The sequence below is a fragment of the uncultured Maribacter sp. genome, assembly GCF_963975365.1.
Classification (GTDB): domain Bacteria; phylum Bacteroidota; class Bacteroidia; order Flavobacteriales; family Flavobacteriaceae; genus Maribacter.
The window spans coordinates 57,672-115,342 of record NZ_CAXBGF010000014.1; the positions used below are offsets into that span (position 1 = coordinate 57,672).

The window sequence follows — 57,671 nt, forward strand, 5'->3', positions numbered from 1 at the left end:
AACCTGCTGCTTCATCTGATTTATTGCGAAATATGTTCAGATCTTTAGACGCTCGTTCAGCTGATGAGGGCAGAAGCTTTATGTCTGCCGCAGATGGTGCAAACAAATTAGGTCAAAAGATAGTAGATGAACGTGTAAATATTTGGTCAGATCCTTTAAATCCAGAAGTACCAACATCTACTTGGAATGGAGAAGGGCAACCCTTAAAGAAAACAACGTGGTTAGAAAACGGAGTGGTTAAAAATTTGGCCTATGATCGTTTTTGGGCAAAGGAAAAAGGTGTTGATCCTGTTCCATTTCCATCAAACGTAATAATGGCAGGTGGTGACCAAAGCTTGGAAGATTTGATCAAGAGTACTAAAAAGGGAATTTTGGTAACACGTTTATGGTACATACGAAGTGTTGATCCACAAACCTTACTATATACTGGCTTGACAAGAGATGGAACTTTTTACATCGAAAACGGACAAATTAAATATCCTGTTAAAAACTTCAGGTTTAATGAAAGTCCGATCATCATGTTGAATAATTTAGAAACCCTTGGCAAACAGGTACGAATAAACGGTAATCTAATACCTTATATGAAGGTTCGTGATTTTACGTTCACCAGTCTTTCCGATGCGGTTTAAATAAAGTAACCAACTAGCAAACTGGTTGTTCGTGTATAATACGACAGCCAGTTTCTTTTTTGAAACTAGAATTTAAATAAAAGCAGCTCTTCTCTTGAACAACGAATTTTTCTTTACAAGATTGCAGTATGAATCCGGTGATTGGGATGTTGATCAACGTATGCCTTCCAACTTGTTGAATTCGTTAGTGGAATACACCACATTGAAAGTTGATACCCAAGAAAAGATTATTTCGCTTGCAAGCGATGATATTTTTAAAAGTCCGTTTTGCTATATCTCCGGGCACAAGCTGGTAGAATTTACAAAAAAAGAAAAAGAGAATTTTAAAAAGTATGTACGCAATGGTGGTTTTGTTTTTGCCGATGATTGCAATCATGATTTAGATGGACTATTCGCAAAGTCATTTGAACGCCAAATGGAAGAAATATTTGGTCCTTCCGAATTAAAAAAAATACCTAACGATCACGAACTTTATTCCATTTTCTTTGATTTTGAAGATGGTCCGCCAACAACATCACAAGAGTTGAACGGTTGGGGTGATGATTTGGTACACGATTATTTAAAGGCAATAGAAATCAATGGCAGAGTAGGCGTGCTTTATAGTAATAAGGATTACGGTTGCGAGTGGGATTACGACTTTAGAAACAAACGCTGGTACAAAATAGACAATACAAGGTTTGGGGTCAATATAGTGTTGTATGCCCTCACCTCATAAACATATTTAAATGGATAAAGAATTACAACGTATTGCAGATGAGGTAGAAATGCTTTCCGATAAGTTGAAAGCCTTAAAGCAAGAAATTGGTAAGGTAATTATTGGGCAAGAAGAAACGGTATCTCAATTACTGATTACATTTTTAGCTGGTGGTCATGCCTTATTAGAAGGAGTGCCCGGTTTAGCAAAAACTCTAATGATCAGGACCTTGGCGAATGCAATCGATTTAAAATTTAAACGAATTCAGTTTACGCCAGATTTAATGCCGTCGGATATTATAGGTACAGAGATTTTAGAGGAAGACCATACTACAGGAAAGAAGTTTTTCAAGTTCAACAAGGGTCCCATTTTTTCGAATATTATTCTGGCAGATGAAATAAACCGTACACCACCAAAAACACAAGCTGCCTTATTAGAAGCCATGCAAGAATTTGAGGTTACTTATGGGGATAAAACCTATCCGTTAGATAAACCTTTCTTTATTTTGGCTACCCAAAATCCCATAGAACAATCGGGTACCTTCGTTTTGCCCGAAGCACAACAAGATCGTTTTTTACTGTATATAAAAATTGGGTATCCGACCAAGCAAGATGAAGAAGCAATTTTAAAAGCGACTACAGGCGCCGTAAAAAGGAAGTTAAACAAGGTCATATCTGGTGACGATATTGTCCGATTACAGCAATTGGTTCGTGAGGTTAGCATTAGTGATGCACTTATAAGTTTTGTTAGCGATATTATTCGCGCTACTCGGCCAGAAACCACAACAGATTCTTATGTTAAAGATTGGGTAGATTGGGGCGCGGGTCCACGTGCTGGTCAAGCAATGATCTTAACAGCAAAGGCTAATGCCTTGTTAGAAGGTAGGTTAGCGGTTACCTTAAATGATATTAAAAGCGTTGCTTTGCCTGTGCTACGCCATCGAGTTTTGGTCAATTTTAGGGCAGAGACAGAAGGCATTACTTCAGATAAAGTTGCAACTCATTTATTGAATGTCATTGAACTAAAAGGCAAGTAAACAATCTCGGGGAAAGCCCGCGAGGTATTGAATTATAAGTTTAATTTAGATTTCGGCGCAAGCGTCGAATCATTTAAATCTCGATTATCGGGTAAATGGCACAACAGGACTATCACGATTTATTAAAACCAGAAGTCATCAAAACCGTTTCGGGGCTATCATTGATATCTCGAATAGTGGTTGAAGGCTTTACTTCAGGTTTAAATAGAAGTGTAAGCGTTGGTCCTGGTATGGAATTTAGTCAATATCGCGGCTATGAACCTGGTGATGATTTACGACTATTGGATTGGAAAATGCTGGCACGTTCCGGTCGGTATTATATCAAGCAATCAGAGATAGAAAGTCAGGTTGCCATTAAGTTTATAATAGATACCAGTGCTTCAATGCTGCATAAGGAAACGGATATGTCCAAGATTGATTTTGTGCGTGTTCTGGTAGCAACTTTGGCCTATATGGCACATAAACAAGGTGATGCTGTAGGTCTTTTTGCGCTTAATGAAACTGATGTGGTCAGTATTTATCCGAAGGCGGACAAGAAGCATTACAATAGACTGTTGTTAGAACTGATTAATCTTTCAAACACCGGAAAATGGCCCGAAACACATATTTCTAATAAAAAAATACCCAATAAAGGTGGGAAAGAATTGGTTTTTTTCTTTACGGATTTGTATGAAACCAATACTGAGATTTCAAGTTTTATAAAGGGATTGAAATCGGCTCGTAATGAAGTTGTGGTATTACAGATTATGGGCTCGGCGGAAATGGATTTCAATTACGGACCAAATATCACTTTTGAAGATTGGGAGACCGGAGAACGCGTAAAGGTCGATACCTCAAAAGCCAAAACCGAATATTTGTCGACTCTTGAAAAAAGATTAAAAAGGGTTAAGGAAGAATTACTTTCAAACGGAATCGACCATCATGTTTTCCGTATGGATGCACATTTGGGCGAAGCGCTTCAATTATTTTTGAAACAACGTAAAAGACTCAGCTAATATGTCATTTGCACATCCTTTGTATTTATGGGCTTTATTGGGACTATTGTTGCCAATAGCAATTCATTTATGGAGTAAAAAGGAAGCTAAGACGATTAAAATAGGGAGTGTTCAGCTGTTATCAGAATCAAAATCAAAACAATCTAGTAGTATTCAATTAAATGAGTTTTGGCTATTGCTCATAAGAATGCTTATCATAAGTGTATTAACATTGATTTTGGCTAAACCCAAGTGGAATAAAAGAATCGATAATTCTTTATTAACCTATTTAGTGGAACCAGAACTAAGTCAAAATAAGAATTTCATGGCTCGGTTAGATAATCTTCGCGACGGACAAGAAATACGTCTTTTCCAAAAAGGATTTCCTATTTGGGAGAATTATTCTGACCATATAGAGAATAAAGCGATACCTGATTATTGGTCGCTAGCATCGGAAACGGATATTTTAAAAACCGACAGTATTGTTGTTTTTACAAAAGGATATGCTAAGGGAGTAAAAGGTTCGCGACCAGAAACCAATCATCCAATTAAATGGGTGGTAATTGATTCGCCCCAAACTGTAGATAAGCCATTGATTGCTTATCAAAATGAAAAAGATGTACAATTATTTTCAGCTGTTGGAACATCAAATAAAGTTGAAGTTTCTAGCCGATTTATTGAGGTTGGTTCTGAATATGTATTGAATTCTGAAGGTGATAGCCTTATTATAACAGATAAGAAAATTACAGGGAAGGTGCCAATAGTTGTTCTGAAACCTATTGAAATAGCCATTTTTTATGCAGACAGCCTAGTGAAGGATAAAAAATATTTTGAGGCAGCGTTTGCGACATTGGCGCAATATCTTAATCGAGAAATAAAAGTACAAAGCAATCTAGATACTTTCGTGCCTAAAAAGAAAAAGTATGATCTTACGGTTTGGCTCAGTGAAAAACCTGTGCCTAGATTCTACCAGAAGCTATTGGTTTATAAGAAGGATTCTGAATCGAATTACCTCATTAAACAAAGTTCTATAGTGAACACCTATGTTTTAACCAAAAGAATCAATGCTGAAAATGCAGTTGAACAACGGTTGGTAGAAAATGTATTGGACATTTTAGATGTTAATAATGAATTGGATGAATTAGTTTCTGAAGCAGATATAAGGCGTGTAACAGAAACCGATTTACAAACGAATTTTAAGACAAGTACTGCAAAGATACCTCAATTGGGGAGTTTTAATTTACTTCCCTATTTATGGGTGTTGTTATTTGCATTGTTAATAGTTGAACGCCTTGTGGCTTATTTAAGAAAGCAGTAATGGAATTGGGCAAACAACATTTGATGAAGTTCAATCAACGGTGGCAATTGTTAGGGTATCTAGAGGTGTTTTTATACGCTTTAGGTTTTGGTGTGTTCACTTATTTCTTAGCTAGTAATATTTTGATTGGATTGGCGGTTTTCATACTTGTTTTAATTCTACTACTCTTAATAAAACACCCTTGGTCGCACAATTTAAATACTACCAGTACATATATCGACGCACATGTAGTCGAAGCATCCTTTAGCACCGGACTTTTATTACAGCCAGAAGAATCATTATCCAACCTTGCCCGGTTGCAACGCTATAAAGTATCTCTCGAACTTAAGACAAGATTAGGGGCAATTACTCCTCCAAATAGAGTAAAGCAAGCCAGCGTAGTTTTATTTTCCCTTGTATTTGTTGGTTTTTTATTAAGTAAATTAGGAATATACAGTGGGGTAGGTGATGTTTTAAATTCAAAACCAATTCAGGAGCATATACAATTTGTAGCTACAGATACGCTGTTAAAAGAATCGGTATTGCCGAAAATAACCAACCAAGTAATTACTGTTTATTATCCTACATATACCCGCTTAGGTAATAAAACTATAACTGAACCTAATATAAAAGCAGTAGTCAATTCTAGCATTGGATGGAGACTACAGTTTGATAATTCTGTTACAAGTGTGTTTATGGAGCGCATGGGAGAATCATCCCCCATGCAGCAGGTTGATGGTGGTTATACCATTCAACAATCCCTCATAGAATCGGGTTTTTACAGTTTTAAATTTAAAAATGAAGATGGAGTTGAATTTACCTCCGATTTATTTTCGTTAGAAGCCATACCCGATAATCCGCCCGAAATCGAAGTTTTAGGCTTGGAACAATACACGCATTTTGATTTTTCCGATACTAAGAAAATCCAGTTACAAAGTAACATTAGCGATGATTACGGTATAGATGACGTATACATTGTTGCAACGGTGAGTAAAGGCTCAGGGGAGTCTGTAAAATTTAGGGAAGAGAAATTGAATTTTAACCAAACGATTCTAAAAGGACAAACCAACTTAAGTTTAACTAAAAATATAGATTTAGATGCTTTAAAAATGGAAGTAGGCGATGAGCTCTATTTTTATATTGAAGCCTTTGATGAAAAAGAGCCAAAACGTAATGTAGCCCGAAGCGAAACCTATTTTGCTGTCATAAAAGATACCGTATCGGATCAATTCGGAGTAGAGGGAACTTTAGGAGTTGACCAAATGCCCGATTATTTTAGAAGTCAACGTCAGTTGATTATCGATACCGAGAAACTAATAAAGGATAAACCCAGCATAACGGTTAAGGAGTTTAAATTTAGAAGTAATGAGCTTGGTTTTGACCAAAAAGCATTGCGTTTAAAATATGGTCAATTTATGGGCGATGAATCTGAAATGGCAGAAGTACCTACAGAGATCGAAACTGATAAAACAGGTGAAGACCATAATCATGGGGAAGATCAAGAAAATATATTGAAAGAATACTCACACGACCATGATGGGGAAAACGAACATAACATTGTGGCCGTTCAAGAATCAGAGGTAGTTGAAGATCCTTTACACGAGTACCTCCACAATCATGATGACCCAGAAGAGTCTACTTTGTTTGAGGAATCCCTGAAGACTAAATTGAGAAAGGCATTAAGCATCATGTGGGATGCCGAATTGTATTTGCGATTGTATGAGCCAGAAAAATCATTACCATTTCAATATGGTGCCTTAAAATTGATTCAAGAAATAAAAAATAGTGCTCGTATTTATGTACATAGAATAGGTTTTGATCCACCACCAATAAAGGAAGAAAGCAGATTAACGGGTTCTATAAAAGATATTGATAATTATCGAAAAACTGAAAGTTTAGAATTAGAGCAACCTTTTAAATCAATGAAGGAAGCTGTAATGCGATTAGAAAAAATAATTCAGCAACAGGATGTTTTTCTTGAGGTTGATAAGGAGGTTTTTTTAGAGGCAGGGAATGAGTTGGCTCGATTGGCAATAGAGAATCCAGGCAAGTATTTAAATGTTCTTCAAGGAATAAAGCAAATTGAGAATAATACGGCAAGAACAATTGGGAATTTTAAATCCGTTCAGAAAGGCTTGTTGTCAGCCTTACCACAACCTAAACAAATACCGGGTGCTCGCAATGTCTATACCGATGAAATCAATTCGTTATATCTAAAACAACTGGAAACCTATGATTGACGGATTTTCATTGGTACACAAAGATGTTTTGATACCGGTTCTTATAGGAGGGCTAGTGCTATTTTCTATGTATTGCTATAAGGAATGGGTTACTAGAAATCTAAATAATATTGTTCTGAATAGTATTGTGGCATTTGTAACGATGACCGCATTGGTCTTATTAGTGTTAGAACCAACAAAGGAAGTGGAGATAGATGAGCAACAAGGTCTTTTACTTACTTATGGATATAGTAATCACCAGAAGGATAGCTTGGTGATTCTGAACAAAGGCTTAAAAGTGCTGAATTATGATTCTGGGAAATCTATTAGGAACGAACTAGAATCCCTAACCAGTATTTATGTAATAGGGCAGGGCATACAATCCTATGATTTTTTACGATTCAATGATTTGGAGGTTGACTATATTCCGATGAAAAAACCATCTGGAATTAACCGATTATCATATACAAATCAAATTACAATAGGTGAAAAGGTTGAAGTAAATGGTAGCTATTACCAACCGAGTAAGGGTTCATTTTTAGTTTTTGAAGATTCAAGGGGAAATGGGTTAGACTCTATTCAATTTGTTGAGAATAGTAATTCTGACTTTTCAATGTCAGGAAGTCCAAAAACTATTGGCACATATGTGTATCAACTAACTGTAAAGGACAGTACTGGGGTTTTATTAGATGCGAATCCTTTACCTATAGAAATTAAAGAAAAGAAGTCTTTACGCATATTGATTTTGAATATCTTCCCCACGTTCGAAACAAAATATTTAAAGAATTTCTTGGCTGAAGAGGGGCACGAAGTAATTGTTAGAAGTCAACTAACAAAAGGTAAATTTAAGTTTGAATATTTCAATACCAATAGTTCACCAGTATATGAATTTACCGATGCCGTTTTGAATCAGTTTGATGTAGTTATAGTAGATGCAGACACCTATTATAGTTTTGGGGCCATAATTAAAAATCGCTTCGAAAAGAATGTTCGTGAAAGTGGGTTGGGTTTGTTCATTCAGCCAAGTGAATTCTTTTTTAATCTTCCTGAAAGTTCATCTTATTTTAAATTTAAACGAGATGGTATTAGGGCGGTTCAACTGGCTAATAGTACCAATACATTAGAGAAATACCCTTTTGGTTTCGATGAGCAATTATTAGGGCAACATATACTAATTAGGGATGGTATAACCATAGCCTTTTATAAACAAATAGGTTTAGGAAGAATTGCAACTACCACAATTTTAAATAGTTATCAGCTATTGCTAAATGGTTCTCATATAGCTTATAAAAATAGTTGGACCCAAATTTTAGATGCCATTAGTAAAAAGAATAATTTGGTAGTTGAATGGAAGGCAGTATCTCACATACCTATAGTCGACGAGCCCTTTTATTTTAATAGTTACACTAATTTAAAAGAGTTCTCGATAGTCAATGAAAATAAAGTGCCTGTATCTATGGTTCAAAAACCAATGATTTCCAATAAGTTTTCGGGTACAGTTTATCCACAGAAAAAGGGTTGGAATGCGCTGAAAATAAATAGTGATAGTACGTTACAGTTTGTATATTATGTATATGATGATTTACATTGGAAATCATTAAGAACGGCCAAAACGATAAACGCGAACCTAAAACAATTTACTACTACTGCAAAAAAAAATAGGGCGGTTTCAAGTTACCGTCCTATTTCTCCAATACTATTTTATAGTCTATTTTTATTAGGAATAGGTTGGTTGTGGTTATCACCTAAGTTATCATCCGACAAATGATTTAGCCAAAGTGTTTTTAATGGGGTAATTTATCTTTTAAAAGACCATAAACAAAAGTTCCTAAAAGTGCACCTCCGATTACAATAAGAATAGAGTAGTAACCAGCTCCTGCAAGAACATACATAGGACCTGGACAAGCTCCTGCCAACGCCCATCCTAAGCCAAAAATAATACCACCAATTAAATAGTTGGTAACACCCTTTTTCTTTGGATGTAAATTCATTTCGGTACCACCGATAGCTTTTATTTTGAATTTTTTAATGAGTTGAATACCAATAACGCCTAATACCAATGCAGCGCCAATAATGCCATACATATGAAAAGAACCGAATTGAAACATTTCATAAATACGAAACCATGATGCTGCCTCAGATTTGTACATTATGATTCCGAAAAATATACCTATGGTTAAATAACTTAAATATTTCATACTATCCGAAAATTAGGGGGAATAAAAGGTGAATCATAACCAGGCCTCCAATAAAGAAACCAATTACTGCTATAAGAGAGGGCAGTTGTAAATTGCTAAGCCCAGAAATGGCATGGCCACTGGTACAGCCACCGGCATACCGAGCACCGAAGCCAACCATGAATCCGCCTAAAATCAAAATTGCAAGTACAAAAGGATCAGTAAGATGTTCCGAGGCAAATAATTCAGGTGGAAGATATGCTTGTCCTGCACTAGAAATTCCATAATCGTTAGAAAGTTGTTGCGCGACTTCCGGGTTTATTTTTACAGTATTATCCGATAGATATCGAGCGGCTATAAATCCACCAATTATCGAACCCAATATCACTATTAGATTCCAACGTTCTGCTCTCCAATCGTATTTGAAAAAATCAGAAATCTTTCCAGCTCCACCAATCGAACACATTGTTCTTAAGCTAGATGACATGCCAAATTTTCTACCAACAAAAAGTAGTAAAAACATGGTAAAGGCAATTAAAGGTCCGGCTACATACCATGGCCATGGGTCATAAATCAAATTCATTGTCAATTAATTCTTGATGTTAGTAACGTAAATAAGCGCAAAGAAAATAAATCTTTTTTTAACGCTGTTACATTAGCAAGATATTACCCCCCCCAAATGTGATTACTTTTAATTCAATGAGAGCGTCAAGGTAATTGAAATTGGCTTTTAATTTATTGAAAATCAAAACATAATAACCATATTCCTGTTTAGAATATGAGGGTGCATTATTTAGAGAAGGGCTAGCATATAAATTTTAATACAACCAACCCCATTATCCTAATTATTTCTTAACACCTAGTTTCAGAAGAATGGTTTCTAATAAACACCACTTCGTAAAAGCTGACTGTATAAGATTAACTCCTATAAATACTGTAAACCATAGCCAGTTGATATTTAAATAGACGGCCAAAACGACGCTTAATAATACCATTGTACCTACGATAACTCTAAAATATGTATTTAGCATTTTTATGATTTTTTAAGATTATATTGATTTTTCTATTGGAACCACAACAGCTTTTATTGGGTTGTTGGTTTCAAGATTTTGATTGAATTCTTTGATAAGCCCAAAAAGTGTATCTATATTTTCGACTGATGTGAATGAGAAGAATAAACTCGATTCTACACCTCCTTTTTCACTTGGAAACCAACTTGCAGTTCGAACCATTGATGTTATATTTTTATGCCCATCAATACGGCTTTCACTAAAACTTTCAATATTGGCTTTTTTGAAAAGTCTAAGAATATCCTTTTCAAATTCTAATACAACGGTTACAATTAATAATTTCATAGCTACTTATTTTAGTCTTGAGTAGTGTTTATATTTTCTTGAGGCTCTACCTCTGGGTAATTTTTCCGTTCGATCATATAATAAACCAAGGGTACCACTAACAATGTTAATACGGTAGAGACAATTGTTCCACCCATTAATGAAATAGCTAATCCTTGAAAAATAGGGTCAAATAAGATAACAAAAGCACCAATAACTACGGTGCCTGCAGTTAATAGAATAGGTGTAGTACGTACTGCACCAGCTTCAATAGCTGCTTGTTTTATTGGTATACCTTCTGCCAAACGCAGATTAATGAAGTCGATTAACAATACCGAATTTCGTACCATAATACCGGCTAAAGCAATCATTCCAATAAAAGAGGTTGCTGTAAAAAATGCGCCCATAATCCAGTGGCCTAAAATTATTCCGATTAAGGATAGAGGAATGGCCACCATCATTACAATAGGTGCTTTAAAGTTTTGAAACCATCCTACAATCAAAATATAAATTAATATGATAGCTCCCATAAAGGCGATTCCTAAATCACGAAATACCTCAAGTGTTATTTGCCACTCACCATCCCACTTAACGGTATAGTTATCTTCAAATTCAGGCTGACCTAAGTACATTTCATTGATTTCATAACCTTTTGGCAAGGCAATTTCTTTGAGCTTTTCCTCCATACCCAAAATGGCATAAGCAGGGCTCTCCAATACTCCCGCCATATCGGCCATTACGTAAACTACACGTTTTTGATTTTTACGGTAAATGCTTTTTGCGCTTATTGTTTCTTTGATGTCAACCAAGTCGGCAATCGGCACCATTGTACCTTGTTTAGAAGTAATCTTCAATTGTGAAATATCTGAAATGGTCGATTTTTCCTTTTCATCTAATGCCAGTACCAATCCAACTTGATCTGTAGCATTCTCATCATATAGATTAGTAATGGCTCTATTGGATAAAGCCATATTCATAGTATAGGCAATTTGTTGAGGTGCCACACCGTAGAGCATTGCTTTCTCTTTATTGATTACGAATTGATATTCGGTTTGGTCCGCCTCTACGAGCCAATCGATATCAACTACATCATTCGTGTTTTTTAAGATATCATGAACACTATTGGCAATTTTTATTTGCTCTTCATAATTAGGACCATATATCTCTGCAACAATCGTAGATAGTACAGGAGGCCCAGGCGGAACTTCAACCAATTTTACATTGGCATTGTATTTCGCTGCTATTTTTTGAATATCAGGACGCAGTAATCTTGCGATGTCATGACTCTGAGCAGAACGTTCACCTTTGTCAACAAGATTCACTTGGATATCTGCCATGTTGCTACCGCCACGTAAATCGTAATGACGTACCAAACCATTAAATGTTATTGGTGCAGAAGTGCCAATATAATTTTGATAATTCACCACTTCTGGCCGAGTGGACAAGTACTGGGAAATTTCTTGGGCTACCACTCCCGTACGTTCAAGGGTAGTACCTTCTGGCATATCAATAACTACTTGAAATTCATTTTTGTTATCAAAAGGCAACATTTTTACGGCCACCGATTTGGTGAAAAACAACACCATAGATCCCATAAGTAGTAAAATTGTCAATCCTAAAAACAACCATCGTTTATTTTTATTTTCAATTAATGGACGTTCAAATTTGTTGTAAATCCTGTAAATATAGGTCTCCTCTAAAGGTTTTTGTTGCTTTTCTTCTTCACCCTTTTTATCTTTTTCTCTTAAGAAAATATATCCTAAATAAGGTGTAATGGTTAAAGCTACAAATAAGGATAGTATCATGGCGATAGAAGCCCCAATCGGCATTGGAGCCATATAAGGTCCCATTAAACCAGAAACAAAGGCCATAGGCAATACAGAGGCTATTACCGTAAATGTGGCCAAAATAGTTGGGTTACCCACCTCGTTTATAGCATATAGTGCAGCTTGCTTAAATGGCAAGCGTTTCATTTTAAAATGCCGGTGCATATTCTCGGCGATAATAATGGAGTCATCCACTACGATACCTGTAACAAAAACTAAAGCAAACAATGTGATTCTGTTTAGCGTATAGTCTAACATGTAATAGCTTAACAGCGTTAAAGCAAATGTAATCGGAACCGATAAAAACACCACTAAACCACCACGCCAGCCCATTGCTAACATTACTACGAGTGTTACCGCGAAAATAGAGCCTATAAGGTGTAACAATAATTCAGAAACTTTATGGGAAGCTGTTTCACCATAGTTTCTGGTAATTTCTACATGAACATCATCAGGTATCAGTGTGGTACGTAAATGGTTAACCTTATCAATAACAATATCTGCAATTTTCATTGCGTCGGCACCTTTTCTTTTAGCTACAGAAATCGTAACTGCAGGATATTCAGATTTGAAATCGGCAACTTTGTCGCTTGCCTGCCCAAAACCTAAAGAAACATAACTTTGTGGAATTTCTGGACCATCTATAATACTGGCAATTTGTTTCAAATAAATCGGTTGGTTCTTCTGTACACCAACCACAAGATTTTCAACATCGGTAACCGATGCCAAAAACTTGCCCGTGTTTACTAAAAACTCAGTATCATTTTTATCAAAACTACCTGAATTCAACTGTGCATTATTCGCCTTTATCATTTCGGAAACGGACAAGAAATCTAATCCGCTTGCGGCAAGTTTATCTTTATCTAGAACCACCCGCAATTGGCGGTCTTGATTACCGATTTTATGGGTAATCGCTACATCATTTACCTTCTTTATCTCACTTTCCAACTCCTGTGCCATTTGGCTCAATTGATAGCCATCATAGTTTTCACTCCATAAGGTGAGTCCAAGCATGGGTACATCATCAATAGCCCTGGTTTTTACCAAAGGAAACGTAACACCCTGGGGCATTTCGTCCATATGCTTATTAATTTCGTTATACAATTTCACAAATGAGCGCTCAATATCCTCACCTACATAAAATTGCACAATCACCATACCCTGTTCTTTCATCGATGTTGAATATACATACTCGACACCTTTTATGTTCGAAATTAATTTCTCTAATGGCTTTATCACCCGAGACTCCACTTCAGTAGGGCTCGCCCCAGGATATCCTACAAAAATATCTGCCATCGGCACGTCAATTTGTGGCTCCTCTTCTCGCGGAATTAAAAACGAACTGTACACCCCAATGACCATGAATACAATCATTAATAGTACTGTTAACTTGCTGCCTATGAATATTTTGGCAATTTTGCCAGCTAAACCTTCCTTCATTATTTCTATTTATTTTGTTTGTGCTTTTCCATCTATCCGTAGACAGGCGGTTGGGCTTTTTACTATTACTCCTCATCGGTAAAAAAGTACCTGTGGGGTAACCGCTTCAATCCCTAACCCAGATTCGTTTATTGGTTTGAGATTTTAGCTCCGTTGAATAATTTACCTTCCGCAGATACTATATATTGCTCATCGGCAGAAAGACCTGAAAGTACTTCTACTTGGTCGCCAAAAGTTCTTCCTAAACGCAACCAACGTAGAAGTGCAGTATTGCTTTGGCTAACCGTATAAATGCCCGTTAATTGACCATTCTTTACTACAGCTTCGATAGGAATCATAATAGCGGAATTAGTTGTCTTACGAGCAACAGGAAATTGTACAGTTGCGTACATACCTGATAGTATCTGTGCATCTGTTTTATCAATAATCACCTTTACCAAATATTGACCTCCGGTGTTTTTAGAAGATGTGCTAACCTCGCTCACTTTACCTTTTACATTCTTATTCAATGCTTTTATTTGTACGGTGACTTCACTGTAATTTTTAACGGCAAGAATTTCAGATTCTGGTACCATGGCCAAAACTTGATAATTACCTGGAGATTCTACCTCTAGTAAAGGCATACCTGGGTTTGCCATATCACCTGCATTTATAAACTTATTAGTGACCACACCGTCAAATGGAGCACGAATATTCGCATAGCCCATTTGTGCGTTTACCCCATTCCTCATTTGTTTAGCAGACTCTAATCTTGCTTTCGCCATGGTATAGTTGGCAGTGATATCGTCTAACTCTTTTTGTGAGGCGCTGTTTTCTTTAAATAAAGAAGTGTAGCGATTATAGTCTTTTTCAGCATTGGTATAAGCGGCTTCAGCTTCGGTAATACCTGCATTTACTTGGGCTAGTTGGGCTGAAACATCTGCATTGTTGACACTCATTAATAATTGTCCGTCACGAACTTTATCACCAACACCAACATATATTTTATCTACATAACCCATCATTCGAGTACTGATATTTGCACTCTTTACTGCTTCTATTTTTCCACTTACCGTTAAAAAAGGACTACTGTTATCTTCTGAAACCGTCTTTACTTTAACGTTTACAGCGGGCGAATTATCGATTACCTCTTTTTTATCTTCGCTACCACAACTAGAGATTAGAATTGTTGTTCCTAAAATTGCTGTGATTATATATTTTTTATTTTTCATCTTTTAATTGGTATTAAGTACTTATCAAAGTATTGGTAATATTTTTTTCTAATCGTTTCTATTCTTCCATTAAAAATTTCAAATAGGCCAAGGCATAGTTATGTTGAAAAATGGTACTGTAATATTCTAACTGTTTTTGAGAGAATTGGGTTTCTGACAGTAATAAATCTGTAGTTTTTTCTAAGCCTTGCTTAAAACGGTTGGTGCGTATACGCAGTGATTCTTCAGATTGTTCAAGGGCTAGTTTTGTAAGCTTTAATTTGTTCTTTGCATCTGCTAGTCCTCTTTTAGCTTTGTTGAGCTCTAATTGACTTTCAGACTTGTATTGTTCTAATTGTAATTTAGATTTGTCATATTCAGCTTTGCTCTTTTGAGATTTTCCAAAACGCTTACTACCTTCAAAAAGATTCCATTTTAATTCTGCTCCGAATAAATAACCTTGAGCCTGACCTTGAAAAATTTCATTATCATGAAGTTCGTAAGTGCCGAAAGCATTTAAACGAGGTAAGAATGCCATTTGGTCTGCTTTATGAATTTGACGATATGCTTCGGTAGCTGAGTTCATGGCCAAAATATCTTTTCTATTTTCAGATAAGCTTTCAGGCGTATTGGAAGTAAAGCTAACTATGGATAATGAATCGGAAGGTTTTAGAATTTCATTTTCATCCGAATTCATCAAAACCGATACGTAGTTACTGGTATTTAAAATAGTACTCTTTGCATATTGTAACTGATTATCAATTTCGGTTACTCTTACTTCTACAGCTAATACATCTGATTTTTGTAAATAACCCTGCTTAAAACTGTTCTCAGCAATACGCTTGTTTTCTAATGCTGTTTCTTGGGCCTTCTGTAAAACTGTTACCGTTTTATATGCGAGTTGCAATTGCATATAGGCTTTTTCAACTTCTAGCGCTAGGTAATCTTCAGTGCGACCAGATTGTAATTCAGTAGCGTTCCATTTTGCCTTTGCCGCTTTACGTTGAAAAATCCCATCGAAATTCAAGAGTGGTTGCTGCACTTCGACCCGTGTTGCAAAGTCTTCGATTTGTCTAGGGTCATTCAATAGGCTAGGATTAAAATCAGCCGCGGTTAAAATTTCCTGATTTAGTTTAGAGCCAAAGGCCATTAAAGGATTCGTAGTGGCAATAGCTGTATGGGAAACACTGACATTGGGTAATAAAACAGCATTAGTCTGATTATAATCCCCCTTCGCAGATAGTACATCTTGTTGTGCTATTTTTAGTGTGTTATTACGCTCTTTAACCTTAGCTAACACTTCATCTTTTGTAATAGACTTCGTTTCTTGTGTAAGTCCCGAATAAAAGACGAGTAATAATAAAAATCCTAATTTATACTTCATCGTATTCATTTATTTAATGCAAAATTAAGGTGGTAAAACAGGCTACACAGTAACAAATGTTACCGATGAATTTAAATAGCGCTTGGGAGCTAATGTAATATTCATCTATGCCAATTTTTACTAGTGAAACAAATATATAGCGGTGTTTTTTGGCTATAAATGACTACCATCATCTAACTTAAGTTTTTATGAATATTCCACAATAATTATAATGAAAAAGGGCATTCCTATTATAGAAACACCTTTTACCATCCAAACCAAAAATGATATATTAAAAACAAACTATTTTTTTGCTGTAGTATTAAACCAGTAACTGATACCGGCAGAAAAATAGAAAGTACTTTCCAATTCTTCAGAGATGACCATATCTTCAGTCGTAATGGTTGCGCTTGACTGGGGTATGGACAAAACCGGGGTAAGTGAAAAAATATACTGTTTATAGTAGTATTGTAGGGGTAGGCTTAATTCAACATTCAAAATATTGAATTGAGAGACATCTTGAATTTCTACTAAGGTCGAAACCGTGGTTGGCGACTCATTTATACTTTGCCCTTTACCCAGACTTTTTCGATTTCCTAGTCTACTTGTACTATAATATTCTTGATAGAAATGTTGGGAACCTGCATAAATTGCTATGGTAGGATTGATTAAAAACTGCTTATCATTGCTAAAAAAAAGGTGATTTAAAGTTACCCCTGTAAAAATATCGGCAGAACTACCATCATTGAAAAAGGTGCTCGCTAGTAGCGAAACTTCCAAAAACTTAAGATCATAGCTAAGAAAACCAGAAATATCGGCCACAACGGAAGATTTTACGTTGTAGCTATCCTCATTAAAAAAATACGCTGTTGCAGAAATACCACCATTTATGCTTTCAGCATGTGACATATATCCTAGACTTCCTAAAAATAAATCTACCCGATTCTCTTCAGAACCTACGAGGTAAGATGCAGAGGCATCCATATAGAAACCCGACTTATCAAAATAGCCTATAGAAGGAAAAATATATGGTGCGGCAATTGAATCGCGCCTTCCCATAAAAACTGCATCGTTGACGAAACTGACATCCATTAAAACATAGGACTCATCATTATCAGATTTTTCTTTAACAGACTGTTGATTGTTTTGTGCAACAAGACCTGTTGTTATCCATAAGGCGATAAATAAATTGAGTAAAAATCTTATTTTCATGACTATGACAGCTTATATTTTAAAATGGGTCTTTAGCATTATTGAGATACTAAAGACCCATTCAATTATTAATTAGAGGACTTTTTGCCTATCTTCTTTTTTGTAGAAGGTTTTTTTGTGCCTTTTTTAATCATTTTATTTGTACTCATGTTTTTTTGTACCATCATTTTACGATGTTGGTACATGTTGTTGAACTTTGCACCATCCATGTTAATACATTCACCATCTTGTAGTCTCAGTTGTTTTTGCTGGGCATTTTGGTAACTACCATCTGGGTTTACGACAATCCCATCGCCCAGAGCAACTTGATTTTGAATTTGATTTTGCTCACGATTTCGAATTTGAAAGGCTTCTCCATCTATCATCATTATTTGGAATCTATTCTGGTTGCGTTCCTGAATTTGCGCATCGGTCAAGCCTTTGTTTTCTTGTTTTACCTTATACCTATATTGATATTCATTGCGGTATTTTACACCATCATTGTCCAAACATTCGCCATCTTGAAGGCGTAAGCGATTTCGATCTCTAGTTATATATGACCCATCAGGGTTTACAAGGGTACCATCATTTAGGGTTAAGGGATCTTGCAATCGTATTTGATCTCGATCACGAATTTGTAGTACATCGCCATCGACCAACATTAAGCGGTCTTGATCTCTATCTTGATCTTGAGCGGTTATTGAAGTAGTTCCTAGAACCATAAATGCAGCTAAAAAAAGTGCTTTTTTCATTATACTATATTTTAAATTTATAATGGTATAAAAGTATTGTTCTGAAATAATATGCAAAATGACTTAGGTCATGTAAAGCCAATAAATACAGGGTTTTATGTAACATTTGTTACATAAAAATGCTCTTTCATGAATGAAAGAGCATTGATAAGTATATAACAGTGAACCAGAGAAAATAATCAGTTGTAAATTATAAAATATTTAGAATGTTTATCGTCCACATTGTTCATTGGAGTCGCTTATGATAAGCTCATATTCTTCAACTGTCAAAAATTGTGGGGTATATGAATTCCCGGTATTTTCTAATGCCGAAACAAAACTTCTCAAGTGATTACGAGAGCCACATTGAAGACTTTCAAAAACCGAGATTAATGCTGTATTCGAAGTGGCATTTATATAATCTTGAAGATCAACAATGTCCAAATCTTCAATGGTGGCACCTACCTTAAGTGCTTGCGTCATACTCATGGTTCCGTCAGTAATAAACTCATCATAAAGATTCTGAATTTCTTGGTTTGTAAATACCCCTTCAGGCTGAACAGTAAAGTCAATACCAAACGTATCTAATAAATTGGCAACTGCGTTTAAATGTGACTGCTCACTGATTTGAATATTGGAAAATTGGTTGATACCCCATAATTCGTCCAAATAGATGTAGGTGTCTCGAGCCAATTTTTCTTCCTCCAACATAAAAAGCAAAGCTTCTTTATCTTCAAGTGAAATAGCTGTATTTTGTTGATTATCTAATGTTATGTCCGTTTCATCATTCTCACACGACATAGACCAACTTGCTGTAAAAAGTGTAATAACAGCTAATGAAATTCTTGTATTAACTAAACTTTTCATAACCTTTATATTTAAATTCAGGACTAAGTTCTTGAAAAACAAAAAGGTACACAGTTACTTTAGTTACATAAACAGTTACTTACTGTTGCTTTAAATTACTTTAAACCACAAATATATAAATGGGAATTGAGTTGTTTTTTAGTAGATTTCATTAACGTATTGAATAACAATCTGCCCATTAAGCAATCAATAAATCTATTGTTTAGAGGTAATTGCGCAAGTACCACTAATACAACTAATTTCAGCGTAATATAAATTACCCTGATAGAGCACCGATTGTAACACCAATTGTAGTTAAAATAATTGCTTTTTTATTATTAATTATTAGCCTTTCGTGTTCCTCCGTGACCGCCAGCCACAATAAGCATTATTTTAATGCTCAACCAAATGAACTTAAAAAATTGAATTATAGGGTTCATCATATAAAAGCGTTTTGATTTCGATATTCTCTGTGTCATTTCTTTTGGTTTTAAGCTTTATTGATTTAAGTTTTAAAAGATTGTCCTTTAAGACTATTCGGGAATCAGCCACCAGAAAGGTCTCATTTTCGCCTTATAGATAAACGCGTAATGCAAAGCTAATTTCAGCCAATGCCCTGCCAATCCAATTTCACCAAAGGTCTTGCTCAGTTTTCGCCCTTGAGTATCGGGGTATTTATTATAATCGGGCACAATAGGATATGTTGTAATACTGATACCACTTCCTTTGGTCATTCCGTATCCTGCCGAGGCAATACATGCTGCTCCCATGTTACCCATAGAACCCTTATGATGTAAATTCTTTTTTCCGTTGATTGCATCAATAATATTATCAGCAACCAATTTTGCTGTAATTCCAGATGGCATTCCTGTTCTTGGTGGAGAAGGTGAAATGGAAGTCCCGTTTTTGCTTACCCTAGGTTTAGAAATCGCATGAGGTGGTGCAAACGCAATACCTGGAGCAAAAATATTTTTGTAGGACGGATTTTGATAGGTCTCAGGCCAATCTTGCACACTCCATTCTTCATAAGGTTTTGGCGTATAATCGGCATCAACTATCATAAAGCCTTTAAAGAGTTTTTCTGTAATGTCTTGATTGTTTTTATCAAATGCTTTAAAACCATGCCCTGAAAATGCCGGAATAAGCATGGCAAAATCGTATGTTTCAGAATGGTATTCACCATCTAGTGTTTCATAATGAGCTACACCATCTTCTATTTTGTTAACGCCAGCACCAATAATCCATTTTATTCCACGGTCTTCGAAGACCATTTCAACCATTTCGCTAGATTTCATAATATTGTTCCCGTAACTGAGTAGCATTCCATCCATACCAAAATCACCTAACTCTGGCTCATTGGCTATCCACACTATTTCTGCCTTATTACGTACATTATGTCGTCTCAGCTCCTGTTCTACATTTAGTATATATTCAAATGCCGCTCCTTGACATGTGGATTTCGCATGGCCTGTACCAATTAAAATTTTAGCCTTTTTACCTTGTTTCATTTGTTGAATCAAATCATTTAGAGCACCCCAAGCATGTTCAGCATGTGTATAGGTACAGACGGAATACGCTTTGTTCGTTCCAGGGTTTAGTCCCTCTGTCATATCAAATGCCAATTTTGGTCCCGTGGCATTTATTAAATAATCGTAGGTTATTTTTTCGGTTTGGCCCTTTTTTTCACCAACAACGTATTCTACCTTTACAAAAGGTTTTTCGGTTTCATTATCCCCTTCGGGATGAAAAGTTGAAACTTTCGCCTGCTTATAACCAATTCCTTTTTTCTTGTACAAAGGTTGTAAAGGAAATAATATTTCTTCAGACTTCATTCTACCTATGCCCACCCAAATATTGGAAGGTATCCATTGATAGTTACTATTCGGTGAAACTACTAATACCTCATGTTGTTTAGACAACTTTCTACGGAGGTGTGCTGCGGCCACATGACCTGAGATCCCAGCACCTAATATGACTATTTTCGACATTGCATTCTATTTTGATTCTAATTTACCTTATGAATATTTTTTATGGAATGATATATATCACTAGAAAAGTGATCGTTATATTATTTTTGAAACCAATACTGCCCATTGCTTTTCAGAAATTGTTTTCTTCACAAGATTGCGGCAATTGATTTTTTCTCTAAAATTTGGGTTCGTATACTATTAATTTCCTCAAATTTGGCAAGTATATTTTCTTTGGTAAGCTCCATTAATAATGCTTCGTATATTTCCTTTTCCATAATGATAATGGCGTTGGCCATTGCCATCATTTTTGGATGATTTTCTTCGCTCCAATTATCAAGTATGGTTTTTTGTGATGGCGTAATACTCAATTCGGCAATATTGGCATTAATAACGCTCATATAATTAGGTACAGGGTTAACATGGGTTATAACATCCATCATTTTAGTTCGCTCGTTAAAAGGATACTTTTTTTCATAGGCTAATACCAGAGTTTGCCATTGCTGAGGATCTAAATTGTCCATTATAAGCTGGCGGCAGTCTAATTTGGTTTTCGCGACCTGAATTCTCAAAATGTTAGTCTTTTGTGCTTGGTCCAATAGTTTTGCCATATCTGTCCCTTCAATAGAAAGTGTTTTTAACTCAATTTCCAAGTCGGCTATTTTTCTATTTATATCGGCAACTTTTGATTGGTGTTCTGTTCGCCACTCAGTAAAAAGTTGTAGTTGTACGTCTGTAAGATTAAGTCCATTATTTTCAGCAAATACAATTTTCATGAAATTTGGACCTGGAAAATAATTTTCAATATTTACTTCTTTGGTCTTATATATGATAGGTTCAAAGGACTCATTGTTTACTGTCGAGTTTTCTTCGGTACTATTCGATTGCTTTTGCTTACAAGAAATGATTAGACCAATGGTAAGAGTCAAAAAAAGTAGTTTTGTTTTTTTTATAACACTCATGGTTTCTAGGTTTTAATCAAAGTTCTTACTTACCTAGAACACCTACAGTTACTATTGTTACATATAGGTTTTAGTTCATTTTTTTATAAATAAAAACTCTTATTTTTGATTATTTGCGCGAAGTGCCAAACTTGGATAGGGCTTTCCAAAAACCAAAACACTTTCAATAACATGCCAACTAGTGTTATTGATTATTATCATATTTCAATTTGAATTGAATATTTAATTTTGAGGAAATTATTTAAGAGAGTTGCGTAATGAGAGGAAATTCCAATACCCTAATCTATATTATTGCCGGCATTGTTCTGCTTCATTTTGTTGTTGGTTTCATTTGGCTTATGTATAAGCTAAATAAGAAAAAAGAAAAAGAAGATTAATTTATTAAAGACCTAATCTAAACCTTATTGATTATGTCATGTGGATGACATAAAAGAGCAGTATACTATGTATACTTTTCTTATTTATTCCCAACATTAACACGTAACTAATGGCAAATCAAGAGGTTTTTGAATTCCTTAGCTAGGGTTTAGTGGCTAGTAACTGGTATCGTCTAATTGTACTTTTCCATTAAAAGTTTTATAAAGAAAAATAAGATAACCCGCTAATAATGGCGCACCTACAACAACCATGGTTAACATAATACCCAAAGACTTTTGAGAGGATGCTGCGTTATATATGGTAACACTGTAAGTTGGGCCTATAGTTGAGGGCAATAAAACAGGATATAACTGAAAGGCCACCAACATTAATAAAAACGCCATTGTCATAGATGAAAACAGTAATGCCTGAAAATACCTTTTCTTGGAGACTAATCTTGGAACATTGGCTACTGCTAAAAATGCCAAAATGGGTAAAACAAAAAACAACGGCTGTTCTTTAAATTTATCGGTAACACCGTGTATGAATATTAAGGTATACAAAGAAGTTATTGCGAAACTTGTAATAAAAAAAATCATTCCTTTTTTTAGTAAGAAGGTTAATCTGGCATGTAACCGTCCTTCCGTTTTTAAGAGTAGGAAAATAGCCCCTTGTGTCATAAACAAAGAAAGTGTTGTAAAGCCGGTCATAATTGCATACGGACTTAGGAAGGAAAAGAATATGCCTCCTTTATAACTGAAGTTTTCACCTAATTCAAATCCTTGTAATATATTTCCTAGTACAACACCTAGTAGAAAAGCTATTAAAACATTAGACACGAAATAAACAATATCCCATGTTTTTCGCCACCATAACATCTTTTCAGCACTTCTAAACTTAATTGCAGAAGAACGCAAGACCAACAAAAGTAAAAACAACATGAACGGAATATACATGGCAGATAGCATGGTGGCATACATTACCGGGAAACCTGCAAACAATGCCCCACCACCTATAATAAGCCACACTTGGTTAGCATCCCATAACGGACCAATGGCATTGATGGCAATACGCCTGCTTAAATCTTTTTTGAAAAAAAGATGCCACGAACCTGCACCATAGTCGAATCCTTCTAAAACTGCATAACCAGAAAATAATAATCCAACGACTAAATACCAAAGGGTAGGGTAATCTATACCTAAAAAAGTTTCCATAATCTGCGATTAAACGTGTTTTAAAAATTCATCAGGATTTTTAGCTTCATCGTACGGACCGTTCTTTATTTTTTTATTTACCGAATAAATAAACAATAGGAATAGTACGGCGTAAACGTTTAAAAAGAGTATCAACGAAAATAGAATTTGGTTAGCCGATACTTCTTGCGAAAACCCTTCATCTGTTCTTAAATGTCCGTAAACAATCCACGGTTGTCTTCCCATTTCTGCAGCAAACCAGCCTACTTGATTTGCTATCTGCGGTAACAATACGGCGAACGCAAAAATATGTAAAAGCCATTTTTTATCGAATAAAGTGCCTCGCCACCATAAAAAACTGGCATACAGCGTTAAGGCAATTAAAAACATTCCGATTGAAATCATTATATGATAAAACTGAAAGACAGCATTTACTTGACCTGGACGTTCATTTTCAGGAAAGGCATTTAAACCCGTAATAGGAGCCTCAAAATCTTGATTAACGAGAAACGATAAGCCACCAGGTAGCTTTATTCCTGTAACTTCTTGCGTTTCATTATCTACCCAGCCAAATAAGTACAGATCGGCAGGGGCAGATTTTTCGTAATGCCCTTCCATAGCAGCCAATTTTGCAGGTTGATTTACCGCAACACCATCAGCAGAACTGTGCCCTGAAAGTAGTTGAGTTAATGAAAAGATGGTTGCTACCGCAAGAGCAATTTTAAAAGCTTTTTTTGAGATTTCAACATATCTACCTTTCAATAAATAATATGCATGTACACTTAATACTAAGAAAGCACCTGCTAAAAGGGCTCCTTGCCACACATGAATAACCCTATCAACACTAGATGGATTAAATACCATTGCCCAAAAATCTGTTACTTCCGCTCTGGCATTAAAACCTTCGCCTACAATATGATAACCTGCAGGTGTTTGCTGCCAGCTATTCGCTACAACAATCCAAACTGCAGAAAACATTGAGCCCAAAAAAACCATTATAGTTGATAAGAAGTGAACCTTAGGCGATACGCGGTTCCACCCGAAAAGTAATATACCTAAAAAGGTACTTTCCAAACCAAAAGCAAACAAACCTTCGGCTGCTAAAGCGCTACCAAAAATATCGCCAACGTACCTTGAATAAACGGCCCAATTGGTACCAAATTCAAATTCCATAATAATACCGGTAGCAACACCAATACCAAAGGTTATAGCAAATATTTTTAACCAAAAACGGGTTAAGATTTCATATTGTTTATTTCCTGTTTTTAGGTATAAACCTTCCATTATTACCATAATAAGACCAATTCCTATACTTAACGGCGGATATATGTAGTGAAAGGCAATAGTAAAAGCGAATTGGATACGGGCAAGAATTTCTACATCCATAAGGCGAATTTTTTACAAAACTATTAAAATGCTTCTTTTAGCTAGGTAACATCGGTTACAAATAGATTAAAAGAAATCAAAAAATAAGTTTTAATTACTTAAGACAAACAGTGATTTATCAATAATCATTTTAAATTTTAGTGGAAAAAATAATTTGGATAAGTATGTTTTAATCAAAAGAAATCCCTGAAAACGGTATCAGCAAATTTCAGGGATTTAAGAATTTATATATGAAATTAATCTTTGTATGCAGATAGCATCCAGACTAATTTTTCTTGTTGTACAATATAATCGCTCATTAAAGAAACGGTACCTTCATCTTCGGCCTCGGCAGCAATTTTGAGTGTTGCTCTTTCTTTTTTCAATAAGATGCTTAAGCTCTCTAAAATAGTATCTATAGCATTATCTCCATCAACCACATTCTCAATGGCTTTTATTTCAGAATTTTCGATATACTTTTCAAAAGTATGTATAGGGGTATTGCTTAATGTTAATACACGTTCGGCAATTTCATCGACCTTAACTAATGCATCATTGTACAATTCCTCGAATTTAAGATGAAGTTCAAAAAAATTCTTTCCTTTAATGTTCCAATGAAAACCTCTTAGATTCATATAGAACATTTGATAGTTAGATAGCACATCATTTAAATGGTTTGCAATGTCGTTCGAGCTTTTTTTGTCTAATCCGATGTTTGATAAACTTGTATATGTCATGGTTTCTATAATTTAAGAAGTTATACTGATAATAGATTATATTTATCTGATGTTTAATATTTAATAAATTTAATCTATAGTTTAAATATTTCTAGTAACCTAAGTTACATATAGGTATTTTTAACATTTTTTAACAAATCACTGATGGTTTAAATGACCCTTTTGTAAAAAGTATTTAAATTATAATATTTCACATTATGTGACTAAAGTCACATTTTGAAACAGTTTTGGTTATTAATTTTGCCGCATGAGATTGTCTGGTTTTACCATATCGACTTTATTTGTGATCATTTCTCTGGCGAGTAGTCTTAAGACGGCTAGTGTTTTGAGTTATTACGCATTGTTTACAGATGATTTTGTAGAAAGATTTTGTGAAAATACGGCTCGACCAGAAATGAAATGTGATGGTAAATGTGCTTTGTCAAAAATGTTACTACAAGAAACTGAAGATGAGAAAACACCGGTTAATATAGATTGGTTGAAAACTGAAACCATATTATTTGTAGCTCCACTAATTTCTTTTGATTTTTTGAAGTTGCCCCAAACAGAATTAAATGAACTACAGTATAGTGTTCTTTATGATTTTCACTTTTCAGAACGCATAATTCACCCTCCCCAATTTTAGGAATTTTTTTCACGATTTAATTTAGCCAATACCATTATTTATGGTGCTTTGGCAGTATTTCTATATATCATAAAAAGATTCATAAATGAACCCAAAATATTTTTGGGTGCTCTCAGTATTACTATTGGGGCACCTTGTAAACGCACAAAACTTTAAAGGTCAAATTATATCAGAAATAAATAAGGAACCATTGGCGGGTGCTCACATTCTAACCGAAAATGGACTGGCGACCTACTCCGATACTAATGGTAATTTCGAAATAAATATAGCCTTAGATAATACCACGTTGACTATTTCCTTTATGGGGTATAAAACATTTAAACAACAGGTATCAACAAGTAATGAACGCATTATTTTTTTAATGGAAGAGGCTCCTATAATTATAAATGGAGTTATGGTTACCGGTAATTCGAAAACAGACCCTATACTTTTCTTAGAGACTAATGATTATGTCAAGAAAATAGTACAGCCGAGAAATGTAGCCGATTTGTTTCAAGATATTAACGGATTTTCATTGATAAAAAGGGGAAATTATGCTATTGATCCCAGTTTTAGGGCTACACAATATGAGCAGTTGAATATTCAATTCGATGGTGGTACCAAGGCTATGAATGCTTGCCCCAATCGTATGGATCCCATTACTACACATGTTATTCCTGAAGAAATCGAGAAAATTGAAATTATAAAAGGACCTTACACAGTACGTTATGGTGCTACTTTTGGCGGTATTGTTAATATGGTAACCCAAAAACCTACAACCGAAGATTACGGGCTTCATGGTAGTATAGATGGAGGGTATGAAAGTAATGGCAGCTCTATTGTATCAATGGCGCGATTACAGCAAGCCACAGAGAAGTATGATATTGTCGGTAATGTTGGTTTTCGTGATTTTGGAAATTATAAGGATGGTGATGGCGTAGAGATTCCTTCCTCTTTTAGAAGCTTGGATTATGGAATTAAAACTGGTGTCAATTTTAATGAAAACCAACGTCTACAAGCGCATTGGAGACAATCGTATGGTCGCGATGTTTTACATGCAGGTTTACCCATGGATACCGAGGAGGATAACAGTAGTATTCTTTCTTTAGATTATAAATTTAAAGGCTTAACCGGTTTGGTTGAAAATATAGATGCAAAAATCTATTACAGTTATGTCGACCATATCATGAGTAATAAAGAACGCCCAAGTTTTATGATGACTGACGCATTGTCTGAAATAGATGCTACCACAGCGGGTGGTAAGTTAGAATTGAAATTAAAGCCTAATGAAAAAATGGCACTTTACACAGGTGTTGATTTTTTAGCTATTGCCAGGGATGGAAATCGCTCCAGGTTGGTTAAAAGAAATGCTATGGGAGTAGTATTGGCTGCACCAGTTCAGTTTATAGATAAGGTTTGGCAAGATTCTTATATCAACGATTTAGGAGTGTTTGTAGAAAGCAAATATCCGTTAACTTCAAAAACAATGGCTACAGTAGGGGTACGATATGACAACGTTACATCTGAAATAAAAGACCCAGCAGAAGATTTTGAAGCGTTATATCCAAATTTAGATAAGCGAACAGAACATAATATTAGTGGAACCGCATCTATAAAATATGCGCTATCCAATCAATTTATTATGGAGGTTGCCTATGGTAGGGGAGTTCGTTCTGCCAATATGATAGAACGCGTAATAAATCATTTCACTGTTGGGCAAGATGCTTATGAATATATTGGTAATCCAAATTTAGATGCCGAGGTTAACAATCAATTTGAAATTGGATTAAAGGGAAGTTTACCATTGTCTAATGCGAATACAGATAGGTTCAATTATAGTAGCTCCATTTACTATTCTTTATATGAGAATTATATAGTAGCTGTAATTGACGAGACACAAACTAGAAAATATATGCCTATGCTTGCACCAGTTAACCCCAAAGTGTTTCGCAATTTAGATGGTGCTTATAAAACAGGTTTTGAACTCAGTGGAGGAATTGATTTTTGGAATCATTTTAATTTCACAACTGCATTAGCCTATGTATATGCAAAAAATAAGGATTTACATGAGTCTTTGCCTTTAGTACCGCCGCTTACTACTCGGTTTAAACTTCAATTTGAAAAGGAGAAATTTTGGGTAAATGCAAATTATACGATTACCTCCAAACAAGATGATATTGCAATCTCATTTGGTGAACAGAGTACCCCAGGCTATGAAGTTTTGGATCTTCGTTTGGGCATAGTACCTCTAAAAAATGTGACGTTAGGTGTTGCCATGTTAAATGTCTTTGATAAAACGTATAACAATCATTTAAACTTTTCTTTCAATAATCAGGCAGAATTTAGAACGGTGCCCATTAATGATCCTGGCAGAAATGTAACAGCTTTTGCCCAATTTAAGTTTTAAAATATAAATATAATGGGGGCTACTAAAGGCCTCCATTATATTTATTTCCTAAAAAACGAATAACCGAGGCTTCCCCGATATGATAAATACCCTCGTTAAGTTGTATCGTTTTTTTCTCAAGAATTTGGAATTCAAGTCCTTTGAATTCGTTTTTTATTTCTTCGATAGAGAAAAGCATTTCTTCATTTTTAGGCCCACCAGAGGTTTTTCCCAACTGTTCTTTTGAGAATGCTTCAAAAATCACCTTACCGTTCGGTTTTACAAAATGGAGTAGATTTTTATTCGCCTTAGCTCTCATTGAACTCGGAAAATGTGTGTAACTTAATCCAAGTACATCAAACCTTTTATCTGTATCAAAGTTTAATACGTCTACCACTTGGTAATCGAGATGCAATCCATGGCTTTTAGCTAATATTTTTGCCTTTCTCATGGCCGATTCACTAAAATCAAATGCTGTCACCTCCCAACCTCTGTTTAGGGCATATAAGGCATTTCTACCCTCACCTTCGGCAGGTAGTAATATAGAACCTATTGACAATAGGTCTAATTGCTCTTTGAAAAAGATATTGGGAGATAACCCATATGCGTAGGCTTCTTCATCGTATCGATTATTCCAAAAGTCTTTCACCTTAATAGCTTTTAAGGTAATAGTGCATAACCTTTTAATTGATAATTGGTAAGCACCATCATCGCAGAAAGAGCTAATTCTGTATTTGGATCTAAATCTTCTTTAGTGATTCCTCTTGCAGCAGTGGCCTGGGCACAAACATATAACTCAACTCCATACTCTTTTAAGAGTTTCAATAACTCGGCATTAGGGTTGGCTTTCTCGTATTTTTCTTGATATTTAGCATCATTTAAAGAAGCAAATGTAGCACCACCGTGTATAGCAGCGACAATGTGTACTTTGTCTTGCGGAATTCCACCAGTGCCTAGCATATTAATTACTCGAGCTATTTTCCAAAGGCCAATATTTACACCATCCATTTCACGATCATCTTTTACATCAAAAACAAGATTATATGTCAAATTTTTGTCTGGTTGTGTGGCTACTTCTTTGAACTCCTTTATTTTTCCATATCCATCAATAATCGGTGTTGTCCATTCTTGGGCAGTGGTAAGATGTGTTGTCATTATTACAATTACGATTAATAGTGCTTTTTTCATGTGTTCGTTGAATTTAAATAACTGTTGTTTGGTTATGAAATATGTGATGTTTGCTACTAATGTCCGTTAATTTTTAAAGTAATAAAAGTAAGTAAGGTTATTTAACGCAATTGTAACCTATGTTACTGACATTATTAAATTGAATTTCTAGATTGGTTACCTAATTTAGTGGTACAAAATTTCTAAACGGTAGTAGTAGAACAAGCATGGAAGAATTACGAACATTGGCGAAACAACTTTTTAAGCTATTTTCAGTGGTGTTTGTCTTGGTGGGTCTAGTCTTTATTTTGCTGTTGAGGTATGAACCAAAACATGAAACTTTTGTCCCAATTGTAAATGAAGAAATAACGCCTATACCTATTTGGAAACCTAAAGATGTGTTATCTGAAATAGTAAATATGCCAGGGGAGGTTAAAAAAGGGTATTTCCTAATTGCAGAGACTTCTAAGTTTATGGGCCCGCAAGCCGAGAATCCTGAAAACCGATATAGCGGAAATAATTTGGCTTGTGCCAATTGTCACTTGCAGAAAGGGACTCAAGCAGGTTCTGGTTCTTGGGTCGGTGTTTTAGAAAGGTTTCCTCAATTTGGTGGTCGTGGTAATAAAGTAGGCACTATTGAAGACAGAATTAATGGCTGTATGGAACGTAGCATGAATGGTAAAATGCTTCCTACCTATTCTGACAAGATGCAGGCAATTGTGACCTATATGGACTGGCTAAGTGAGGGTTTGCCAGAAAACCGAAAGGCAGAGTTTAAAGGCTACCCTAAAATTAAGATTCCTGATGTAGCGGTCAATTTAGAAAAAGGTGAAAAGGTCTATAAGAAAGAATGTGTAATCTGCCACGGGGAAAATGGAGAAGGAGTGATCAATGCCGTAGACGGGAAAAGTTATACATATCCACCATTATGGGGAGCCGATAGTTTTAATGATGGAGCAGGCATGCATCGGGTAATAACTGCAGCAGAGTTTATAAAAAGTAATATGCCTTATTTACAGGCAACTTGGGACAATCCTAAATTGACCGACGAAGAAGCGTATAATGTAGCGGGTTATATCAACAGTTTTTCAAGACCTCACAAGTTGAATTCAGAGAACGATTATCCCGATAAAAAACTAAAACCAGTTTCAACACCTTATGGTCCGTGGTCCGATGATTTTTCACCTGAGCAACACAAATATGGTCCTTTTCCTCCAATCATGGAATACTACAAAAAGGAATACGGTATTACCAAAACGAAATAAGCGCATGCGATTAGTATATATACTATTTATTATTCTGCCCTTATTTTCTGTTTCACAAGATTCTATCGATGTAAAGAAAAAAGGAACACTTTCTGGTCAATGGCGCACGTATGGCATGATGACATCTAATAAAGATGGCCTAAAAGATTTCAATGCCTTGGCAACTGGGGGTAAATTAAAATATCAATATACTCTGCTCGAAAACTTAGAATTAGGAGCAGCTGTATATAATTCCACCAATTTAGGATTACAAGATTTAACCGTTCCTGATAGTACAACAGGTAGGTTGAGTAGGTATGAAGAAGGATTGTTTGATAGATTAGACCTAGAGAATGATGCTGTTTTTTTATTAGGTGAATTGTACGCGAAATATCAATTGGCTCAGCATTCATTTACGCTTGGACGAATGAAAATAAATACACCGCTAATAAATCCTGAAGACGGTAGAATGATACCGACTTTAGTTCAAGGGTTTTGGTATAACTTCAAAAGACAAAAGACAGTTGTTCAATTAGGAATCTTAAATGAAATAGCGCCAAGGTCTACAGGCAAGTTTTACGGTATCGGTGAAAGTATAGGTACATATCCCGTGGGTAGAAATATATATGGTAATGCTTCCCAATATGCCAACAATACCGATTCGGATTATATTGTAATGGCGAATGCCGATTTTAAGTTAACTGAAAAATCGAGTATTAAGGTATGGAATCAGTATGTAGAAAATATTTTCAATTCCTTCTATGTTAAACCTTCCTTAAAAATATCCGAATCTGTACAATTAGAAGGGGAGTGGTTGCACCAGAATAGGTTGGGTGATGGTGGTAATGGTATAGATTCCCTTCGTTATTTCCATCAAAATTCAGCAGATATTTTAGGATTGAAAATATCTTTTAAAAGCAAAGGTGGGTTAGTGATTTTAGCTTATGATAGAATAATGCCGCAAGGTCAATTTTTGTCGCCACGCGAATGGGGTAGGGAAGACTTATTTAGTTTTCAAAAACGAGAACGAACCGAAGGCGTGGCAGATAATCATGCTTTGGTTTTGAACTATAAAAATGAGTTTGATGTATTGAAAGAGAATCTAAATCTAACTTCAATTCTTAGTATTGGTAAGCATTGGAAACCAGAAGTAACCGATGCTTCACTAAATAAATACGCCATGCCAGATTATACGCATATTAACTTAGATGTATTTTTTAATTTTAAAAAATTAAAACGTCTAAAACCAGAGCTTTTGCTTACCTCGAAATTAGGTAATGGCGATATTCCAGATAATCCAAATTTCTATTTTAATAAAGTAGATTTATTTCATGTAGACGTAATACTTAATTATAACTTTTAAAAAGATTAAATAAAAAATCCCCATGGAAATGGGGATTTTTTATTGGTAGCAAGTTAGACATCTTTACCTTTCATCATCTTATTCCAATACAAATAAGGAAGGCCATATTTTTTGAGCATCCACAATCTCCAATGTTCTTTAGAAGAATCGCCAATGAACATTTGTTTCAGTTTAGGATCTGGCGTAAAATTATTGTCATAATCAAATTCTGCCAAAACCATTTTACCGTAATCGGTAACCAAAGGACACGAGGAATAACCATTATACGATTGAGTCCCCATTTTTTTGGTGTTCATTAATCTGTCTAGGTTATCAACTACGATAGGTGCTTGCTTACGTATGGCAGCTCCTGTTTTGGCTGTTGGCAATGCGGATACATCTCCTAAGCCAAAAATATTTGGATACTTATTGTGTTGCATAGTTTGATGGTTTACATCTAACCAGCCCGCCTGGTTTACCAAAGTAGATTCTTTTACAAATTTAGGAGCTACTGATGGTGGTGCGGTATGTAACATATCGTAATGGATACCATAGCGGTTACCTTCTAATGTTACCTTAACATCTTTATAATTATACTGAAACTTTTCGTCTAGTTTTAAATCATCTACTTTATCACTAGAAATTACAACACAACCACCAGCTGTAATTTCTTGACCCATTTCATACCATGCAATTTGTTTATCACCATCTACGGCTACTAATTTATGATGAAATCTTAGGTTGATATCTTTTCTGTCAACAACCTCCATTAAAGTTTTGGCAACTTCTTTTACACCAAAAATAACAGTACCTCCAGTGGCAAAAATAACATCGGTTTTTTTACGAACACCACTTTTTCTAAAATGGCTTTCTGCTAAATACATTATTTTTTGTGGTGCTCCGCCACACTTAATTGGCGTTGTAGGTTGTGTAAATAATGCAGTTCCTCCTTTGAAATTTTTGATAACATCCCAAGTATGTTTTGGGTCTGTATAATTACTACACACAACACCTTTATCCATAGCTTCGCCCAATCCAGGTACTAAACTAAAATCATATGCCAAACCTGGTGCAACAACTAAATAATCGTATGTGATATCTCCTGTAGATGCGGTATAAACAATATTGTTGTCGGGGTCAAAACCTGTAGCTTTATCTTTTATCCATGTAGCATTTTTAGGTATTACGGATGACATTGGTCTGGCAGTTTTTTCAAAATCATACGTACCGGCACCTACTAAAGTCCATGCAGGTTGGTAATAATGGGTGTCTGCTGGTTCAATAATTGCAACGTCTTTTGCTTTTTTTTGTGTTAGAAGTTGGGCTGCTACCATAATACCCGCAGTACCACCTCCAATAACTAGTACCTGATGATGTGAACTCATTTTTAAACTATGTTTTGTAATTTAATAAATATAATAGTTAAGAGGTACTAAATATGTAACAAAAGTTACATAGCGATAAAAATAGTATAAAACCTAAAAGTATATTATACAATTAGGTTATTAAAAGTTGAATGTATTAAGTTGCTATTTTTTTATTTTACAAGTGTTTATTCCGAACAAGGTATAAAGTGGGCAAAAACTTATAAAGGTTGTTAGTATTAAAACACCTGCTATAGCTGCCATTACATAGCCTAAGGTTCCGGTAACGGTATCTGTATAAAATGTAGTTAAAAGAGCTACGGCTATAAAGATTCTAATAAATCGGTCTGTACTTCCCATGTTTTTTTTCATGATAATGATATTTAATTTAAGTGCTAAAGCGCAGATTGTAATGATGATTGTTTATTATAGATAAAATGGTTAGCGCTATAGTTCATGTTAAAATTATTATGCAAAGTAATATTAACCTGTAAGTTAGGGTATGACATTTGTCATGTTTAAAACAAGAGATTATGAATGTAGAATATGTAACAAAAGTTACAGATTTGCCATTTTTTAAAAAGTATATTTACATAAATCATAATACGAATGGAGGCATATTTAGATGTATTTTTAAACGCTATATTAGGAACGTTTAATTGGACTTTAAAATCCATCATATTTAAGGTGCCTTGGTATCTCAATTATTTTTGGGGTTTAATCTTTATTTCCTTGCTAGTTTGGATTTTAGAAATCGTTTTTCCTTGGAGAAAGGAGCAGGGTTTTTTTAGAAAAGATTTTTGGTTAGATGGTTTTTACATGTTCTTCAATTTCTTTTTGTTTTCTATAGCAATAAGTGGTATTTATAAAATGCTAAATGTTTTCTTTACCGATTTGGGCATTACAGCAAGTAGTTTGGCGCTTATAAATATATCTCAATGGCCAATGTGGGGGCAATTACTGTTGTTTTTTGTTCTTTTGGATTTTGTACAGTGGTTTACCCATATTTTACTACATAAGTATACATTTCTATGGAATTTTCACAAAGTACACCACAGTGTTAAGGAAATGGGGTTTGCAGCGCACCTACGTTACCACTGGATGGAAAATATTTTCTATAAACCCTTAAAGACATTTGGCGTTATGATTATTGGCGGTTTTGAGCCAGAACAAGCGTATATCGTTCATTTTGCTGCAATTGCCATTGGACATTTTAACCACTCTAACATTAAAATTACTTGGGGACCTTTAAAGTATCTATTAAACAATCCTGTTATGCATTTATACCACCATGCTTATGTTTTACCCAAAGGTACTTACGGAGTAAATTTTGGAATCAGTTTAAGTATATGGGATTATATTTTTAAGACCAATTACATTCCTGAAGATAGTGGAGATGTTAAGTTGGGGTACCCAGGTGATGAGAATTTACCGAAAGACTTCTTTGGGCAAATGCTACATGGGTTTAAGCCTAAAAAGAAGTGACGATTATCCACTTCTTTTTTGGCTAAGCAATAGATTTCAATTAGATAATTTTCCCGAAGCGCAGCTTACAAATGATTTTGCTTTTGATAAAATTGAATTGTCTTGATCAATACTCGGATACCCAATTGACTTTAATTTATTTTTTACGGTAGTAATATCTTCTTGATTTGATACATCAAATTTAACTGATGATGATTCTACCGATACACTTACATTAGTTATCGTAAGTATTTCTTCTAATTTAGAAATAATCGTTTTGGCACAGCCACCACACTTTAGATTTTGAATTGGAATTACTGATGTCATATTTTGCATATTTTTAGTCATTGAAAGTTATACTCCAAATACCTCTTACTTCATTTTCGGTATAGCCAACAGCTTTGTCGTATGGGTATTTAGTACTTAAAAGAAGAGATACCTTTGGGTCTATATTTGTTATTGGTGTTCCATGGCAATTTAGGCACATAGTATTCGTAATAATAGGGGAATAAAAATGTGTCGTGCCATTTTCAGTAGTTAGAATAGGCTTATAGGTCTCTTTATTTTTAACTTTTGATTTAAAAAATTCTATATACTCAAGCTCTTTCTCATTAGCTTGGTTTTCAAGGTTTCTAGGTTTATCGGTTACCCTTCTAATTTTTGCATTATGAAAAATTGCCATGCTATCGGTTAATGGATAAGCTCTTTCATTGCAAAATACCACTGCGTCTTCGATACCATTTTTCTGTAGCCTTAACATTAGATTTTCTCCTAAAACTTTCTGGGTGCTCTGAGCATATGTCATACCTCTTTCCATTAGGTTTTGTTCACCCATATTAAAACTGCCATTCATTCTTTTACCTTTTTGATGATAGTTTTTATCTCCGTGATTTTGTTCCCAATGCTGTTTGAACCATTCAGGTTCTTCAATTTGGTAATCGAATATATAATCTGAAATTTTACGTATCTCCTTTTCGTCAAATGATTGAAATGGCATTAAACCAAAACGATTAAGAGCTCCCTTCATTTTAACCTTTTCATTGGTAGGCTTTTCTACAAAGTTCCATATTGCATCTGAGAAAGACTTCTTCGTAGAATGATCTTTGCTATATCGAGCTTTTATAGCGGCCATGGGCGGTGCCAATACATTATTTTCATCCGATTTAGGATTATGACATACATAGCATTTAGCCTCTAAAAGTCTTTTACCTTCATTGGCAGTCTCTTGAGTTTTAGGGTCACTCTCATTTTCAGCGAGCACTTTAAATTTACTACTGGGTGAATCTTTACAACTAACCATTAAAATGACTGATAAAATTAGTATTGCATTTTTCATATAATTAAATAGTTTATAGATTTCCACTTATACTAATTACCAAATTTTTGAAAGAATGTATTCTTAATTTTTATTTGTTAGTACATAAAAGTATTACGATGATTAATTCCAGGACGAATACCCTCCTTTTAAATCATACACTTCAAGAAAACCCATGTTTAATAATTTTCGTGCAGCTTTTTGGCTTCTAGCTCCTGATCGGCAATACACATAAATGGCCTTATTTCTATCTAACTTTTCAAAATAATTTTTAAAATTGTTAGGATTAAAAAGATCAATATTTATAGCATTTTTAATATGGCCGCTATTAAATTCCGATGCTGTTCTAACGTCAATGGGTTTTTCCTTGTTTGTAATAATGGCCGATGCATACTCGTTTTTATTCAAAATAGTAATCTGGCCTAAAGTTTCTTTTTTTTTACCAAAAATGGCTTCTAAAAATGACATAATTATTCTGTTTAAAATTAATATTCAATACTAAAAGGAAACGGCCATTTTCAAGACCGTTTCCTGAACCAATCAACCAAAAAAATTAATTAAGACTTTTCTTAGCAAGATACCAGTCAACCTTTTCTAAGGTGTCATCGGCAATTCGAGCATTTAGTTCGTCTAAAGTTTTAGGCGGAGAAACAATTACTTTATCTCCCTTTTTCCAATCTAAAGGCATTGCTACTTTATATTTGTCAGAAGTTTGTAAGGCTTCTAAGGCTCTTAAGATCTCATTCATATTACGCCCTACATTTAACGGGTAATACATAATTAGACGTATTTTTTTCTTAGGATCGATAAAGAATACGGCACGTACAGCTGCAGTTTCACTTTCATTAGGCTGTAACATTCCGTATTTCTTTGAGACTTTCATATCTAAATCTGCTATGATAGGAAAATCGAAATATACCCCAGTATTCTGGCGAACATTTTGAACCCAACCTAAGTGAGCGTGAACACTATCTATGCTAAGACCCAGTAGTTCTGTATTAAGTGCATCGAATTCTGGTTTACGAACTGCAAATCCGCTCATTTCAGTAGTACATACCGGAGTAAAATCTGCTGGATGCGAGAACATTACTATCCATTTTTCCTTAGCGAAATCTGATAATTTAATTTTTCCTTTTGTGGTTACAGCTTCAAAATCTGGAGCAATATCTCCAATTCTTGGCATACTGTTCACTTCAATATTATTTATAGTTTCCATGTTCTTTTAATTTTAATTAAAGGTACTGTTACAGTACAATAGCTACAGTAACTCTAGTTACATATGGTTAAAAAAAGCATTAAAAAAAGAGGAATATTTTACAGAAAAATATTCCTCTTTACATCAACCAATCTGCCGTTAGGTAGATTCAAAAACTAAATCAAGTTTTGTTTTTAAATGACTAAAATGTCTATTTGATATTTTATTTATAACGTTGTTGGGCAAACAAATTCAGATACAGGTATACCTGCTTCTTGCATAGCCTTAAATCCTCCCTTTACATCAATAAGGTTATGTATTCCTCTACTTTTTAAAATGGAAGACGCGATCATACTTCTATAACCACCAGCACAGTGTACATAAAATATTTTATTTTCAGGAAATTCTGTTAAGTGGTCATTTAGAAAATCTAAGGGTGTATTGTTAGCTCCTAATATATGTTCGGAAAGATATTCAGATTCCTTTCGCACATCGAACACAGGTTCTTTTTTGGTATCTATAACTTTTTTAAGTGTATCTGCATCAACTTGACTTACGGTGTCATATTCCATTACAGCCTTCTTCCATGCATCAAACCCGCCTTCTAAATATCCCAAGGTACCATCGAAACCAACTCTAGAAAGTCGGGTTACAGCTTCCTCTTCTAATCCTACTGGGGCAACTAATAAAATGGGTTGTTTTATGTCTGCGATCAAGGCGCCTACCCAAGGAGCAAAACTGCCGTCAAGCCCAATAAATATAGAGCGTGGTATATGACCTTTGGCAAAATCATCTTGAGGGCGCACATCTAATACAATGGCCCCCGTTTCATTTGCCGCGGCTTCAAAAGACTTTGGGGAAAGTGCTCTTGTACCACGCTCCAATACCGTTTTGATATCTTCGTACCCCTCTTTGTTCATTTTTACGTTCAACGGAAAATATTGAGGTGGTGGAAGTAGACCATCAATTACCTCATCTATAAATTCCTCTTTGGTCATGTCTTTACGTAACGCGTAATTCATTTTCTTTTGGTTACCCAACGTATCTACCGTTACCTTCATCATATTTTTACCACAAGCAGAACCAGCACCATGTGCCGGATACACTATTACATTATCTGCTAAGGGCATTATCTTTTCACGTAAACTATCATATAGAAAACCTGCAAGGTCACGTTCGGTCAATTCACCCATTTTTTGAGCTAAATCTGGTCTGCCCACATCTCCAAGAAACAAAGTGTCGCCACTAAAAATGGCATAATCTTTACCTTTTTCATCTTTTAAGAGGTACGTAGTACTTTCCATTGTGTGACCAGGAGTGTGCAGTGCGATTATGGTTACATCACCTAATTTAAATTCTTGGTTATCCTTTGCAATGATAGCATCAAAAGATGGATTCGCTTTTGGTCCGTATATTATATCTGCTCCGGTTTCTTTGGCCAAGGTTACATGACCACTCACAAAATCGGCATGAAAATGGGTTTCAAAAATATATTTGATTTTAGCATTATCAGATGTTGCTTTCTTTATGTAAGGTTGCACTTCTCGTAAGGGATCAATAATTGCTACCTCTCCATTACTTTCAATGTAATATGCACCTTGTGCAAGACATCCGGTATATATTTGTTCTACCTTCATAAGTTCACATTTAATATTATGGTCAAAATTAAACTAAGAAATTGGGTAGTACAGTAACTTAGGTTACATTTGTTCTGTCATAAAAAAGCCCCATCTAAAATGAGGCTTAATTTCACTATTTTAAAAGGCTATAATAGGGTAGAAGGGCAAACATATTCCGATTTAGGAATCGATGTTTTCGAAATGGCGTCGAAGCCACCTCTAACATCTGTGAAGTCTTGCCATCCTCTTTGTTTTAGGATAGAAGCGGCAATCATACTTCGATAACCACCTGCACAATGTAAAACAAATGGCTTGTCTTTTGGAAATTGAGCTAAATGTTGATTGATTTCATTTAAGGGAACATTGATTGCCCCGATAACATGTTCTGAATCGAACTCACTCTTTTTTCTTACATCAATTATTAATGGTTTCTTATTCTTATAAAGAGTTTCTAATTCTGAACTATCAATTCTATTGGAAACCTCAACATCTTTTCCAGATTTTTTCCATGCATCAAATCCTCCTTTTATAAAACCTACCGTATTATCATAACCTACTCGCGATAATCTTGTAATAGCTTCTTTTTCCTTGTTATTATAAGTAACTAAAAGTATTTCTTGTTTAATATCAGGAATCATTTCACCTACCCATTGGGCAAAACTACCATCAAGACCAATATTGATACTATTAGGAATAAAACCTTTTGCAAAGTCTTCGGCATCCCTGGTATCCAATACTAATGCACCTGTTTCATTGGCAACAGCCTCAAAAGCTTCGGGAGAATATGGTGTGGTTGCCCTATCCATAATTTTATCTAAACTTTCATATCCTTTAATGTTCATAAGAACATTTTTAGGAAAATACCCAGGGGGTGTTGTAAGTCCTGTCAACAATTCTTTGATGAATTCTTCTTTGGTCATGTCTGGGCGTAAGGCATAATTCACCTTTTTTTGATGCCCTAAGGTATCCGTAGTTTCTTTACTCATCATTTTACCACAAGCAGAACCCGCACCATGATTAGGGTAAATTATTAAATCATCACTTAAAGGCATTATTCTATTTCTAAGGGAATCGAATAAATAACCAGCCAATTTTTCTTCGGTTAAATCAGCTACAACATGTTGTGCCAAATCTGGTCTTCCTACATCGCCTATAAACAAAGTGTCACCGGTGATAATACCATGTTCATTACCTTTTTCATCTATTAAAAGATAGGTTGTACTTTCCATAGTATGACCTGGGGTATGAATTACTTTTATTTTGTAATCACCAACTTCAAAAATTTGATTATCCTTTGCTGTGGTTGCCTCATAGGCTGGTTTTGCACCAGGACCGAAAACTATTTCTGCACCGGCCTTTTTTTGTAAATCTAAATGACCGCTAACAAAGTCGGCATGAAAATGCGTTTCAAAAACATATTTAATTTTAGCATTGTCCTTCTTGGCGCGGTCTAAATAAGGTTGAACCTCACGTAATGGGTCAAACACCGCTGCGACTCCGTTACTTTCAATATAATAAGCGGCATGGGCCAAGCATCCTGTATATATTTGTTCTACTTTCATGATTATAAATGATTTGATTTATAATCTAAAATTACTAGTTATATAAGGGCTGTACAGTGACTTTTGTCACATAAGGAAAATTTTATTTAAAAAATTCCATATAGAAAATAAACGCGGACATGACTAGAATGAAATAGCCAAAACCTTTTTTTAGTTTTTTACCATCGATAAAATTACTGAGGTAACTTCCTATGAAAATTCCTATGAACGAAAGGCCTGTAAATAGGGCTAAAAAGTTCCAATCGATTTCCATGGTCAAAGCATCTCCTAAAAAGAAACCCATAAGAGATTTTATGGCAATTATAATTAATGAAGTACCAACAGCAACCTTCATTTCTACATTTGCCAAAATCACCAAAGCGGGGATAATCAAGAACCCGCCACCGGCACCGATTAATCCGGTGATACTACCGACAAGTAATCCTTCCACTAAAATTAGTGGGTAGTTATAGGAAACCTCTCCGGTATTGCTGGCGCACTTCTCTTTTTTAAGCATGGAGTATGCAGCAGGTATCATCAATATTGCAAAAAGACCGAACATGGCCATTCTACGGGTAAATTGAAAATGTTCTATTTGAAATAAAACATCGGGCATGGCAGGTACCACATAATGTCTAACTAAGGTAACACCAATAATTGCAGGAAAACCAAATACGATAGCGGTACGCCAATCTACATAACCTTTTAGGTGTTGTTGCCAGCCACCTACCAATGCACTTGCGCCAACAATGAATAGAGAATAGGCAGTTGCGGCTTTTTCACTGATTGAAAAAAGATATGCTAGAACGGGTACTGCTAAAATGGAACCTCCACCACCAATAAGGCCTAATGAAATGCCTATTACTAAGGCGCTTAAATATCCAAAAACATGCAACATTTCCATAAGGGAATTTTATCCCTCAAAAGTAAAGCGGCATAAAAACGTGCGCAGTAACAATAGTTACAGAAGAACTATAAATTTAAAATTTTAATGTAATTACGATGAAGTTTTATTTTACCCATCTCTTCTAATTTTTTTAATAATCTAGAGATTACTACCCTAGAGCTATGAAGGTCATAGGCAATATCTTGGTGGGTACTATGAATAATATCATCGTTTGTTACCCGAGCTTTTTCTTTTAAGTAGCCAATTAAACGTTCGTCCATTTTTTGGAAGGCAATACTGTCTAAAGTGCTTAATAATTCGTTTAGACGAACATGGTAACTATTGAATACAAAATTTCTCCAAGATTTATATTTAATGGTCCATTCCTCCATTTTTTGAATGGGTACCATTATGAGCTTGGCATCTGTCTCCGCAATGGCCCTAATTTCACTTTTGGTATCGCCTATACAACAAGCCATGGTCATTGAACACGTATCACCTTTCTCTAGATAATACAAAAGAAGTTCGTCGCCATCTTCATCCTCTCTAAGAATTTTAATAACACCAGATATTAATAATGGCATTCCTCTAAGGTAATCGCCTATTTCTATCAATTTATATCCTTCGGGAACCTCTTTAAAAGTGCCTACTTGAACAATTTCATTAATTAGTTCCTCTTCAAAAATATTTCCGTATTGCTCTTTTAAGTCTTGGATCATTCTTTTTTCAATTAACTTCTTGTGCTATTTTCTTATCAAATTTAAAAAATATATTTGCCCAAATCGACTTAGATACGGCAGCAATCCATGGCATGGTTAGTATTAAAGCTGTGACAATTACAATAAATAAAGTTGAAATCTTAAGTTGTAACCCGAATATCAACGTTAATACATATGCAGCTACCGCAACAGCGATACCTACACCGTAAGAAACATACATTGATCCAGTGTAAAAACTAGGTTCTATACTGTATTTTAAATCACATTTAGGACAACGTTCTTTCACCTTGTTAAAATTACTTAACTTATAAGGATTTGCTTCTAGGAATTCTCCAGTATGACACCTTGGGCATTTCAAAAAAATGATACTGTACAATTTAGAACCTTTTGCTAACATGACTTAAAAATTTGGTAACAAATTTAATAGATCAACGCTCTTTTAAAGGTAACAATGGTTACATAACACCAATGGTATGTAATAACAAATTAAAGAAAATTTAAAACTAATCATAATACCAAGAACTGACATTGGTCATATTATTTACTGTTTTTGACGTGTAAGTTTGTGTTTAAATTAATAGTTTATGTGTTCACTTGTGCAAAAATATAATGTACCCGGTCCTCGATATACTAGTTATCCAACAGTACCTTTTTGGGATATTAATACGTTCTCTGGAAAGAAGTGGGAAGATTCTGTAAAGAAAAGCTTCCATCTTAGTAATTCAGCTACAGGAATAAGTCTTTATATACATCTACCATTTTGTGAGAGCATGTGTACTTTTTGTGGATGTCATAAGCGAATAACAAAACGACATGATTTAGAATTACCTTATATAAAATCTGTCTTAAAAGAATGGAGATTGTATAGAGCACTTTTTTCCGAAAAACCAATAATTAAAGAATTGCACTTAGGTGGTGGTACACCTACTTTTTTTACACCAGAAAATTTAAAATTTTTAATTGATGGTATATTGAGAAATGCGAGCAAAGCGAATGATGCAGAATTTAGTTTTGAAGGACACCCAAATAATACTACAAAAGAACATTTACAAGCTTTATATGATGTTGGTTTTAGAAGAGTAAGCTATGGCGTACAAGATTATAATGAAACGGTGCAGAAGGCAATTAATAGAATTCAACCATTTACAAACGTAAAGAATGTTACCGAATGGGCACGAGAAATAGGGTATGAATCAGTGAGCCACGATATTATCTTCGGTCTACCACATCAGAAATTAGAACATGTAAAAAATACTATCGCTAAAACCAAAGAGTTAAAACCAGACCGGATAGCTTTTTACAGTTATGCACACGTGCCATGGCTTGTAGGTAACGGGCAAAGAGGTTATAAAGATGCTGATTTACCAGCTGCAGATGAGAAAAGAGCACAGTATGAAATTGGTAAAGAGTTATTGCTTGATTATGGTTATAAAGAAATAGGCATGGATCATTTTGCATTAGAAACAGATGGTCTTTACAAGGCAATGGAAAGTGGGGATTTGCATAGGAATTTTATGGGTTATACGAGCTCTAATACCCATCTAATGATTGGATTAGGTGCTTCTAGTATAAGTGATAGTTGGTATGGTTTTGCACAGAATGTAAAGAATGTTGAAGAATATCAGAATTTAATAGAAAATAATATTATACCGCTATACAGGGGACATATTTTAACAGGCGAAGATCAAATAATAAGAAGGCATATCTTAAATTTAATGTGCAAATTTCAAACCTCTTGGGGCGATTTTAAGTTACATATTTCAGAGATGGATAATATAATAAAAAGACTAGGGGAGATGGAGCAAGATGGTTTAGTTGAGATTACAGATGGTTGTTTGCTTATAACAGAAAAGGGTAGACCCTTTGTACGAAATGTGTGCATGGCTTTTGATTTGCCTTTACAGAAAAAATCGCCTGATACAAAGCTTTTTTCAATGACTGTTTAATTTTATAAATATTGAAGTTCTCTATTTTATTAAATTCTAAATAAAATTTTTATGAAAAAAATTATTGTACTCACAGACTTTTCAGAGCAATCTGGTTTTGCTTTAAAAGCTGCTGCAGATCTAGCCAAAAAACATAAAGTAGAGCTTCTTGTAGTTCACATGTTAGAGCTTAATCAAGCGATGATTTCTTCGCCTGATGGAATTTATATTGAACAGACGGTTTTTTTAGTAAAATTGGCCGAGAAGAACCTAAAGGAATTTTTGAACAAGCCATTTTTAGAAGGTATAACCATTACCCCCATAATAAAACACTATAAAGTGTATAGTGAGCTTGATGCTATTGCCGAAGAACATAAAGCGGATTTAATTGTGATGGGTTCTAATGGCGCCAGTGGTCTTGAGGAAGTTTTAATAGGTTCTAATGCTGAAAAGGTTGTTCGAAATTCATCTACACCTGTTCTGGTAATTAAAGGTCCAGTTTCCGAATTCAAAATAGACCGATTTGTGTTTGCATGCGATTTCAATGATGACAATTTACCAGCTTTTCAAAAAGCAAGGGAATTTTCAGAATTGGTAAATGCCAAAATGGAGCTAGTCTTTATAAATACGCCAAATGATGAATTTTTAAGTAATAAAGATGCGTATCAGAAAATCAATAAATTTTTGACGAAGGCCAATGCTGGTCAACAAGTAGAAATTTATAATGATTATAGTGTAGAAAAAGGTATACTTAATTATGGTAATACAATTCTTGCAGATGCCATTGCCATGCCAACACATGGTCGTAAAGGACTTTCGCATTTGTTTAATGGTAGCATTGGAGAAGATGTTGTAAACCACTCAAGAATTCCTGTTATAACCTTTAAGATTTAATTCTTTTTTAAAATATCATATTCTATAAATAAACCCAAGGCAATCGCCCTGGGTTTATTTGTTTTTGACCTATAGGATAACCAGTAGCTTTTTTTGGATTATATAAAGAGCTAAATCGGTAGCTATATTACCTGATTAGTGTGCTGTTTTCAAAGGATTTTTCATTTTTATGAACTAAGAACTTTCATCATAAAACCATATTGTTCGTGCATTTGTGGTTTCCCTTTTCGTTTACCACTTCGACCGAAAAAATAAAGCACAAACCACATGACAACTATTATAGACATTAAACCCAATTGTAAACCGTAGGGTTTATGTAAACTCGCACTAGAATACGCCCAAATTCCTAGAATAATGAACAAACTAGCAATAACAAAATGTACAAACATAAAGAAAGTCCATAGGGTTGGGTTTGGCCCAAATACTCCATGAACACGGCATTTAGAAGTATCTATTTCATCAATTTCTAAATGAAGTTGAGGTGACCAAAAATGATTATTTTTAGTGTTGAATTTTATAAAGACATGCTCATCTAATCGATTAACAAGAAAAGGGTCATACCCAGCAGTTTCAAACTTTTTTAATAAATCTTCTTTGTTTTCGACCACATCTAACTGAAACCTTGGGCGAAGTATAATTTCGTTTGGTAATGGTCTCATAGAAAAATAGTTTGATGGCCGCGGCCGTTAGTTATGGCATTCTATTGTGCTTGAAGCTAATTCTGTAACTGGTGCGGGTGATACATAGGGTATTCCCAAACCTAGTCCTCTTAATATAAAAAGTAAGCCGATGATTACTACAAAAATAGGTATCGCATTTTGTACTTTTTTACGTATACCACCTTTTAATAATCCACTAAAATAAATGGCGGTAGTCATTAACGGTATAGTACCTAATCCGAAAAGTATCATATAAAGGCTGCCCTGTAAAGCATTTCCCATAGCAATGGCCCCAAAAAGCGCCATATAGACCAAGCCACATGGTAAAAATCCGTTTAGGAAACCAATTGTTAAAAAGGTGTCGGGTGATTTTTTCTTCAATTCTTTACCGAGTTGGTTTTTAACTGTTGATATGACTTTATAAATAGGTTTCGATAGGTTGTATTTGTTGAAGGTTTTATACGGAATTATAACTACAAGTATCATTAAAACACCAATAGCAATAGAAAGTTTTTGCTGTGCGCCAAAAATAGAGAGTCCCTTTCCGAGAAATCCAAAAATGAGTCCGATAATCCCATATGCCATCAATCGTCCAAAATGATAAATGAAAATCTGACCAAACTTTTTGTAGTTATTAGATTGGTCTACCGGAAGCATAAAGGCAATAGGGCCGCACATGCCCACGCAGTGCAAGCTACCCATGAGACCCAATATGGCTGCAGATAAAATCATATTTTTCTTAAAAGGTTAAACTTTCTTTATGTAGAAATTCTTTTCCTTGGTGTTTCCAAAATATTTTTATATCCCAGCGACCATCCAATAAATGTTTGTCAGGTATGAGTAAATGTGAATCGGATAAAACTATGGGTAAGTCAAAATCTAAGCGTTTATTGGAAGGTCTGTAGAGGTGTACTGTACCAGATACATTGGTATTATTGTACTTTTCAGGAAAAACAATTAGTAACCCGTCCGGCACTTTTTTTAATTGTATTTGTTTAATAGAGTTAAGAGCGTTTTGCTCAGCATTTATTTCTTTTTGAAAACCGAGTTCGGCCTTATAATATTCTTCGGTAACTAAATCATGATTGGCATTATGGCTTGTAGTCATTCGAATCACGAAAAAGAGAATGAAACTGATGAAAGCTACAAAAGCGATTACGATACCTGTACCCCAATTTATTTTCATGATCTTTTACTTAAATATTATTTATAACTACGTGGTGCCAAGAAGCGCGCTGTTGTAGTTTCTATTAATTTGTCATTACTATATACGCCAATTTTTAAGTCGTTCTTATCTCCACTTAAAGCTGAAGCATTGATTTCGATAAATAAAGTGCCTTCTGCCAAAGCTTCCGGTTGTACATCAAAATTTACGTTTCGTACTAGTTTAATCTCTCCTTTAGGAGATATCAATTCGAAATGAACATTATCTACGGTTTTGGTGGTTTTATTCAAGAGTTTGTACGTGAATACATTACTAATAATGTTACCTTCTTTGTGTTCGTAAAGCTGACCAGGTAATCTTAAAATATTGGCTTCGAGGTCATTTCTTAAAAACATCATACCAACAAGAACACCTGTCAAAATAACCAATACAGCAGTATACCCTTTTAAACGGGGAGTAAATTTGAACTTTTCTTTTTTTGTAATTTCATCTTCACTGGCATAACGAATCAAACCTTTTGGGAGATTTATTTTTTCCATGATGGAATCACACTCATCAATACAAGCAGTACAGTTTACACATTCTAACTGCGTTCCGTTTCTAATATCTATGCCTGTAGGACAAACATTTACACATTGAAAACAGTCTATACAGTCGCCATGGCCCAAAGCCTCTCGGTCTTCGTTTTTGCGCCATTTTTTTCTTCCATTTTCACCTTCACCTCTTTTGTGATCATAGGCTACTACAATAGATTTATTGTCAAGAAGCACGCCTTGCATACGGCCATAAGGGCAGGCAATGATACATACTTGCTCTCTAAACCAAGCGAAAACAAAATAAAAGACAGCTGTGAATATTAATAAAGACACCATCGTACTAATATGTTGTGATGGACCATCGGTAACATATTGTATTAAGCGATCGCTACCGATTAAATAAGCCAAAAAAACATTAGCTATGATAAACGATATGATAAAAAAGATAAGCCATTTTAGCAAACGTTTACGAATCTTTTCGGCGTTCCATTCTTGTCTGTCCAGTCGTATTTGGGCACCACGATCACCATCTATCCAATATTCAATTCTACGGAAAACCATTTCCATGAAAATGGTCTGAGGGCACATCCATCCGCAAAAAATACGGCCAAAGGCAACAGTGAAAAGTGCGATAAAAACCACCCCAATAATCATTGAAATAACGAATAGGTGAAAGTCTTGTGGATAAAACGGAAAACCAAAGATGTTGAAACGTCTTTCTAGAACATTGAACATTAGAAATTGGTTGCCGTTTATCTTTACAAAAGGAGAAGCAATCAAGAAGGTAAGAAGAACGTAACTTACGTATTTACGATACTCATAAAGTTTGCCACTGGGTTTCTTAGGGAAGACCCAAGCTCGTTTTCCATCTTCTTTTATGGTGCCAATTGAATCCCTAAAATTATCTTGATCTTGTGCCATTTTATTTTTCTTTATTGGCTTGCGAAGCGTTAGGCCCTCACATTATTCAGTTCATTGAAACCGACATAGAATCTATTACCTGTTCGGTATTAGATTCTTGTGCAGGAGTTGCTGGTTCAGGAGCATTGGGGTCTACCCATATATCCCCTTCAGCTGCTTTAGGGTTCGCTGCGGTAGTACCTTCAAAGCTCAATACATAACTAGCTACCTGAGCAATTTCTACAGGTTTTAGATTCTGTTTCCAAGCAATCATACCTTTACCATCACGACCACCTTCTGAGATAGTGTGGAAAACATTTTTTATACCGCCACCTAAAATCCAGTTTTGGTCGGTTAAATTAGGTCCGATACCACCACCGCCATCTGCCATATGACAAGCAACGCAATTAGATTCGAAAATTGTTTTACCTGCATTTAAATCTGAAGCATCAGTTAAAAGCTCAACGGTATTGGCATCAACAAGACCTTTTGCGGTCTTTTTGTATTCCTCGATTTCTAATTGTGCAGTGGCAACTTCTTGTGCGTATTCCTCATCTTGAGTGTAGTCATTATAAATGTGAAATCGTACTAAATAAACAACGGCAAAAACGATTGAGGCATAGAATAGGTATACCCACCATGGCGGTAACTTATTGTCTAGCTCACGTATACCATCATAGTTGTGGTCTAGAATAATCTCAACCTCATCTTCCATGGGCTTGGAACCAAGCATTTTATTGTACATATTTTTACCCCACGTCCATTCCCATTTTTCCTCCTTTGCAGATAAATATCTAGCCTTTGCTTCTTCGTCAAGCGTATGGTATAAAACGTTTTCGATTGCTTGAACAATAAAGGCTATCGCTATTAATAATAGCAAGATGAGCGCCATAAAGCCAAACATTAAGGTAGGATAAACAAGAAAAGCAGGTTTATCGCCACTATCGATATAAACTTCCATAAGTATAATGACCAAGAAAAAGGCCACCGTTATTCTAAGCCACCAAGCTGTATTGTTTTTCATAATTAATCGAGTTGTTGGTTATCGTCTTCTTCTAATGGTAATTCGCTTACTTCTTTGATGTATGATTTTGAGGCAGTTAAAACCCACCAGAATAACAATGTGAAAAACACAAAGAAGATAAGTAATGATATCATGGGGTAGGTTGCTACGCCATCAATGGTTTCCATGTAACCTTTTACAAATTTGAACATGTGATTTCTATTTATCAGATAATAATTCGCCTGTTTCCTTTACCTTAATGTCTGTTCCTAATCGTTGCAGATATGCAATTAAAGAAACAATTTCACGGTCTCTCATTTCTATAAACTCCTCTCCGTTTTCAGCAGCATAAGTTTTATCGGCCTCATAGTTTTTAGCAAAATCGGGATCGGTGTATAAGTTCTTTTCAATTTTTTCAGCCTGGGCATCCATTGAAGCCTGGGCATTTGCTATATCCTCATCGGTATAAGGCACACCCAATGTCACCATAGCTTCCATTTTGGCTTGTATATCGCTACGGTCATGCTTGTCGCGCACCATCCAAGAATAGGCAGGCATTATAGAGCCAGATGATGTACTTTGTGGATCATACATATGGTTCAAGTGCCAGTTGTCAGAATATTTTCCACCAACCCTTAGTAAATCTGGTCCAGTACGCTTACTACCCCAAAGGAATGGATGGTCGTATACGAATTCGCCAGCTTTGGCATATTCACCATAACGTTCTACTTCACTTCTAAATGGACGGATCATTTGAGAGTGGCAACTTACACAACCCTCACGAATATATAGGTCACGACCTTCTAATTCTAAAGGAGTATATGGTTTTACACTTGTTATTGTCGGTATGTTAGATTTCACTAAAATAGTAGGTACAATTTGTATAATACCGCCAATCAAAATTGCTACAGTCGCTAAAATGGTCAATTGAATAGGCTTGCGCTCTAACCAAGTATGGAAAGTTTCACCTGCTATTCTGTGTTTTGAAACATGGGTAAGTGCAGCTGCTTCTGCTAACTCATCTTCAATAGTGCTACCAGATTTTATCGTACGAACTACATTATAAATCATAACACAAGCCCCTACTATATAAAGACTGCCACCAATGGCACGCATCCAATACATAGGCATAATTTCGTTTACGGTTTCTAAGAAGTTACCATAGACTAACGTACCATCTGGATTAAAATCTTTCCACATTAAAGCTTGAGTAAACCCAGCTACGTACATAGGCAGTGTATATAGAATAATACCTAAAGTACCTATCCAAAAGTGGAAGTTTGCCAAACTGGTCGAGAACAATTTGTTCTTGGTCATTTTAGGTACCAACCAGTAAATCATACCAAAGGTTAAGAAACCATTCCAAGCCAATGCTCCAACGTGCACGTGAGCAATAATCCAATCACTAAAGTGGGCGATGGCATTTACATTTTTAAGAGAAAGTAAAGGACCTTCAAAAGTTGCCATACCATAACCGGTAATTGCAACGACCATAAATTTTAAAACCGGGTCGGTACGAACTTTATCCCAAGCACCTCTTAATGTTAAGAGTCCATTTATCATACCACCCCAAGAAGGAGCTAAAAGCATAATAGAAAAGGCAACACCTAAGTTTTGTGCCCAATCAGGTAAAGCGGAATATAACAAGTGGTGAGGTCCTGCCCATATATAAATGAAAATCAAAGACCAGAAATGCACAATAGAAAGTCTGTAGGAATAAATTGGTCTGTTTGCCGCCTTAGGTACAAAATAATACATAAGTCCTAAGAAAGGGGTAGTTAAGAAAAATGCCACCGCATTATGCCCATACCACCATTGTACTAAAGCATCTTGAACACCTGCGTAAACGGAGTAACTTTTTAACGCACTAACAGGTAATTCTAAACTATTGAAAATGTGAAGTACAGCTACAGTTACGAAAGTCGCGAGATAAAACCAGATAGCAACATAAAGGTGTCGCTGTCTTCTTTTTATCATAGTCCCAATAAGGTTGATGCCAAAGGCTACCCAAACTACAGCAATGGCTAAATCTATTGGCCATTCAAGTTCTGCATATTCTTTAGAACTAGTGTACCCTAATGGTAAGGTAATTGCCGCTGCGACAATGATCGCCTGCCAACCCCAAAAATTGAATTTACTTAGAAAGTCACTATACATACGCGCCTTTAACAGACGTTGCGTAGAGTAGTAGACTCCTGCGTAAATAGCATTTCCTACGAATGCAAAAATTACTGCGTTCGTATGCAATGGGCGCAAACGACCAAAGCTTAACCACGAAATTCCGTCAGTTAAGTTGGGAAACATGAACATAAAGGCTAACAATAAGCCTACAGACATACCCACTATGCCCCAAAACATGGTCGCGTAAAGGAAATTTTTCACGATTTTGTTATCGTAATAAAACTGCTGTACTTCCATAATTATACTTGTTTATTTAGTTGGATTTTTTCTGCTTTGAACTCTTTAGTGCTACTCTTTTTGGTTGTCACCAGTTCATCTTCAAATAGTATGCGTACAGACGGAGTATACGAATCATCATATTGACCGCTCTTCACAGAAACGATAAAAGCAATGAAAAATATGACTGCAACAAAAATACTAATGGCCAATAACACATAAATTACACTCATGCTAAATTGAATTAAGCTGTAAATTTAAGAGGGTTGTATACCCTAAAAAATGACAAATGTCATGCTTTAACATTTTCTTTTAATATTGTAAAAAGAGCGGCAATAATTATCAAATTCTTCCCTATATATTGCCCTAATAATGTGGGTGTTAAAATATTCTTCGTGAAAGATTCTTCAGTGAAAAAGAATAATGGTGAAAAGGTTAAAATGATATGCAGTATGGCAATTATCACTATTTGCTTGTGACAAAATTTGAAAATTAGGCATAGTCCAATAACAACTTCCATAAAAGCTAAAATTATAATTGATATGGAAGAGGGTATAATATTGAAGGTTAATATTTGTATTGTGCGTTTAGCTAAATCCTCAGCTGGGCTTAGTTCTGGAAAAAATTTCAAAGCTCCAAACCATAGATAAATAATGCCTATAGCAATAGAAAGTAGTGTGTTTCCTTTACGATTGGTTATCTTAAAATTATTAAAATTCATGGTTTATTGAAGTTTTCTACCAATAAGGTTCGTCATAATTGTTGTGAAAATGACAATGCTTATTGAGCTTAGTGGCATTAAAATAGCTGCAATAACGGGTTCTAATTGTCCGGTAATGGCAAAATATAATCCAACACAATTATAAAGTAATGATAGTATGAAGCTCATTTTAATAATTCGCATCGCTTTTTTAGAAGCAATTATATAGGGATAAAGCTGCTGAAATTTAGAGGCATCAAGAATGGCATCACAAGCAGGGGAGAACACATTAATATTCTCAGAAATGGCAATACCAACTTCACTTTGAGCAAGCGCACCGGCATCATTTAATCCGTCACCGACCATCAATACTTTTTTGCCTTGTTCCTGTAGTGATTTTATGAAATTTAATTTGGTCTCAGGTTTCTGGTTAAAATACAGGGGAGTCAATTTGGGCAATAGGCTTTCTAATCGTGCTTTTTCCCCTTCGTTGTCCCCAGATAAAATTGCTAGGCTCAGCGTTTTAGACATTTGGTAAAAAACAGAAGACACCCCTTCGCGATATTGATTATGAAATACATACCTGCCCTTGTAGGCGTTATTTGAACTAATATAAATAGAAGTGTCTAGCTGGTCTTGAGTTTTGGTATTTCCGACAAAATCTGCTGACCCAATTTTCATGTTTATTTCATCTTTAACACTTTCTAGGCCTTTACCTATATGCTCTTCATATTCATCGAGGGTTATGATGTTTTGCTCCTTAAGTATTTCGTATAATGTTCTACTAAGTGGATGGTTAGAGGCTCTAATGGTATTTTTTAAAATTGATTCTTCTTCGGTGGTTAAGGGCATACCTTCATAATGGGCCGTACTTTTTTGTGTTGTTGTTATCGTGCCCGTTTTATCAAAAATAGCAGTGTCGATTTTAGCCAATCGTTCAATAGTCTGTGTGTTTTTGATATAGAATTTTTTCTTGCCAAAAATGCGTAACATATTTCCTAAGGTAAATGGTGAGGCTAGCGCAATAGCACAAGGGCATGCGATTATTAAAACAGCCGTAAAAACATTTATTGCTTTAGATGGGTCGTAAACTAGCCAAAATGCAGTTGCAATAAAGGCAATTGAAAGTACCGAAATGGTGAATCGTTTACCAATACTATCAGTTAGATTTTGAAATGAAGTTGTCTTATCCGTTTTAAAAATGGAGTTACCCCATAACTTGGTTAGGTAACTTTGAGAAACCGATTTAAGGGCAATCATTTCAATGACACCGTTTAATTGTTTTCCTCCAGCGAATATGAGTTCACCAGATACTTTATTAACTGGTTCAGATTCACCCGATACAAAACTATAATCAATTTGTGCATTACCATATACCAAGGTTCCATCAACAGGTATCATCTCTTCATTACGAATCAATATTCTATCACCTTTTTTAATCTTTTGAACAGGAACCGTTTCTTCTGTGCCATCAGAGTTTAGTTTTGTGATCGCTATTGGAAAGTATGATTTGTAATCTCTTTCAAAAGATAGAAAGCTATACGTTCTTTGTTGAAAAAATTTACCTAGTAAAAGAAAAAACACTAATCCGGTAAGAGAATCGAAAAACCCGCTTCCCCAATGAAAAGCTATTTCAAAAGTACTTCTTACGAACAAGACCAATATACCAAGTGCAATAGGCACATCAATATTTAAAAGTTTTGCCCTTAGCCCTTTATATGCAGATACGAAATAATCCCATCCTGCATAGAATACCACGGGTAAAGAGAATATGAACATTAACCAGCGAAAAATATGTTGGTATTTGTTGAGCCAAAATTCACCTCCGTTAGCTGCACTCGAGCCTAAATCAAAATAATCTGGAAATGAAAGAAACATAACATTACCAAAAGCAAAACCTGCAACACCTAACTTGTAAATTAGGCTACGATCAATCTCCTTCTTTTTTCCTTCAAAATCATCTAAAGAAATATAAGGTTCATACCCAATATTGGCCAATAACAAAACCAAATTCTTTAAACTGAACTCATCATGGCGATAGGTGATTCTAATCATCTTTTTCGGGAAATCGACTTGAGAGTTGGTTACATGAGGGTTTAGCTTATTTAGGTTCTCTAAAATCCATATACAAGAGCTACAATGAATATGAGGTATATATAGGTTTATGATTTGAATAGAACCATTATTGAATTCAGTTAATTTTTCTATTATTTCAGCATTATCAAGAAAATCATATTTTCCTTTAATTGATTTAGGGGTAGAACCTGCTGCTGCTTGTATTTCGTAATAATGATATAAATCGTTGCTGGCAAAAATTTCATATACCGTCTTACATCCTGAACAGCAGAATAACTTTTGATCAAAGCTGATAGAATGCCTATCACAAGAATCTCCACAATGGTAGCATTTAGAATCGTGCATATTTTTAAGCTTGGGTCTTTAGCTTTTAGCAAAGGTGAGTACCAATGATATAATAAAACATGATAATTATCAGTTTTTACAATTTTTGGCATACGTAATTTTACCATGTTAGGTATAAAGTAAATGGCCATGGAAAGTAAGTGTGAGAATTGTATTGTACGGCAGTTTAATTCGCTCCGCGCATTAAGTAAAGAAGAGTTGAAAAAAGTTTCTGATTCTAAGATATCCAAAAAAATCAAGAAAGGTGACTCGTTATTTGTAGAAGGGCAGAAACTTGATGGTGTGTATTGTGTTAGGGATGGAGTTTCAAAACTATCTAAGTTAAGTAGTAACGGAAAGGAACAAATAGTAAAGTTGACCAATAAGGGCGAAGTTATGGGTCAACGTTCGGTTGTAGCTGAAGATTTCACAAATTTAAGTGCCACTGCAATAAACGATATGGAAGTATGCTTTATACCTAAAGAAATAATTTCCAATACGTTAAATATGAACCCTAATTTTTCACTTGAAGTATTACGCCATATGGCGCACGATTTAAAAGAGGCCGATGATGTTATTGTTAATATGTCCCAAAAAACGGTTAAACAGCGTTTGGCAGAGGCATTTGTTTATTTAAAGAAAAACTACGGCGAAGATGAGGATGGCTTTTTGGTGTTGACCTTGAGTAGGGACGATTATGCAAATATTGTGGGTGCTGCTACAGAATCATTAATTCGAATGATATCTGAATTTAAGAAGAAGGGACTTATTAAAACATTGGGTAAGAAAATTGGAGTATTAGAAGTACAAGCTTTGCAAGAGTTGGCCGACGGTTTTAAATAAATTTCTATTCTGATATATATCATAGTTTCAAACTAGTAGTCCACCTAATTTTATCATTAAACGACCTCTAACATTTATATGAAAAATATACTTGTACCTACCGATTTTTCACCATCTGCGTATAATGCGGTCAAATTTGCTTTGCATCTTTTTAATAGTAGCCCATGCGTTTTTTACTTTTTAAATACCTACACACCTGAGTTACATAGTAATCGTTTAATGGCCGGTAGTGTTTCAGGTTTTTCACAAAATTCTATGGCAGCGCTATCTTCAGAAAAAGGGTTGAAAGAAATTGTTAGAAGAGTGAAGAAAGATTTTAAAAATCCACTTCATAGCTATAAAACAATATCTTCTTTTTCACTGTTAACAGATGAGGTCAAAGAAACGATTATTGAACATGATATTGACTTTGTAATTATGGGTGCCATAGGTTCTTCTGATAATGAAACCATATACTTAGGTAGAAATACGGTTAGAATATTAAATGCCGTAAATAACTGCCCTGTATTTGCAATACCTTATAATTTTGAATTTACTAAGCCTTTAAATATTGCTTTTGTGTCAGATTCCAATCATTTTTTTAATAGTGATGAATTAGACCCGATTTTAACTTTAGCTAAAATTTTTAATAGCTCGGTATGTATAGTCACGCTGCAGCAAGAAAAAGGTCAATTGCTTGAACTACAGAAGCTAAATCATGAATTGTTTGAAAGAAAGTTAGAAAATGTAACACATACTTTTCATCAATTATCCATAGATACCAGTTTGGCTATTGCATTGGATTACTTTTTTAAAAAGGCTAAATGTCAATTATTAGTGATGTCGAATAGTGCCAATAGCTTCATGAAAAATTTGTGTAGCAATTTTGTTGTAGAGCGTTCGAAATTATCTTTGGACGTTCCGATTGTGCAGATTCAAGGTGCGGAAAATAGTGTCCCAATCAGTAAATAAAGTACAGTTGTAATAGAATCAAAATTTACTTTTACATGTCAATTTTTAGGGCAATAACTTCGATATTTTTTAATTTTACTTCATCCTTATGATAATTACATCAGTTAATTATAAATATCTTTAGTGATTTAGAACCATAAATATTAATATAGAACATTTATAAAGTGAGCGCGGTAAACGAAAAAAAAGTAGCAGCATTAGAAGCTGTAAAGTATATTAAAGACGGAATGACAGTTGGTTTAGGAACAGGATCTACCGCCTATTTTATGATAGAGGCAATAGGTGAAAGGGTTCGTAATGGTTTGGAAATTAAAGCGGTCGCTACTTCAGACGAAACAGAAAAATTGGCGAAAAAGTTAGGTATTAATGTAATTACCCTTGCCGAAGCCAAAAAGTTAGATGTTACTATTGATGGGGCAGATGAGGTCGACGGCCAATTTCAATTAATTAAAGGCGGGGGTGGCGCTTTGCTTCGCGAAAAGATAGTGGCCCATAATTCTGATTTCAATATTATAATTGCCGATTCTTCAAAACAAGTATCTCGATTGGGAAAATTTAAATTACCGTTAGAAACCATCCCATTTGCTACTCAGTTAATTATAAATGAACTTGAAGAAATGGGTCTTAATCCGGTTCAGAGAATGCGAGGGATTGATGTTTATAAAACGGATGAAAATAATGATATCGTAGATATTGATATTTGGAATACTGATATAAAACTGACCGATTTAGAACATCGGCTTAAAAACATACCTGGTATTGTAGAAACAGGATTATTTTTAACGACTACCAATTTGGTGATTATCGGTAAAGGAGATGAAGTTGTAATTGAGAACAGATAAAACAATGATTGTCTCTGAAAGTGGTATTGGTTAAACTGCTTATGAATTAAAGATTATATACTATGCAAGACGAAAAACATTA

57 protein-coding genes (2 of these 57 cut by a window edge) are annotated in these 57,671 nt (G+C 35.0%); 18 read left to right on the top strand and 39 right to left on the bottom strand.

The window, feature by feature from the left end:
* From AACZ49_RS14690 to AACZ49_RS14720, 7 genes are all read left to right on the top strand, one after another.
* Positions 1–629 carry the 3' end of a TldD/PmbA family protein gene (locus AACZ49_RS14690; protein WP_339656449.1) on the top strand. 688 nt of this gene lie to the left of the window's left edge, so only the last 629 of its 1,317 coding nucleotides appear in the window; its start codon lies beyond the left edge, outside the window; its stop codon occupies positions 627–629.
* A gap of 94 nt (positions 630–723) precedes the next feature.
* On the top strand, positions 724–1,344 hold the full coding sequence (locus AACZ49_RS14695; protein WP_339656452.1) for a DUF4159 domain-containing protein: 621 nt from the start codon (positions 724–726) through the stop codon (positions 1,342–1,344).
* A gap of 10 nt (positions 1,345–1,354) precedes the next feature.
* The gene (locus AACZ49_RS14700) at positions 1,355–2,359 is read left to right on the top strand and encodes a MoxR family ATPase (RefSeq protein ID WP_339656455.1); all 1,005 of its coding nucleotides are present in this window, start codon (positions 1,355–1,357) and stop codon (positions 2,357–2,359) included.
* 95 nt (positions 2,360–2,454) lie between these two features.
* Positions 2,455–3,354 (top strand): DUF58 domain-containing protein, encoded by a 900-nt coding sequence (locus AACZ49_RS14705; RefSeq protein ID WP_339656457.1) that lies wholly within the window; start codon positions 2,455–2,457, stop codon positions 3,352–3,354.
* A gap of 1 nt (position 3,355) precedes the next feature.
* Positions 3,356–4,651, top strand: coding sequence for a BatA domain-containing protein (locus AACZ49_RS14710; protein WP_339656459.1), 1,296 nt, complete (start codon positions 3,356–3,358; stop codon positions 4,649–4,651).
* Positions 4,651–6,870: a tryptophan-rich sensory protein gene (locus tag AACZ49_RS14715; protein ID WP_339656462.1), complete on the top strand. Its 2,220-nt coding sequence runs from the start codon at positions 4,651–4,653 to the stop codon at positions 6,868–6,870. Before AACZ49_RS14710 ends, AACZ49_RS14715 begins: the two co-directional genes overlap by 1 nt.
* A complete protein-coding gene (locus AACZ49_RS14720) occupies positions 6,863–8,617 on the top strand; it encodes a hypothetical protein (RefSeq protein ID WP_339656465.1) in 1,755 nt (584 codons plus the stop codon). Before AACZ49_RS14715 ends, AACZ49_RS14720 begins: the two co-directional genes overlap by 8 nt.
* 16 nt (positions 8,618–8,633) lie before the next feature.
* Here the strand turns inward: AACZ49_RS14720 and AACZ49_RS14725 are convergent, their stop codons facing one another.
* From AACZ49_RS14725 to AACZ49_RS14800, 16 genes are all read right to left on the bottom strand, one after another.
* A complete protein-coding gene (locus AACZ49_RS14725) occupies positions 8,634–9,047 on the bottom strand; it encodes a DUF6691 family protein (RefSeq protein WP_339656468.1) in 414 nt (137 codons plus the stop codon).
* Between the two features lies 1 nt (position 9,048).
* Complete coding sequence (locus AACZ49_RS14730; protein WP_339656471.1) at positions 9,049–9,609, bottom strand: YeeE/YedE thiosulfate transporter family protein; 561 nt, start codon at positions 9,607–9,609, stop codon at positions 9,049–9,051.
* A gap of 262 nt (positions 9,610–9,871) precedes the next feature.
* Positions 9,872–10,057, bottom strand: a complete 186-nt coding sequence (locus AACZ49_RS14735; RefSeq protein ID WP_339656473.1) for a DUF2892 domain-containing protein — start codon at positions 10,055–10,057, stop codon at positions 9,872–9,874.
* Between the two features lie 18 nt (positions 10,058–10,075).
* Positions 10,076–10,381 (bottom strand): hypothetical protein, encoded by a 306-nt coding sequence (locus AACZ49_RS14740; protein WP_339656475.1) that lies wholly within the window; start codon positions 10,379–10,381, stop codon positions 10,076–10,078.
* Positions 10,382–10,392: 11 nt separating this feature from the next.
* Positions 10,393–13,626 carry an efflux RND transporter permease subunit gene (locus AACZ49_RS14745; RefSeq protein ID WP_339656478.1) on the bottom strand — a complete coding sequence of 1,078 codons (3,234 nt, stop codon included), beginning with the start codon at positions 13,624–13,626 and terminating at the stop codon, positions 10,393–10,395.
* Positions 13,627–13,754: 128 nt separating this feature from the next.
* Positions 13,755–14,837, bottom strand: coding sequence for an efflux RND transporter periplasmic adaptor subunit (locus AACZ49_RS14750; protein WP_339656480.1), 1,083 nt, complete (start codon positions 14,835–14,837; stop codon positions 13,755–13,757).
* Between the two features lie 58 nt (positions 14,838–14,895).
* Positions 14,896–16,200: a TolC family protein gene (locus AACZ49_RS14755; RefSeq protein WP_339656483.1), complete on the bottom strand. Its 1,305-nt coding sequence runs from the start codon at positions 16,198–16,200 to the stop codon at positions 14,896–14,898.
* Positions 16,201–16,482: 282 nt separating this feature from the next.
* Positions 16,483–17,391, bottom strand: a complete 909-nt coding sequence (locus AACZ49_RS14760) for a hypothetical protein (RefSeq protein WP_339656486.1) — start codon at positions 17,389–17,391, stop codon at positions 16,483–16,485.
* Between the two features lie 68 nt (positions 17,392–17,459).
* On the bottom strand, positions 17,460–18,122 hold the full coding sequence (locus AACZ49_RS14765) for a DUF6799 domain-containing protein (RefSeq protein ID WP_339656489.1): 663 nt from the start codon (positions 18,120–18,122) through the stop codon (positions 17,460–17,462).
* Positions 18,123–18,332: 210 nt separating this feature from the next.
* Positions 18,333–18,968 (bottom strand): DUF2202 domain-containing protein, encoded by a 636-nt coding sequence (locus AACZ49_RS14770; RefSeq protein WP_339656492.1) that lies wholly within the window; start codon positions 18,966–18,968, stop codon positions 18,333–18,335.
* 317 nt (positions 18,969–19,285) lie between these two features.
* The gene (locus AACZ49_RS14775; RefSeq protein ID WP_339627721.1) at positions 19,286–19,426 is read right to left on the bottom strand and encodes a hypothetical protein; all 141 of its coding nucleotides are present in this window, start codon (positions 19,424–19,426) and stop codon (positions 19,286–19,288) included.
* A gap of 54 nt (positions 19,427–19,480) precedes the next feature.
* Positions 19,481–20,935, bottom strand: a complete 1,455-nt coding sequence (locus AACZ49_RS14780; RefSeq protein WP_339656495.1) for an FAD/NAD(P)-binding oxidoreductase — start codon at positions 20,933–20,935, stop codon at positions 19,481–19,483.
* A 128-nt stretch (positions 20,936–21,063) separates the two neighbouring features.
* The gene (locus tag AACZ49_RS14785) at positions 21,064–21,876 is read right to left on the bottom strand and encodes a hypothetical protein (RefSeq protein ID WP_339656498.1); all 813 of its coding nucleotides are present in this window, start codon (positions 21,874–21,876) and stop codon (positions 21,064–21,066) included.
* A 533-nt stretch (positions 21,877–22,409) separates the two neighbouring features.
* Positions 22,410–23,447, bottom strand: a complete 1,038-nt coding sequence (cydB, locus tag AACZ49_RS14790; RefSeq protein WP_339656500.1) for a cytochrome d ubiquinol oxidase subunit II — start codon at positions 23,445–23,447, stop codon at positions 22,410–22,412.
* Between the two features lie 9 nt (positions 23,448–23,456).
* Positions 23,457–24,812, bottom strand: a complete 1,356-nt coding sequence (locus tag AACZ49_RS14795) for a cytochrome ubiquinol oxidase subunit I (RefSeq protein WP_339656503.1) — start codon at positions 24,810–24,812, stop codon at positions 23,457–23,459.
* Between the two features lie 236 nt (positions 24,813–25,048).
* Positions 25,049–25,528 (bottom strand): DNA starvation/stationary phase protection protein, encoded by a 480-nt coding sequence (locus AACZ49_RS14800; protein WP_339656506.1) that lies wholly within the window; start codon positions 25,526–25,528, stop codon positions 25,049–25,051.
* A 247-nt stretch (positions 25,529–25,775) separates the two neighbouring features.
* Between AACZ49_RS14800 and AACZ49_RS14805 the strand changes: the two genes are divergently transcribed.
* Both AACZ49_RS14805 and AACZ49_RS14810 read left to right on the top strand, forming a co-directional pair.
* On the top strand, positions 25,776–26,153 hold the full coding sequence (locus tag AACZ49_RS14805) for a hypothetical protein (protein WP_339656509.1): 378 nt from the start codon (positions 25,776–25,778) through the stop codon (positions 26,151–26,153).
* 85 nt (positions 26,154–26,238) lie between these two features.
* Positions 26,239–28,539 (top strand): TonB-dependent receptor, encoded by a 2,301-nt coding sequence (locus AACZ49_RS14810; RefSeq protein ID WP_339656512.1) that lies wholly within the window; start codon positions 26,239–26,241, stop codon positions 28,537–28,539.
* A 22-nt stretch (positions 28,540–28,561) separates the two neighbouring features.
* Here AACZ49_RS14810 and AACZ49_RS14815 read toward each other — a convergent pair whose 3' ends face one another.
* Together AACZ49_RS14815 and AACZ49_RS14820 are read right to left on the bottom strand one after the other, a co-directional pair.
* Positions 28,562–29,167 carry a class I SAM-dependent methyltransferase gene (locus AACZ49_RS14815; RefSeq protein WP_339656515.1) on the bottom strand — a complete coding sequence of 202 codons (606 nt, stop codon included), beginning with the start codon at positions 29,165–29,167 and terminating at the stop codon, positions 28,562–28,564.
* An 11-nt stretch (positions 29,168–29,178) separates the two neighbouring features.
* Positions 29,179–29,706, bottom strand: coding sequence for a DsrE family protein (locus tag AACZ49_RS14820; RefSeq protein ID WP_339656518.1), 528 nt, complete (start codon positions 29,704–29,706; stop codon positions 29,179–29,181).
* A gap of 206 nt (positions 29,707–29,912) precedes the next feature.
* Between AACZ49_RS14820 and AACZ49_RS14825 the strand changes: the two genes are divergently transcribed.
* Positions 29,913–30,950, top strand: a complete 1,038-nt coding sequence (locus AACZ49_RS14825; RefSeq protein WP_339656521.1) for a c-type cytochrome — start codon at positions 29,913–29,915, stop codon at positions 30,948–30,950.
* 4 nt (positions 30,951–30,954) lie between these two features.
* Positions 30,955–32,292, top strand: a complete 1,338-nt coding sequence (locus AACZ49_RS14830; protein ID WP_339656524.1) for an OprD family outer membrane porin — start codon at positions 30,955–30,957, stop codon at positions 32,290–32,292.
* A 53-nt stretch (positions 32,293–32,345) separates the two neighbouring features.
* On the opposite strand, the gene AACZ49_RS14835 is transcribed toward AACZ49_RS14830, so the two are convergent.
* Together AACZ49_RS14835 and AACZ49_RS14840 are read right to left on the bottom strand one after the other, a co-directional pair.
* On the bottom strand, positions 32,346–33,656 hold the full coding sequence (locus AACZ49_RS14835; RefSeq protein WP_339656527.1) for an FAD/NAD(P)-binding oxidoreductase: 1,311 nt from the start codon (positions 33,654–33,656) through the stop codon (positions 32,346–32,348).
* Positions 33,657–33,800: 144 nt separating this feature from the next.
* A complete protein-coding gene (locus AACZ49_RS14840) occupies positions 33,801–34,007 on the bottom strand; it encodes a DUF2892 domain-containing protein (protein WP_339656530.1) in 207 nt (68 codons plus the stop codon).
* A 237-nt stretch (positions 34,008–34,244) separates the two neighbouring features.
* Here AACZ49_RS14840 and AACZ49_RS14845 point away from each other — a divergent pair, with 237 nt between their 5' ends.
* Positions 34,245–35,120 (top strand): sterol desaturase family protein, encoded by an 876-nt coding sequence (locus tag AACZ49_RS14845; protein ID WP_339656533.1) that lies wholly within the window; start codon positions 34,245–34,247, stop codon positions 35,118–35,120.
* A 36-nt stretch (positions 35,121–35,156) separates the two neighbouring features.
* Here the strand turns inward: AACZ49_RS14845 and AACZ49_RS14850 are convergent, their stop codons facing one another.
* The 9 genes from AACZ49_RS14850 to AACZ49_RS14890 all read right to left on the bottom strand — a co-directional run bounded on the left by AACZ49_RS14850 (position 35,157) and on the right by AACZ49_RS14890 (position 42,771).
* On the bottom strand, positions 35,157–35,426 hold the full coding sequence (locus AACZ49_RS14850; RefSeq protein WP_339656536.1) for a cation transporter: 270 nt from the start codon (positions 35,424–35,426) through the stop codon (positions 35,157–35,159).
* A gap of 13 nt (positions 35,427–35,439) precedes the next feature.
* On the bottom strand, positions 35,440–36,435 hold the full coding sequence (locus AACZ49_RS14855; RefSeq protein WP_339656538.1) for a DUF3365 domain-containing protein: 996 nt from the start codon (positions 36,433–36,435) through the stop codon (positions 35,440–35,442).
* Between the two features lie 102 nt (positions 36,436–36,537).
* The gene (locus tag AACZ49_RS14860; protein WP_339656541.1) at positions 36,538–36,882 is read right to left on the bottom strand and encodes a rhodanese-like domain-containing protein; all 345 of its coding nucleotides are present in this window, start codon (positions 36,880–36,882) and stop codon (positions 36,538–36,540) included.
* 85 nt (positions 36,883–36,967) lie between these two features.
* Positions 36,968–37,630, bottom strand: coding sequence for a peroxiredoxin (locus tag AACZ49_RS14865; RefSeq protein ID WP_339656544.1), 663 nt, complete (start codon positions 37,628–37,630; stop codon positions 36,968–36,970).
* Positions 37,631–37,836: 206 nt separating this feature from the next.
* Positions 37,837–39,246 (bottom strand): MBL fold metallo-hydrolase, encoded by a 1,410-nt coding sequence (locus AACZ49_RS14870; protein ID WP_339656547.1) that lies wholly within the window; start codon positions 39,244–39,246, stop codon positions 37,837–37,839.
* 128 nt (positions 39,247–39,374) lie between these two features.
* Complete coding sequence (locus tag AACZ49_RS14875) at positions 39,375–40,790, bottom strand: MBL fold metallo-hydrolase (RefSeq protein ID WP_339656550.1); 1,416 nt, start codon at positions 40,788–40,790, stop codon at positions 39,375–39,377.
* Between the two features lie 82 nt (positions 40,791–40,872).
* Positions 40,873–41,673, bottom strand: coding sequence for a sulfite exporter TauE/SafE family protein (locus AACZ49_RS14880; protein WP_339656552.1), 801 nt, complete (start codon positions 41,671–41,673; stop codon positions 40,873–40,875).
* 68 nt (positions 41,674–41,741) lie between these two features.
* Complete coding sequence (locus tag AACZ49_RS14885; protein ID WP_339656554.1) at positions 41,742–42,374, bottom strand: Crp/Fnr family transcriptional regulator; 633 nt, start codon at positions 42,372–42,374, stop codon at positions 41,742–41,744.
* Between the two features lie 7 nt (positions 42,375–42,381).
* Positions 42,382–42,771: a DUF983 domain-containing protein gene (locus AACZ49_RS14890; protein WP_339656557.1), complete on the bottom strand. Its 390-nt coding sequence runs from the start codon at positions 42,769–42,771 to the stop codon at positions 42,382–42,384.
* A 187-nt stretch (positions 42,772–42,958) separates the two neighbouring features.
* Between AACZ49_RS14890 and hemN the strand changes: the two genes are divergently transcribed.
* The gene (hemN, locus tag AACZ49_RS14895) at positions 42,959–44,320 is read left to right on the top strand and encodes an oxygen-independent coproporphyrinogen III oxidase (protein ID WP_339656560.1); all 1,362 of its coding nucleotides are present in this window, start codon (positions 42,959–42,961) and stop codon (positions 44,318–44,320) included.
* A 51-nt stretch (positions 44,321–44,371) separates the two neighbouring features.
* A complete protein-coding gene (locus AACZ49_RS14900) occupies positions 44,372–45,193 on the top strand; it encodes a universal stress protein (RefSeq protein ID WP_271512900.1) in 822 nt (273 codons plus the stop codon).
* 167 nt (positions 45,194–45,360) lie between these two features.
* On the opposite strand, the gene AACZ49_RS14905 is transcribed toward AACZ49_RS14900, so the two are convergent.
* From AACZ49_RS14905 to AACZ49_RS14950, 10 genes are read right to left on the bottom strand one after another with little or no spacing between them, the layout of a single operon-like run.
* Positions 45,361–45,852 carry a GTP-binding protein gene (locus AACZ49_RS14905; RefSeq protein WP_339656567.1) on the bottom strand — a complete coding sequence of 164 codons (492 nt, stop codon included), beginning with the start codon at positions 45,850–45,852 and terminating at the stop codon, positions 45,361–45,363.
* A gap of 27 nt (positions 45,853–45,879) precedes the next feature.
* Positions 45,880–46,584, bottom strand: coding sequence for a sulfite exporter TauE/SafE family protein (locus tag AACZ49_RS14910; RefSeq protein ID WP_339656569.1), 705 nt, complete (start codon positions 46,582–46,584; stop codon positions 45,880–45,882).
* A 7-nt stretch (positions 46,585–46,591) separates the two neighbouring features.
* Complete coding sequence (locus AACZ49_RS14915) at positions 46,592–47,038, bottom strand: FixH family protein (protein WP_339656572.1); 447 nt, start codon at positions 47,036–47,038, stop codon at positions 46,592–46,594.
* Between the two features lie 17 nt (positions 47,039–47,055).
* Positions 47,056–48,474 carry a cytochrome c oxidase accessory protein CcoG gene (ccoG, locus tag AACZ49_RS14920; RefSeq protein WP_339656575.1) on the bottom strand — a complete coding sequence of 473 codons (1,419 nt, stop codon included), beginning with the start codon at positions 48,472–48,474 and terminating at the stop codon, positions 47,056–47,058.
* A 46-nt stretch (positions 48,475–48,520) separates the two neighbouring features.
* A complete protein-coding gene (locus AACZ49_RS14925; protein ID WP_339656578.1) occupies positions 48,521–49,477 on the bottom strand; it encodes a cbb3-type cytochrome c oxidase N-terminal domain-containing protein in 957 nt (318 codons plus the stop codon).
* Positions 49,478–49,479: 2 nt separating this feature from the next.
* Entirely contained in the window at positions 49,480–49,668 is a 189-nt protein-coding gene (locus AACZ49_RS14930) for a CcoQ/FixQ family Cbb3-type cytochrome c oxidase assembly chaperone (RefSeq protein ID WP_091618971.1), read from the bottom strand.
* Between the two features lie 7 nt (positions 49,669–49,675).
* On the bottom strand, positions 49,676–51,874 hold the full coding sequence (ccoN, locus tag AACZ49_RS14935) for a cytochrome-c oxidase, cbb3-type subunit I (protein WP_339656585.1): 2,199 nt from the start codon (positions 51,872–51,874) through the stop codon (positions 49,676–49,678).
* 2 nt (positions 51,875–51,876) lie between these two features.
* A complete protein-coding gene (gene ccoS / locus AACZ49_RS14940) occupies positions 51,877–52,086 on the bottom strand; it encodes a cbb3-type cytochrome oxidase assembly protein CcoS (RefSeq protein WP_339656588.1) in 210 nt (69 codons plus the stop codon).
* Between the two features lie 59 nt (positions 52,087–52,145).
* A complete protein-coding gene (locus AACZ49_RS14945) occupies positions 52,146–52,574 on the bottom strand; it encodes a doxx family protein (RefSeq protein ID WP_339656591.1) in 429 nt (142 codons plus the stop codon).
* 3 nt (positions 52,575–52,577) lie between these two features.
* A complete protein-coding gene (locus AACZ49_RS14950; protein WP_339656594.1) occupies positions 52,578–54,974 on the bottom strand; it encodes a heavy metal translocating P-type ATPase metal-binding domain-containing protein in 2,397 nt (798 codons plus the stop codon).
* Positions 54,975–55,103: 129 nt separating this feature from the next.
* On the opposite strand from AACZ49_RS14950, the gene AACZ49_RS14955 reads away from it, so the two are divergent.
* The 4 genes from AACZ49_RS14955 to AACZ49_RS14970 form a co-directional block, all read left to right on the top strand.
* Positions 55,104–55,796, top strand: coding sequence for a Crp/Fnr family transcriptional regulator (locus tag AACZ49_RS14955; protein ID WP_339656597.1), 693 nt, complete (start codon positions 55,104–55,106; stop codon positions 55,794–55,796).
* Between the two features lie 78 nt (positions 55,797–55,874).
* The gene (locus tag AACZ49_RS14960) at positions 55,875–56,747 is read left to right on the top strand and encodes a universal stress protein (protein WP_339656600.1); all 873 of its coding nucleotides are present in this window, start codon (positions 55,875–55,877) and stop codon (positions 56,745–56,747) included.
* 164 nt (positions 56,748–56,911) lie between these two features.
* Entirely contained in the window at positions 56,912–57,589 is a 678-nt protein-coding gene (gene rpiA / locus AACZ49_RS14965; RefSeq protein ID WP_339656603.1) for a ribose-5-phosphate isomerase RpiA, read from the top strand.
* Between the two features lie 62 nt (positions 57,590–57,651).
* Positions 57,652–57,671, top strand: partial view of a VIT family protein gene (locus AACZ49_RS14970; RefSeq protein ID WP_339656605.1) — the 5' end (the start) only. Its footprint extends 670 nt past the window's final position; only the first 20 of its 690 coding nucleotides appear in the window; the start codon lies at positions 57,652–57,654; its stop codon lies beyond the right edge, outside the window.

Coding starts and splice junctions, on each gene's coding strand:
- AACZ49_RS14775 (WP_339627721.1), bottom strand. CDS start 19,426: ATGACACAGAGAATATCGAAATCAAAACGCTTTTATATGATGAACCCT.
- ccoN (WP_339656585.1), bottom strand. CDS start 51,874: ATGGAAGTACAGCAGTTTTATTACGATAACAAAATCGTGAAAAATTTC.
- AACZ49_RS14820 (WP_339656518.1), bottom strand. CDS start 29,706: ATGAAAAAAGCACTATTAATCGTAATTGTAATAATGACAACACATCTT.
- AACZ49_RS14865 (WP_339656544.1), bottom strand. CDS start 37,630: ATGGAAACTATAAATAATATTGAAGTGAACAGTATGCCAAGAATTGGA.
- hemN (WP_339656560.1), top strand. CDS start 42,959: ATGTGTTCACTTGTGCAAAAATATAATGTACCCGGTCCTCGATATACT.
- AACZ49_RS14720 (WP_339656465.1), top strand. CDS start 6,863: ATGATTGACGGATTTTCATTGGTACACAAAGATGTTTTGATACCGGTT.
- AACZ49_RS14765 (WP_339656489.1), bottom strand. CDS start 18,122: ATGAAAAAAGCACTTTTTTTAGCTGCATTTATGGTTCTAGGAACTACT.
- AACZ49_RS14805 (WP_339656509.1), top strand. CDS start 25,776: ATGAGATTGTCTGGTTTTACCATATCGACTTTATTTGTGATCATTTCT.
- AACZ49_RS14760 (WP_339656486.1), bottom strand. CDS start 17,391: ATGAAAATAAGATTTTTACTCAATTTATTTATCGCCTTATGGATAACA.
- AACZ49_RS14870 (WP_339656547.1), bottom strand. CDS start 39,246: ATGAAGGTAGAACAAATATATACCGGATGTCTTGCACAAGGTGCATAT.
- AACZ49_RS14910 (WP_339656569.1), bottom strand. CDS start 46,584: ATGATTTTATCTGCAGCCATATTGGGTCTCATGGGTAGCTTGCACTGC.
- AACZ49_RS14900 (WP_271512900.1), top strand. CDS start 44,372: ATGAAAAAAATTATTGTACTCACAGACTTTTCAGAGCAATCTGGTTTT.
- AACZ49_RS14740 (WP_339656475.1), bottom strand. CDS start 10,381: ATGAAATTATTAATTGTAACCGTTGTATTAGAATTTGAAAAGGATATT.
- AACZ49_RS14715 (WP_339656462.1), top strand. CDS start 4,651: ATGGAATTGGGCAAACAACATTTGATGAAGTTCAATCAACGGTGGCAA.
- AACZ49_RS14735 (WP_339656473.1), bottom strand. CDS start 10,057: ATGCTAAATACATATTTTAGAGTTATCGTAGGTACAATGGTATTATTA.
- AACZ49_RS14770 (WP_339656492.1), bottom strand. CDS start 18,968: ATGAAAAGTTTAGTTAATACAAGAATTTCATTAGCTGTTATTACACTT.
- AACZ49_RS14875 (WP_339656550.1), bottom strand. CDS start 40,790: ATGAAAGTAGAACAAATATATACAGGATGCTTGGCCCATGCCGCTTAT.
- AACZ49_RS14845 (WP_339656533.1), top strand. CDS start 34,245: ATGGAGGCATATTTAGATGTATTTTTAAACGCTATATTAGGAACGTTT.
- AACZ49_RS14780 (WP_339656495.1), bottom strand. CDS start 20,935: ATGTCGAAAATAGTCATATTAGGTGCTGGGATCTCAGGTCATGTGGCC.
- AACZ49_RS14795 (WP_339656503.1), bottom strand. CDS start 24,812: ATGGATGTAGAAATTCTTGCCCGTATCCAATTCGCTTTTACTATTGCC.
- ccoG (WP_339656575.1), bottom strand. CDS start 48,474: ATGGCACAAGATCAAGATAATTTTAGGGATTCAATTGGCACCATAAAA.
- AACZ49_RS14710 (WP_339656459.1), top strand. CDS start 3,356: ATGTCATTTGCACATCCTTTGTATTTATGGGCTTTATTGGGACTATTG.
- AACZ49_RS14755 (WP_339656483.1), bottom strand. CDS start 16,200: ATGAAGTATAAATTAGGATTTTTATTATTACTCGTCTTTTATTCGGGA.
- AACZ49_RS14950 (WP_339656594.1), bottom strand. CDS start 54,974: ATGCACGATTCTAAATGCTACCATTGTGGAGATTCTTGTGATAGGCAT.
- AACZ49_RS14905 (WP_339656567.1), bottom strand. CDS start 45,852: ATGAGACCATTACCAAACGAAATTATACTTCGCCCAAGGTTTCAGTTA.
- AACZ49_RS14835 (WP_339656527.1), bottom strand. CDS start 33,656: ATGAGTTCACATCATCAGGTACTAGTTATTGGAGGTGGTACTGCGGGT.
- AACZ49_RS14945 (WP_339656591.1), bottom strand. CDS start 52,574: ATGAATTTTAATAATTTTAAGATAACCAATCGTAAAGGAAACACACTA.
- AACZ49_RS14855 (WP_339656538.1), bottom strand. CDS start 36,435: ATGAAAAATGCAATACTAATTTTATCAGTCATTTTAATGGTTAGTTGT.
- AACZ49_RS14860 (WP_339656541.1), bottom strand. CDS start 36,882: ATGTCATTTTTAGAAGCCATTTTTGGTAAAAAAAAAGAAACTTTAGGC.
- ccoS (WP_339656588.1), bottom strand. CDS start 52,086: ATGAGTGTAATTTATGTGTTATTGGCCATTAGTATTTTTGTTGCAGTC.
- AACZ49_RS14890 (WP_339656557.1), bottom strand. CDS start 42,771: ATGTTAGCAAAAGGTTCTAAATTGTACAGTATCATTTTTTTGAAATGC.
- AACZ49_RS14840 (WP_339656530.1), bottom strand. CDS start 34,007: ATGAAAAAAAACATGGGAAGTACAGACCGATTTATTAGAATCTTTATA.
- AACZ49_RS14880 (WP_339656552.1), bottom strand. CDS start 41,673: ATGGAAATGTTGCATGTTTTTGGATATTTAAGCGCCTTAGTAATAGGC.
- AACZ49_RS14800 (WP_339656506.1), bottom strand. CDS start 25,528: ATGACATATACAAGTTTATCAAACATCGGATTAGACAAAAAAAGCTCG.
- AACZ49_RS14930 (WP_091618971.1), bottom strand. CDS start 49,668: ATGTTCAAATTTGTAAAAGGTTACATGGAAACCATTGATGGCGTAGCA.
- AACZ49_RS14960 (WP_339656600.1), top strand. CDS start 55,875: ATGAAAAATATACTTGTACCTACCGATTTTTCACCATCTGCGTATAAT.
- AACZ49_RS14725 (WP_339656468.1), bottom strand. CDS start 9,047: ATGAAATATTTAAGTTATTTAACCATAGGTATATTTTTCGGAATCATA.
- AACZ49_RS14700 (WP_339656455.1), top strand. CDS start 1,355: ATGGATAAAGAATTACAACGTATTGCAGATGAGGTAGAAATGCTTTCC.
- AACZ49_RS14705 (WP_339656457.1), top strand. CDS start 2,455: ATGGCACAACAGGACTATCACGATTTATTAAAACCAGAAGTCATCAAA.
- AACZ49_RS14850 (WP_339656536.1), bottom strand. CDS start 35,426: ATGACATCAGTAATTCCAATTCAAAATCTAAAGTGTGGTGGCTGTGCC.
- AACZ49_RS14830 (WP_339656524.1), top strand. CDS start 30,955: ATGCGATTAGTATATATACTATTTATTATTCTGCCCTTATTTTCTGTT.
- cydB (WP_339656500.1), bottom strand. CDS start 23,447: ATGGAAACTTTTTTAGGTATAGATTACCCTACCCTTTGGTATTTAGTC.
- AACZ49_RS14915 (WP_339656572.1), bottom strand. CDS start 47,038: ATGAAAATAAATTGGGGTACAGGTATCGTAATCGCTTTTGTAGCTTTC.
- AACZ49_RS14810 (WP_339656512.1), top strand. CDS start 26,239: ATGAACCCAAAATATTTTTGGGTGCTCTCAGTATTACTATTGGGGCAC.
- AACZ49_RS14785 (WP_339656498.1), bottom strand. CDS start 21,876: ATGAGTGTTATAAAAAAAACAAAACTACTTTTTTTGACTCTTACCATT.
- AACZ49_RS14730 (WP_339656471.1), bottom strand. CDS start 9,609: ATGAATTTGATTTATGACCCATGGCCATGGTATGTAGCCGGACCTTTA.
- AACZ49_RS14745 (WP_339656478.1), bottom strand. CDS start 13,626: ATGAAGGAAGGTTTAGCTGGCAAAATTGCCAAAATATTCATAGGCAGC.
- AACZ49_RS14885 (WP_339656554.1), bottom strand. CDS start 42,374: ATGATCCAAGACTTAAAAGAGCAATACGGAAATATTTTTGAAGAGGAA.
- AACZ49_RS14925 (WP_339656578.1), bottom strand. CDS start 49,477: ATGAAAAACAATACAGCTTGGTGGCTTAGAATAACGGTGGCCTTTTTC.
- AACZ49_RS14825 (WP_339656521.1), top strand. CDS start 29,913: ATGGAAGAATTACGAACATTGGCGAAACAACTTTTTAAGCTATTTTCA.
- AACZ49_RS14955 (WP_339656597.1), top strand. CDS start 55,104: ATGGAAAGTAAGTGTGAGAATTGTATTGTACGGCAGTTTAATTCGCTC.
- AACZ49_RS14750 (WP_339656480.1), bottom strand. CDS start 14,837: ATGAAAAATAAAAAATATATAATCACAGCAATTTTAGGAACAACAATT.